Genomic DNA, 52518 nt, shown 5'->3' on the forward strand with positions numbered 1-52518 from the left:
AGCGCGTCCCGAATGCGCCCGGCAACGGGCGCTCTCGGCCAAGTAAGGTTCAAGTAAGAAATGCTTCCTGACGCTCCAGCCCACCGCTACCGCCCGCGCGCTTCGGCTACCGTTGGCCGTGCCGGCCGATGAGATTTTCGCGATCAGGCGCGAAATGGGTTCGACTCTTTGCCGTCTCCGTGACAATCTTTAGGTTCTCGCGTTGCAGACAAGGAGAGGCACTTCATGTCCATCCAGTCGCACCTTGACGAACTGAAGCGTCGTCACGCGGCCATCCAGCAGGAAATCAACCGGGAGCTTGCCCATCCGGGCTCCGATCCGCTCCGATTGGCGGAATTGAAGCGCAAGAAGCTGGTGCTGAAGGACCAGATCACGCGCACGGCGACCGCCGCAACGGTCCACTGACCTCCTCAAAACCGGGTATCGATCAGGCGCAGGCGCCGGTCGCTTGCGGGCTGGCGCAACGCCTGACCGTGCACGGCGGGAACACGATCCGGCGCCGACGCGCGCGCATCGATCCGTGCGTCTGGCCGCACGTCCGATCGGCGCGGGGCGCTATGCCGGCGCCGCATCGTCCAGGAAGAAGCCCACGGAGAGCGCCGCCACCGGCGGCTGCCAGGCGTGGGGGCCTTGGTATTCCAGGTAGGTCAGATCGTAGCCCGCCCCCTTCAGCAGGCGCGCATGGGCGCGGCCGCTGCGGTCGATGGGAATTTGCGTGTCCTCGATGCCGTGCGAGAGGAACACCCGCGGCGCCCCCTCCTGCAGATGCACCGACATGAAGCCGGCGGACGACACGATGACATGGGTCACGAACCGCCCGTTGGTGAGCCCGAGCGAGAGCGCATAGCTGCCGCCGTCCGAATGGCCGGCGAAGGCGATGTGGGCGGGATCGATCCGGAAGCGGGCGGCCACCTCGGCGAGCGCCTGGTCGAGCCGCTCGCGGTCCGGCCCGTTGCCGGCGATGACGATATCCCAGGTGGGAAACAGCGACTGCGGCACCAGCAGCAGGAAGCCGCGGGCGAGCGCGTGCTGCTCCATCATGGGCAGGATCTTCTGCGCGCTGCCGCCGCCGCCGTGAAACAGCACCATCAGCGGCGTGGGGACGTCCGGGTCGATCCCCTCCGGCACCACCAGCAGCGCATCGCGCTCGGCGAACAGGCCGAGGTCGTTCCGCCCGGCGGGCAACGCTAGCTTGGTGCGCGGCACGGCGGGCGTGAAGGAGAGGCGGCCGGCAAGGCCGGGGTCGATAGCGCCGTCGAGCATCGCGTCCCTCTGGTCGACCGGATACGGAACACCCGATCCATGGCCCGGCGCGGCGCGCGCCGTCAAGGGCGCGACGGGACGGGATTTGACGGCGGGCGATGCGCTTCGGGATCTGCGCGCTGCACCGCGGCGGTCCCGCCGGTGCGCCGCGCTCAACCGTCTGCGGCGCCAGGCTCCGTCTCCAAAGCGCGACGCAGGACGACCAACTGCCTGCGCAGGCTGACCAGTTCGTCCAGAGACAGTCCCGAGGCGGCAAAGAGGCACCCAGGCACCGCTGCGGCACGCTCACGCAGGGCCATGCCCTGGTCGGTGGGGCGCACCCGCACCACCCGCTCATCCTTCGAATCGCGCGCCCGGACCACATGCCCCATGGCCTCCAGGCGCTTCAGGAGCGGGGTGAGCGTGCTCGATTCGAGCCCCAGCGCCTCCCCCAGCTCCCCCACCGTGCGCTCCCCCTTCTCCCACAGCGCCACCATGGCCAGATACTGCGGATAGGTGAGGCCGAGCGGGTCGAGCAGCGGCTTGTAGAATCGCGTCATGGCATGGCCCGCGGCATAGAGCGCGAAGCACAGGAAGTCATCGAGCGGGGGGATGGCGGCTCCTTCGGGGCGGTCGGGCGGCGGCGTCTGCGGCATGGCGGATGTCCTGTGCGACCCCGCCGTGACGGCGGGACGGCCTTGTGGATGCGGGCGGGGACCGCGTGTCCCGAAAATAATTATCGCACGATATAATCGCAAGCGTTGACACGCGCGCCACGGCCGGATAGAAAAATCGCGTTCGATTAAATCGCTCACGATCATTATCCCGCGAGCGTCCAAAGCCTGGAGAAAACCAATGTCCGTCAACGTTCTGTATTCGACCTCCGCCCGCGCCACCGGTGGCCGCGAAGGCCGCACCGCCACCCTCGACGGCGCCCTCGACCTGAAGCTGGCGCGCCCCAAGGAACTGGGCGGCACCGGCGCGCAGGGCGTCAATCCCGAGCAGCTGTTCGCCGCCGGCTATTCGGCCTGCTTCCTGAGCGCCATGCAGTTCGTCGCCTCGCAGGGCGGCACCGCCAAGGTGCCGGCGGACGCCACCGTCACCGCCACCGTGGGCATCGGCCCGCGCTCGGAAGGCGGCTTCGGCCTTGAGATCGCGCTCGCGGTGAGCCTGCCCGGCGTCGAGCGTGCCGCCGCCGAAGCCCTGGTGGAGAAGGCGCACCAGGTGTGCCCCTATTCCAACGCCACCCGCGGCAATATCGACGTGAAGCTCTCGGTGGCCTGATCGCCCGGCGCCCCTCTCCCCGGCGGGAGGGGCGCCGGCTTCAAGGATTGAACAGCGCCCCCGGATGCATTCATAATTCGGGTGGGCGAATGGCCGCCCGGCGGAGCGTTTGACGTGGTCGAAGCGGGATTGATCTCACGGCGCAGCCTGCACGACGAACTCGTCGACCTGCTCCACGGCATGCTGCTGCGCGGCGAGCTGCGCGCCGGCGACAAGATCAACGAGCAGGCGCTGTGCGCGCGCTTCGGCGTCTCCCGCACACCCCTGCGCGAAGCCTTGAAGGTGCTGGCCTCGTCCGGCCTCGTGGTGCTCTCGCCCAATCGCGGGGCTTCCGTCGCGCGAATCACGCCGCAGGAGGTGGACCAGCTCTTCCCCATCATGGGCGCGCTGGAGGCGCTCGCGGGCGAGATCGCCTGCGCCCGCATCTCGGACGCCGGCATCGCCGAGATCCGCCGCATGCACGACGAGATGGTGCGCCATTTCCGCGAGGGCGATCCGGCCGCCTACATGAAGCTCAACCGCGCCATCCACGACGCCTTCTTCGCCGCCGCCGGCAATGCCGAGCTGACCCAGCTCTACCAGACCCTTCTCGTGCGCATCCATGCGGTGCGCTTCACCGCCAAGAAGTCGCCCGAGCGCTGGGCCGAGGCGGTGCGCGACCACGAGGAGATGATGGCGGCGCTGGAGCGGCGCGACGGCGCGCGCCTCGCCGCGGTGCTGAAGGAGCACCTCAAGCACAAGTCCGGCATGGTGCACGAATCGCTCGGCGAGGACGCGCCCGCGGCCGCCGAGTGAGCATGCCGTTCCCCGCGCGGGCCGGCGATCCGCTGGCGGCCATCGACACCCCGGCGCTGCTGGTGGACCTCGATGCGCTGGAGGCCAACATCGCCGCCATGGCGGCGTTCGCGCGCGAGGCCGGCATCGCCCTTCGCCCCCACGCCAAGACCCACAAATGCGTCGAGATCGCCCGCCGCCAGTTGGCGGCCGGCGCGGTGGGCCTGTGCTGCCAGAAGGTCTCGGAGGCCGAGGCGCTGCTGGCGAGCGGCGTCGGCGATCTTCTCGTCTCGAATCACATCGTCGGCGCGGCCAAGCTCGCCCGCCTCGCCGCGCTGGCGCGGCGCGTCCGGGTGACGACGCTCACCGCGGACGCGGCCCACGTCGCTTTGCTGTCCGAGGCCGCCACCGCCCATGGCGTGACCTTCGAGGTGCTGGTGGAGATCGATGCCGGCGACGACCGCATGGGCCTTGGCGCACAAAGCCTTCTGCCGGTGGCGCGGGCAGTGGCGCAGGCGCCCGGCCTGGTGCTGCGCGGGCTCCAGGCCTATAGCGGCCCGCTCCAGCATGTGCGCGACGCTGCCGCGCGCGCCGATGCCGCCGCCGAGACCGCGCGCCGCGCCGCGCGCGCCCGCGACCTCCTTGAGGCGGACGGCTTGGCGTGCCCGCTCCTCACCGGCGGCGGCACCGGCAGCTTTCGCGACGATGCGGGCGCCGGCGTGCTCAACGAGATCCAGCCCGGCTCCTACGTGTTCATGGACACGGACTATGCCCGCAACCGGGACCGCGACGGCGGACCCTACCGCCCGTTCGCCCAGAGCCTGTTCGTGCGCACCGCCGTGCTGCGCGCCCGGCCGGATGGCGTGAGCTATGTGGATGCCGGCGCCAAGGCGCTCAATCTCGATTGCGGCATGCCGGATGTCGCGGGCCGCAGTGACCTTTCGTTCACCAAGGCGAGCGACGAGCAGGGACGCATCGAGGCCGCCGAGCCGGCAAGGGCTCCGGCGCTCGGCGCGGCGCTCCATCTCGTGCCCTCGCACTGCGATCCCACCGTGGCGCTTTATGACTCGCTCGTCGCCGTCAGGGGCGAAACGGTGGACGTGGTGTGGCCCATCGAGGGTCGAGGCGCGCGCACCTGAGTATTTTCAACGCTTCCCGAGGGTCAAGTAAAGCGCCAGCTATACTGTACGCCCCCCTTGAAGTTGCAGGGCGCCCGATGTTCGTGCCCGGCAAAAAGTTCCCGCGGTAAGACGATATTTAAAGTTTTTTTCGTATTGTGGTCGCAATGGGGCAAGCATGGTTACTCCGCGTTAAATAATCGCCACAGACGCGCCGTGTTTGATTTTTCGGGTGTGGCGCTCCGGCTACAGACGCGGGGAGCTGATCTCGCTAGTTATTGCGCCATCGTCGGAGTCGCCTTTGCGGGGCGGGCCGACACCAACAAGAAGGTAACTGTCATGTTCAAGCGTACCCTTCTCGGAGTTTCCGCTCTCGCGCTGATGGCGGCCTCGGCTTCGGCCGCGGATCTCGCGAACCGCTATCCGGTGAAGGCGGCGGTGGTCCCGGTGCAGATGTTCTCGTGGACCGGCTTCTACATCGGCGGCAACGTGGGCTATGCGTGGGGCAACAGCTCGCTCGACTACACCCCGTTCCTCGGCCCGACCTTCTCCTACGGCCTCGGCAACGCCGACGGCTTCACCGGCGGTCTGCAGGCCGGCTTCAACTATCAGTTCGCGAACAACGTGGTGCTCGGCCTCGAAGCCGACCTCCAGTTCGCCGACATCGGCTCGAACAACCTGCTGATCGGCGGCCCGGTGGGCGGCGCCTTCGCCTCCCAGAGCCTCGACACCTACGGCACCATCCGCGCCCGCATGGGCTACGCCTTTGACCGCTTCCTGCCGTACATCACCGGCGGCGCGGCCTGGGCCAACACCTCCTACACCGGCCCGTTCGGTTGGACCGCGGACAGCACCCATTGGGGCTGGACCATCGGTGGCGGTCTCGAATACGCCGTCACCAACAACTGGACCGTCAAGGGCGAGTATCAGTACCTCTCGTTCGACGGCGACAGCCACACCTACCTGAACGGCGACACCGTGAAGACCAAGTACGACATGAGCGTCCTCAAGGCCGGCGTGAACTACAAGTTCTGATCGACCACAAGGTCCTCGACATCAGGGCTCCCGGCATCGCCGGGAGCCCTTTTTGTTTGCCGGTTTGTTTGCCGGAACGTCAGAACACGCGCTCGTGAGCGCAGCCACCACCCTGCCACGGCTTCGCCCTTCACCGGCCATCGCATGGCCGGCTCGGCCTGCGAGCTTGCCCGCCGATCGAGTGAAGAGGTGGGTCATGAAGCGTGTCGTACTCGCGGGGGCGATGCTTTCGGTGGTTTCGGCGGGTCCGGTCCTGGCGGCCGACCTCGGCCGCGCGCCGGCGCCGGTCGCGAAGGCGCCGGTCGTGGTGCCCGCGCCGGTATTCTCCTGGACCGGCTTCTATATCGGCGGCAATGCCGGCTATGGCTGGGGCAGCGGCAAGGACGCGCTGGACCTGGCCAACATCAATCCCTCGGGCTGGTCCGCCGGCGGACAGGTGGGCTTCAACTACCAGTTCGCCAACAACATCGTGGCCGGCATCGAGGCCGATCTCCAGGGCGGCGACATCTCGGCCTCCACGGGCGGCCTGTCGAGCAGCCTCGACATGCTGGGCACCGTGCGCGGCCGCCTCGGCTATGCCTTCGGCCGCGTCCTGCCCTATGTCACGGGCGGCCTCGCTTATGGCAACAACAGCGTCGACAATTTCGGCTGGAATCAGTCCCAGACCCATGTGGGCTGGACGGCAGGTGCCGGCGTCGAATACGCGCTGACCGACCACTGGACCGCCAAGGCCGAGTATCTCTACACCGACCTCGGCTCGAAATATTACGACAATATCGGCGCCGACGCGGGCGTGACCGCCCAGACCGGCAAGATCGGCATCAACTACAAGTTCTGATCCGCCGACCCGTTGCGGGGGAGAGGGCCGGCTCCGGAAGGGGCCGGCCTTTTCTGCGTTTCGGGCCTGTCCCGCATTCATCCCATCGACAGGACGGGCGCGGCGCGGCATAGCCACCGGCATGTCGCTCATCGCGCGCACCTCGCTCGTCTCCGCCGCCACGCTCGGCTCGCGCGTGCTCGGCTTCGTGCGCGATGCCGCCACCGCCGCTGTGCTCGGCGCCGGCCCGGTGGCGGATGCCCTGGTGGCGGCGCTGGCGCTGCCGCTGCTGGCGCGCCGCCTTCTGGCGGAAGGCGCCTTCAATCTCGCCTTCATTCCGGCTTTGGCGCTGGCGGAGGAGCGCGGCCCCGGCGCCGGCCCGGCGCGCAGCCTCGCAAAGGCCGCCTTCATCCTCCTGTCCGGCAGCCTTCTGGTGGCGGCGGTGCTGGCGGCGGTGTTCATGCGCCAGGTGATCGGCCTGCTCGCGCCCGGCTTCGAGGCCGGCGGACCGCGCGCCGAGGTGGCGGTTCTGTGCGGGCGCGTCGCCGTGCTCTATCTGCCGCTCTCGGGCATGGCGGCGATCTTCGGCGGCATCGCCAACCGCTCCTACCGCGTGCTGCTGCCGGCGCTCGCCCCCATGGCCGCCAACATGACCGTTCTCGCGGTGATCGCGGCGCTGCTGCTCCAGGGACTGATGGAGAGCGACACCGCGGCCCTCGCCATCGCCGCGGCGACGGTGGCCGCGGGCGTCGCGCAACTGGCGCTGATGATGGCGGCGGCGCGCGGTTGCCCGCCGGCCCGCTTCCTTAATGCCGCGGCCGACTGGCGCGGGGGCCTCGCGGTGCTGCGGGCGGCATCGCCCGCGCTGCTGTTTGCGGGCATGAGCCAGTTCCGGCTCATCATCATCATCGCGCTGGTGTCCGCGGTGCCGGGCGCGGTGGCGGCGCTCAATTACGCCCAGCGGCTGATGGACCTTCCGCTCGGCCTCGTGGGTGCGAGCGCCGGCGCGGTGCTGCTGCCGGCCCTGGTGCGCGAGAAGGGGGAAGGGACGGCCGCCGGCCGGGCTCTGGTGGCGGCGGTCGCCTTCGCCTTGCCGGCGGCGGCAGGCCTTGCCGTGCTGGCGCAGCCGATCGTCGTCACCCTGTTCCAGCGCGGCAGCTTCGATGCCGAGGACGCGCGGGCGACGGCGCTGTTCCTCGCCGTGCTGGCGCTCTCCCTGCCGCTCCAGGGGCTGGAGCGCATCCTCGCCGCCGCCGCCTCGGCCGCCGGGCTCGTGGGGGCGGCCGAGAAGGTGGCGCTGGCGTCGCTCGCGCTGTGCTTCGGCGCGGGAGCCGCGCTCGGCGCGGCTTTCGGACCGGCGGGCGCGGCGGGCGGGGCGGCGGCCTCCGCGGGCGGCTCCATCCTGGCCCTCGGCGCGCTGCTGGCGCGCCGGGGCGTGCTCAGGTTCGATTCCACGCTCTTTCCTGCGGCCGTCGGCATCGCCGGCGCGACGCTCGCCATGGCGCTCGCGGTGCATTTCGCCGCCGCCGCCTGGCCTGTGCCCGAAGGCGCGGGGCTTGCCGCCGCGCTGCGCCTCGCCGCGCTGATCGGCCTCGGCGGCGGCGTCTATGGCGCGTGCCTGCTGCCGCTGCGCGCGCTCCTGAAGCGGCGCGCGCGCGCCTGAGCCCCAGGGGCGCGCGTCCCGGCCTTGCGCCGGGCGGCACCGGCGTTCTATGACGCGCCACGCCCGGACGGGGCGCAAGGTTCTGAGGCGGTGTGCCGCCATCGAGGAGGTCGCCATGGCGGCGGTGGTTGAGCGGGTGTTCTCCGGCGTGCAGCCCACGGGCAACCTGCACCTCGGCAATTATCTCGGCGCCATCAAGCGCTTCGTGGAACTGCAGAAGACCCACGCCTGCATCTATTGCGTGGTGGACCTGCATGCCATCACGGTCTGGCAGGACCCCGAGGAACTGAGGCGCCACATCCGCGAGGTGACGGCCGCCTTTATCGCCTGCGGCATCGATCCCAAGGCGCACATCGTGTTCAACCAGAGCCAGGTCTCCGGCCATGCGGAACTGGCCTGGATCTTCAATTGCGTCGCCCGCATGGGCTGGCTGAACCGCATGACGCAGTTCAAGGAGAAGGCCGGCAAGGACCGCGAGAACGCCTCCGTCGGCCTGTTCGCCTATCCGAACCTCATGGCCGCCGACATCCTGCTCTACCGCGCCACCCACGTGCCGGTGGGCGAGGACCAGAAGCAGCACCTGGAGCTGACGCGCGACATCGCCATGAAGTTCAACAACGACTTCTCAGCCTCGATCTCCGCGGCCGGCCACGGGGAGGGCTATTTCCCGCTGACCGAGCCGCTGATCGCCGGCCCCGCGACGCGCGTCATGAGCCTGCGCGACGGGGCGAAGAAGATGTCGAAGTCGGACGCCTCCGACTTCTCGCGCATCAACCTCACCGACGATGCCGACGCCATCGCCACCAAGGTGCGCCGCGCCAAGACCGATCCCGAGCCGCTGCCCTCCGAGGAAGAAGGTCTGAAGGGCCGGCCTGAGGCGGACAATCTGGTCGGCATCTTCGCCGCGCTCGCCGACACCTCCAAGTCCCAGGTTCTGGCGGACTACGGCAACGCCCAGTTCTCCACCTTCAAGGGCGCGCTGGTGGACCTCGCGGTGGCGAAGCTCGGCCCCATCGGCGCCGAGATGCAGCGCCTGATGGGCGACCTGTCCGCCATCGATGCCATCCTCGCCGATGGCGCCGGCCGCGCGCGGGTGATTGCGGACGAGACGATCCGGCAGGTGAAGGATATCGTGGGTCTCGTGCGGTCCTAATCTTTCCGCTGGAGGCGGGCATGGACGACGACGCCTTCACCGACGCGGAGCGCGCCGCGGTCTATCGCTGCATCGAGAGCCGCCGCGACGTGCGCCGGGAGTTCCTGCCCGACGCGATCCCGGAGGCGGTGGTCGCCCGCCTGCTCGCCGCCGGCCATGCGGCGCCTTCGGTGGGCTTCCTCCAGCCCTGGAACTTCATCCTGGTGCGGCAGGCGGAGACCAAAGCCGCGCTCCATGCCGCCTTCGCCCACGCCAATGCCGAAGCGGCGGCCCTGTTCGAGAGCGCGCGCGCCGACCTCTACCGCACGCTGAAGCTCGAAGGGCTGCTGGAGGCGCCGCTGCTCCTGTGCGTCACCTGCGAGCGGGGCCGGGCCGGCCCGGTGGTGCTCGGCCGCACCCACCAGAGCGAGGTGGACGTCTATTCCACCGTCTGCGCGGTGCAGAACATCTGGCTCGCGGCGCGGGCGGAGAATCTGGGCGTCGGCTGGGTCTCGATCCTGTCGCTCGACGATCTGAGGGCGATCCTCGGCATTCCCGAGCACATCCTGCCGGTGGCGCTTCTGTGCATCGGCCGGGTCTCCCATTTCGCCGGCACGCCGGACCTGGAGCGGGCCGGCTGGCGCGCGCGCCTGCCGCTCGAAGAGCTGGTGTTCGCCGAGCGCTTCGGCGCGCCATGGCGGGACGAGCCGTGAGCAGCGCCGGCGAAAACGGGTGGGCGCCGCTGGCCGCCTCTGATGGAATGGGCCAAGCTCGCTTGAAGGGAGATGCCTTGTGCTGGCGTCCGATGCCCCGTTTGTGTCCCCGCCGGCCGCGCGCCGCCCCATGACCGCGACCCCCGCGACCCTGCTGGAGATCGCCGCCTGCGACTACGACGTGGTGCGCCGGGCGGTGGCCTACATTTCGCTTCATGTGCGCCGGCAGCCGGAGGTGGAGGAGATCGCCCGCGCCGCTGGCGTCACCCCCCGCGCGCTCACCGACCTGTTCCGCCGCTGGTGCGGGCTCACGCCCAAGGCGTTCCTGCAGGCGGTGACGCTGGACCGCGCCCGGCGCATCGTCGCCGAGAGCTCCAACGTGCTCGACGCGGCGCTGGAGCTGGGCCTCTCCGGCCCCGGGCGGCTGCACGATCTGTTCGTCGTGCATGAGGCCATGTCGCCCGGCGAGTGGAAGACCGGCGGCGCCGGCCTCCTCATCCGCTACGGCTTCCACCCCTCGCCGTTCGGCCTGGCGCTCGCCATGGCGACGCCGCGCGGCCTGTGCGGGCTCGCCTTCGCCGATGCGGGCGAGGAGGCGGCGGCGCTCGCCGACATGCGCGCCCGGTGGCCCAACGCCGCCTTCGCCGAGGACCCGGCCGCCACCGCGCCGCTGGTGGCGCGGATATTCTCCCCCGAGGCGTGCCGGGACGACCAGCCCCTGCGCATCGTCTTCATCGGCACGGATTTCGAGATACGGGTGTGGGAGACGCTGCTGCGCATCCCCATGGGCCGCGCCACCACCTATTCGTCCATAGCCGAGCATGTGGGAAGCCCCAAGGCCGCGCGGGCGGTGGGCGCGGCGGTGGGCAAGAACCCCATCTCCTTCGTGGTCCCCTGCCACCGCGTGCTGGGCAAGAGCGGCGACCTCACGGGCTATCACTGGGGCCTCACCCGCAAGCGCGCCATATTGGGCTGGGAAGCCGGCAAGCTGGAGCCGAAGCAGGGGTGAGGAAAGGGCCGCCGCTACCGGCGCAGCTCCGGGAATTGCCGACGTGGCCGCCGCCGTGCTCCGGCTTGTCCAAGGCAGGCCGGCGCTCTTCGGACCGGCCTGACGCTCTTTGCGTGCCCCGCTCTCCAGGCGAAACGGGTGTTCCCTATCGTGCCAGCCCGCCGAACCAGGCGCCGAAATAGCCGGCATAGAGTTCCGGCGCCTCCAGGTTCATGGAATGGCCGATGCCCGGCACGGCGATGAAGCGGCAGTCGGGCATCGCCGCCGCCATTTCCGTCATGTCGGCCTCGGGGATGACGCCGTCGCGCATGCCCCACGCAACGAGGTGGGGATGGCGGATGGTGCCCATGAGCGCCTTCAGCTCGCCCGCGTGGGCCTCCTTGGTGAGGGTGTCCGGCGTGCCGAACCAGATGCCGTCCGACACCTGGAACACCTGGTCGACGATGTGCCCGAACAGCCGTGCCCGCGCTCCGTCGCCGGCCGTCACCTGCGGCAGGAAGCGCGCCGGGCCGGGATTGGGCAGGAGCGTCTCGGGGGCGAACAGGCTCGGCGCGGTGGTGGCCATGACCTCGCGCGTGAGCGCCTTGTCGGCCTTCATGCGGCCGAAGAATGCCGCCTTCTCGGGCGGGAAGGCGATGCCCTGCGGCCCCACCGGCGAGAGCGAGAAGACGCGCCCGAACCGGTCCGGCTGCTTCAGGATCATCCGGGTGGAGATGATGCCGCCGGTGGAGTGGGTGGCGAGGTGGCAGAAATCCACCTTGAGCGCGTCGAGCGCCGCCAGCATGTCGTCCGCGTGCTGGCGAACCGAATAGTTGGAGAAGTCCGCGAGCGGGGTCGGCTTGTCGCTGTCGCCGCAGCCGCGCCAGTCCACGGCGATGGTGCGCACGCCGCGCGGGAAATGCGGCGCGGCAAGCGCGATCCAGTCCTTGCTGGCAAGGTTGCCGTGGACGAACAGGACCGTCACCGGTCCCTCGCCCCATTCGCGCCAGGCGAGGCGGATGCCGTTCACGTCGAGCATTTGCATGGGGTGGTCCCGTCCTGCGCGGCCGTGCCCGCGCGCCGGCCATTGCAGCACATTGCCGCCCGCCGCGCAGCCAGCGCCGTTCCCCGGCCCAGCGACGGCGCAGCCGGAGCCGTTCCCCGGACAAGCGACGGCGCAGCCGGAGCGCAGAGCCGGGGTCCAGGGGAGACTCCCGCGCAGCGGGCAATACCAAAGGCGCCGGGTGCAGAAGCGCCTGCGGCGAACTCTTGCGCTGGGTCCCGGCTCGCATTCCGCTGACGCTTCATGCGTCCGGGGCGCGAGGGTGGTTCCGCGGCCCCCGCGCCTATTTGTTCAGCCCCTGGGGCGTGGCCGCGGCGGCCGGAGCGGCCGCCTTGGGCGTGCCGGCGGTGCCGTTGATGAGGATGTCAACCATGCCGGGCGTGGTGGTCGCCACCCGGCCGGTTTTCACGAAGTCCACCGCGTCCTCGGCGAATTCGACCGGGTCGTCGGTGTGGATGAAGTGCGCCGTCTCCGGATAGACCTTCACCGACACGTCCCTCCCGGCCGCCGTCATGCGCCGCATGAAGGGCATGATGGCCTGGCGCGAAAGGTCGTTCAGACCGTTGAAGGCATAGCCCGGAATGAACGGCTCCCTGGCGCCGAAGGCGAGGAAGATCGGCGCCTTGATCTCGCTGAGCCGCTTGAAGAGGCTGTTGGGATCCTTCTCCTGCAGCTCGATCGCCATGGTGTAGATGTCGAAGATGAAGAGGTCGACCCACTGCTGCAGTTCGCGCGGGTCACCCTTGATCATGCCGATGCGCTGGGCCGTGTGGAGCCGGGCATATTCGCTGTCGCGCAGGAAGTAGCCGGATTTCGACGGCGTCACCGCGCCGGTGACGGGATCGCGCCGGCGGAAGTGGAAAAAATCGTCGATCTGCTGGGCGGTCTGGTTCTTCTCCCGCTCCCTCAGGCCGGTCTGGTCCCAGGTGGCCTTCCACTTGTCGAAGTCGCGGGCGAATTCGGGGTTGAAGAGGTCGAGCTTCTTGCCCGGCGCCACCGTGATCTCGCGGGGATATTCCTCAAGCCCCGCCGGCGCCTCCAGCACCAGCTTGGTCACCGCCTCGGGCCAGGTCAGGGCATAGCCGAGCACCAATTGCCCGCCCATGGAATGGCCCAGATACGCGGCCTTGCCGACCTTGAGCTGGTCCACCACCAGGCCGTGCACCACATCGCGCATGTCCTGCATGGTGCGGGCCGGGCTCTTGTCGAGGTTGCCGGGTCCGGACATGCCGTAGTGCGGCAGGTCCGGCACGATCACGCGCAGCCCGCGCTCCAGCGCGATGCGCATCACGTTGCCGTAATGGCCGCCGAACGCGCCCTTGCCGTGGACGATGACCAGCACCTCCGGGTTCGGATCGGTGCCGGCATATTCGTCCATGTAGCCGATGTCCCATTCGACGCCGTTTTTGTCCTTCACCTTGGTCTTCTTCACCGGGAAGGGATAGGTGACGAAACTGTTCCAGAACGACTTGTCCGGCGTGATGTCCGCGGCCACGGACGGCGTCCGATAGGCCTTCGCCACCAGCGCCTGGCTGCGGGTGAGCCGCGCCACGTCGCCGAGGAAGGAGGCCACCGTCGGATCGAACTGCTTGTTCTTGAGGATCGAGAACACGCCATAGTGGGCCACCGGCGAGGTCTCGTGCACGAAGTCGGCGCCGGGCACCTTCTCCACCGCGCGCTGGGCGCGGTCGAAGGTGAGCCACTGGTCGTTCTCGATATGCATGACAAGGGTGCGCGCCCTGATGCGCGAAAGGTCCTTGTTGATGTTGTACTGCTCGCCGGCGCGGTTGCGCCACAGGAGGTCCACCGCGTCGAACAGGAGCGCGCGGGCGTTCACCGAGGCGCCCGCCTGCGGCGTCGGCGGCTTCCAGTAGAAGATGTCGGGCTGCACCTTCGCCCAGTCCTGCTGCGAGCGGAAATCGAAGTCGAAGCCTGTGAGCAGCAGCACCGACCAGCCGAAGGCGACGCCCTGGTTCGGGTGCTTGTCCTTGGGCAGGTTGTAGTAGTTGCCGCCGGTGGCGCGCCATTGCGGATCGCTCTCGATCGCCGCCGACATGAGCTGGAAGGTCCAGTTGCCGACCGGGTCGCCGCCGTCCGACTGGGTTGTGCCGCCCACCGGCATCAGGCCGTTCATGAAGTCCGGGTGCATCACGCCCCAGACATAGGTCTGAGTGGCACCCATGGAGACGCCCGTCACCATCGCCGCGCGGGCCACCTTCAGATGGTCGCGCAGCATGCGGTAGTTCGACTGGACGAGGTCCTGGTAGCTGTATTGAGGGAACTTCTGGCCCAGCCCCTCGGACGGCTTGGAGGTGCCCCACAGGCCGAGCGCGTCGAGGATGACGACATAATATTCGTTGGTGTCGATGGCGAGGTTCGCCCCGATCACCGGCCCGCCGGACAGGCCCGTGCCCTCGACCCACTGGGCATACATGTCCGTGGCGTCGCCGGAATAGAAGGCGTTGACGATCACCGCATTGGTGATCTCGCCCGCGGCGTTGCGCTTCGGCGTGCCGAGCGCGATGTAGGCGGTGCGGAGCGATCCCCCGCCCAGCGATTCGAGCGTCGTGCCGCCTTCCCCGCCGTTCTGCCACGTATCCGGCGCCGAGAGGTCGTAGGTGCCGCCGATGCGGAAGTTCGGCACCTCGTAGAATTTCTTGAGGCTGCACAGCCGCGCCTGGGAGCAGGCGGCGGTGAGCGGCTGCGGCAGCAGGGCCGATTTCGGCGCCTGGGCGAGCGCCGGCGCGGCGACAAGCAGCGCCGCGGCCAAGGCGGCGCCGAGGCCGCCGGAAAGGGACGCCACGGCTTGGGTCAGGCGACGCATAGGAACCTCCCGGATGTCGGCGCTGGACACGCTCTCGGCATGATCGGTGGCACGGCGGCGCGGGCTTGGCAATGATCCGGCGCGGACCGGCCGGAGGCGCCGCGTCAGGCGCTGGCGGAGGCCTCGGCGCGCGACGCGCGGGCGGCGGCGAGCGCGTTGGCGAGCGCGACGAAGCCGGCGACGTCGATCTCCTCCGCCCGTGCGGTGGGCTCGACGCCGGCCGCCTCCAGCAAGGGGAGCGGATCGCAGCCGAGGCTCTTCAGGCTCTGGCGCAGCATCTTGCGGCGCTGGCCGAAGGCGGCCTCCGTCACCTTCTCCAGCACCGAGAGCGCGCACGGCAGCGGCGCGGCCCGCGGCACGAGATGCACCACCGAGGAGGTCACCTTGGGCGGCGGCACGAAGGCGGACGGGGCGACGTCGAACGCGATGCGCGCAGCGCAGCGCCAGCCCGCCAGAACGGCGAGCCGTCCATAGGCCTTCGAGCCGGGCGCGGCGACGATGCGCTCCGCCACCTCTTTCTGGAACATGAGGGTGAGCGAGGCGAACCAGGGCGGCCACGGATCGGCCGAGAGCCAGCCCACCAGCAGCACGGTGGCGATGTTGTAGGGCAGGTTCGCCACCACCCGCGCCGGGCCGTCGCCGAGAAGGGGGCGCACGTCCACCTTCAGCGCGTCGCCCTCGATCACCTCCAGGCGGCCGGGATAGTGCGCCGCGATCTCGCCGAGCGCGTCGATGCAGCGCCGGTCGCGCTCGATGGCGATGATGCGGGCGGCGCCGAGCGCCAGCAGCGCCCGCGTGAGGCCGCCGGGGCCGGGACCGACCTCGACCACCGTGGCGCCTTCCAGCGGCCCGGAGGCGCGGGCGACGCGGGCGGTGAGGTTGAGGTCCAAAAGGAAATTCTGCCCCAGCGATTTCTGCGCCGAGAGGCCGTGGGCGCGGATCACCTCGCGCAAAGGCGGCAGGTCGTCGAGCGCGCTCACGCCGCCTTCTCCCCCACCGCCTCGGTGTCGGCGAGCCGCCGCGCAAGCTTGAGCGCCGCGATCAGGCTCGACGGATCGGCGCGGCCGGTGCCGGCGATGTCGAACGCCGTGCCGTGGTCCGGCGAGGTGCGGATGAATGGCAGGCCCAGCGTCGCGTTCACCCCGTCGTGGAACGCCAGCGTCTTGGCCGGGATCAGCACCTGATCGTGATACATGCCGATGGCGACGTCGTAGTGCGCGCGCGCCTGAGGATGGAACAGGGTGTCGGCGGGCAGCGGACCGGCCGCGGCGATGCCCTCAGCCAGGAGCGCCGCGACCGCCGGGCGCACCACGGCCTCGTCCTCGAGGCCCATGAGGCCGCCCTCCCCCGCGTGCGGGTTGAGGCCGCAGAAGGCGAGGCGGGGCCGCGCGAGGCCGAAGCGCCGCGCCATGTCACGGGCGACGATGCGCCCCGTCTCCACCAGGAGGCTGGTGGTGAGGAGGCCAGGCACGTCCTTCAGCGGGACATGGATGGTGGCGGGCACCACGGCGAGCAGCGGCGACCAGATCAGCATGGCCGGGCGCGGCACCGTGCCGTCCGGGCGGCGGGCACGATCGGCGAGATATTCCGTGTGGCCCGGAAAGGGAAAGCCCGCCGCCTGCACCACGGATTTCGCCAGCGGGCAGGTGACGAGCGCGTCGGCGCGGCCCGATGTGACGAGATCGAGGGCCGCGGCGAGCGCCTCCAGCACGCAGGCCGCGCTTCCGGCGTCGGGCCGGCCGGGGGCCGCGGTGGCGGAGGGGCCGGCGGCGAGAACGGGCAGCGCCTCGGCGAACAGGGCGGCTGCCTCCTCGGGCGCGGCGCGGACGAGCGGCACCTCGAACCCAAGGCGGCGGGCGCGATTCCCGAGCAGACCCGGATCGCCGACGGCGATGAAGGGGGGCACTTCGCGGGCGCGGCGCGCGCGCCACGCCATGAGGGCAATGTCCGGCCCGATCCCGGCCGGCTCGCCGAGCGCGAGAGCGAGCGGTCGCGCCGGCGCGGACGGGGCCATCAGCGATATTCGATGAGCGAGGTCTTTCTCAGCTCGGCGATCATCTTCTTGGATTCGGCCGTGAACTGCGCGGTGCTGAGCTGGTCCTTGATCTCGCGCTTCTGGGAGCTTTCGCCCCGCACCTCGGTCTTGTTGCAGATCGCGAAGGTCTCGACGCCGAACTGGCTCACCTCGGGCGGCGTGAGGCGGCCGACCTCGGTCTTGTCGAGCAGTTGGCGCAGGCTCGTCGGCATGTCGGAGGACAGGCGCAGGATCGGCTGGCGCACCACCACTTCCTTGAGGCCCTTGGCCATGGCCAGTCCCGCCTCGCAGTTGGTGAAGCGCTGGCGCAGGCCGTTGGCCTCCTGCAGGCGGGCACTGTGGTTGCCGCCGTTGCGCGGCACCACGAAGACGATGGGGTAGAGGGTGTATTCGGTGGCGACGAGCTGGGTCGTCCCGCGCATCTGCAGCGCGGCGACCACGTCGGAATCGCGGATCATGGTGGTGCCGGCGCGCCCGCGCACATACTGGCTCCACACATAGTCGGCCGCCAGCTTGTCCTTGAAGATGCGGGCGTCGAGGCCGCCTTGGGCGAAGCTCGCGGTCAGCTCGGCGGCGGTGCGTCCGGAGCGCTCGGCGACGCCGGCATACATGCGGTCGATGTCCGCCTGGTCCACGGTGGTCTGGAGCCGGCGCGCCTGCTGGAACTTGATGCGGTCGTCGATCAGCTCGTCCAGCGCCTCCTTGGGGCTGATGGACTTGCGCTCGATCATCTGGTGCAGGCGCTGGCGCTGGCTGACGTCATAGGAGGTGATGGGGTCGCCATTCACCACCACCACCACCTTCTGCGCCGCGGCGGGCAGCGCCATGGCGAAGGTGGCGAGAACGGCAGCGATGAACACGCGTATCAGAAAAGGCATGGTGCATCCGCGAGTTGGCGCGCGCAGAGCGACGATCCGGGTTGACCGCACAGCTTCCGGACGACGATGGACTGCGTTCCTGGCAGCAATGGGGCCGCGACGGCCCGGGGCCGCGGTGGCCGCCGGCGCCAGGGCCGTTCTGCCATCAATCGCGCCCGGACGCCACCCTTGGGGCGGGCCGGAGCGGCGCGCTCTCGCCCCATTGTGATCGCGGCGGGCGCCGGAGCGCCCGATCAGTCGCCGCCGAAGGAGGTGGAGAAGCCGCCCTCGCCGAGGGTGCGCAGGCCGATCCGGACCGTGACCTTGGTGTCCGGCGGGGCGTTGGGGCCGTTCAGCGTATAGTCGGTGATGTAGTTGAAGGCGAGCGTGAAGCAGTCGTCGATGTAGCTGAGGCCGAGCAGCGTGTAGTCGAACGCGTCCTGGCCGATATTGTAGCGCACCGCGCCCTTAACGGACCAGTTGTCGGTCAGCTTGTAGCTGCCATTGGTCAGGATGCCCTCGCGCCGCTCGTAAAAGCCCAGCAGCGGCTGCGCCTCGTAGCGGCCATAGATCGCCGACACCTGCAGGCGGTCCACCTCGGCGCGTCCCTGCAGCTCGAAGCGCTGCATGGAGAAGTTCGCGTCGTCGAAGCGGAAACGCGTGGTGAGTTCGAGGTTCTTGGTCGGCGAGTAGCTGAAGCGGGCGATATAGTCCGAGGCGCCGGTCTCGAGGCCGGATTCGAGGCCGGTATTGGCCATGTCGCCATAGGCGTAGGAATTCTTGCCGAACAGGCTGTAGGACTGGCCGATCACCGCGGTGAACAGGCCAGCGCCGTGGATGGCGGCGGTGTAGGTGAGGCCCACATTGGCGCGGCCGCCGCCCTCGACCCGGTCCCAGCCGGAATACTTGCTGATCTCGAACAGGTTGGTGTCGTCGAACACCAGGCTCTGCGCGTCCTCGTTCGGGAACTCGCCGATGGCGGTCTCGTTCGGGCGGATGATGATCTGGGCGCGCGGCTCGATGGTCTGCGTGCCCCAGCTCTCGGCGGAGATAAAGGGATAGCGGTAGTCGAGGCCGACCGCCGGCATGGCGCGGATCAGGTCCTCGCTGCCGGACTGCAGCGGGTTCTGGCCCGGGAAGATCGGGCCGTAGGAATAGCTGAGCGGCAGCGGGCTGACATTGACCGAGGCCACGTCCACTCGCGCCGACACGAAGGGCGTCCACATCTGGCCGATGGAATCGGTCACGGTCTTGCGCCAGTAGAGTTCGGCCGACAGGCGCGTGTAGTCGCCCGGCGCGCCGCGCAGCAGGCACTCCCTGGCATTGGGATTGGCGAGGGTGCAGGCCCCCGTGGGCACGCCGATGGCACCCACCGCGGAGGTGGCGGCGGACGTGCCGATGAAGTCGGCCTGATCGCGGCTGAGGGTGGTGAGGTTCACCTTCACGCCCGATTCGCCGCCCCACAGCGCCTTGTCGAACACCTTGTTGTAGTTGAGCGTGCCCACGATCGGCAGGCGGTCCTGGTCGTCGGTCACCGACAGGCCGAGGAAATAGAGGCCGCGCAGGTCGAAATAGGAGCGGTCGCCCTGCCCGGTCAGGTAGGCGGTGGACACCTGCTCGGTCTTGGAGAGCGGCACGAGGTTGTAGTCGCGCAGGAAGGTCCGGTCGGAGACCAGGGTCGCGTCCCAGCCGATGGTCCAGAACTGGTTGATAGCGAAGGCGCCGCTGCTCTGCACCGCGCCGCGCTCGTCGCGATAGCCCGGCAGCGGCTCCACCACGCCGTTGGAATAGACGTTGAGGAACGCGTCCTTGTCCTGCTGGATGATGCCCGCCGCGCGGATGGTGTAGCTGCCGTTGATGAGCCGCTGGCGCCACTCGCCCTGCATCAGCAGCCCCTGCTGCGTCAGGTAGGTGGGCGTGATGGTCATGTCGCGGTCGGGCGCGATGTTCCAGAAGAACGGCGTGCCGACCCCGTAGCCGAGCTGGCTCGAGCTGAGGAACTCCGGCATCAGGAAGCCGGTCTTGCGCTTCACCGTGGGGTCCGGCGAGGACATGTACGGGAACCAGGCCACCGGGAAGCCGAAGAACTCGACCGTGGCGTCCTGGTAGTAGACCATCTGCTGGTCTTCGTTGTGGATGATCTTCTTGGCGCGGACCTGCCACAGAGGCGGCTTGCTGGGGTCGTCCTTGCAGGGCTCGCAGGCGGTGTAGGTGCCGTTCTGGAAGACCGTGACGTTGCCCTGCTGGCGATCGGCGCGCGCGGCCGTGAAGTGGGTCTTCTCGGGCGTGTCGAGGCGCAGCGAGGCGACGAAGCCTTCCTTGAAGTCCTGGGTCAGCTGAAGGTTGTCGGCAGTGACGATCTTGCCGTCCTTCTGCTTCATGCGGACGTTGCCCTCGGCCACCAGCATGTTCGCCTTGCGGTCGAACACGACCCGGTTCGCCTCCAGGGTGGAGCCGTCATAATAGATCTGGACGTTGCCGACCGCCGCGACCGTATCCTTCTGGTAGTCGTATTCCATCTCGTCGGCAGTGACGAGCATCTTCTGATTCGGGTCCATCTTCGGCGCGGCCATGAGACCGGACGTGCCGCTGCCTCCCCGCGCCTGCGCGGCAGCGGGGGCGGCGCCCAGGGACGCCAAGACAGCAAATGCGGCAACCCCCGCGAGCGCGAAAAACACCGCCCGGCGCAGCCCCTTACGGCGCGCCGGCTGGCTTTCCACGGCGGCGGGGAAGATCCCGACCGTCATCCGTCCTCCCTGTGCAGAAGAATGAGGACCCCCATAAAAATCCCCGCGACCGCCGGAAACCACGCTGCGGCAACGGGATGAACGATGCCGGCCTCTCCGAGATCCTCGGCGAGCTTGGACCCAACATAAAGCAGAAAGCCCGCCGCGACGCCACCGAGAATCGTCTGCCCCACCCCCCCGAACCGGAACACCCGCAGGCCGACCGATGCGGCAATCAGCACCATGGCGATGAGGAGAAATGGCCGGGCCAAAAGGCTCTGGAGCTGGAGGCGATAGCGCGTCGCGCCGAAGCCCGATTGTTCCGCACTGCGAATGGCTCCCGGAAGTTGCCAAAAGGACACGGTCTCGGGCGCCACCAGCGAGTCCTGGATCTGGGTCGGATCGAGGTTGGTGGCCACGAGGTAGGTCGGGAAGGTCTCAAGATCGAATCCGGGGACCAGGACCCGCGCGTCGGTGAGCGCCCATGCTCCGTCGCCGAGCTTGGCGGTGCGGGCCTCGACGCGCTCGATCAGCTTGTCGTTGGCGTCGAATTCGTAGATCACCACTCCGGTCAGAACCCGCCCGCCCTGCTGGGAGGCGGCGGCCTGGATGATGGACTGGCCGTCGACGCTCTGCTGGCGCACCCAGAATTCCTTCTTGTCCTGGGTCAGCGAGAATGAGGTGGAGCCGAAGAACTCCCCCTCCATCTGGTTCGCGCGCTCCTTGAAGTCGGCGGAGATGGGGTTGAACACCGCGGTGGCGAAGATGCCGATGGCGAACGCCACCAGCACCGGCGGCAGGATGAACTGCCACACCGAAAGCCCCACCGCCCGCGCCACCACCAGTTCGAGCCGGCGCGACAGGAGCACGAAGGTGGCAATGGCGCCGAACAGCACCGCGAACGGCAGCAGCTGCTCGGTGAAGGCGGGCGCGCGGTAGATGGTGACGAGCGCCACGAGGCTGGTGGTCACCTGCTCGCGGTCCGCCGTGCGGCGGGCCATCTCCAGGAAGTCCACCAGCATGATGAGCGCGACGCACGACAGGAAGATCATCGCCACCGAGGACGCGAAGCGGCGCGCGAAATAGAGCCCGAGGGTGCGGCCGATCATGGGTTGGCGGTGGCCGGGCGGCGCGCGAAGCGCGCCTTGAGGCCGTCGAGCCCGTCCAGCAGCCATTGCGGCGCCGAGAGCGAGATCCAGCCCTGGAGCACCATGGCGCACAGCAGCACCGTGACCACCGGCAGGGCATATATCAGCGGCACGGCGACGAAGTGCGCCTTGAGCTGGCCGGCAATGGCGAAGTTGCCCGCCTGCACCGCCGCCATGGCGGGGATGATGGCGGTGAGCGCGAGGCCGCGGCTCTGCCGCGTGGTGCGCGGCCGCGCCAGCGCCGCCGCGGCGATGGCGAAGAAGGCGAACGGATAGAGCCCGGCCGAGAGGCGCTTGTGCACCTCCTCGCGGAAGCGGCCCGGGGTATGGATCAGGAACGGGTCGTCCTTCGGCGGTTCAAGCACATAGGCGAACGAGCGTTCCATGGGGCGGATGAGATCGCCCTTCGCGCTCGGTGCCAGCGACGACAGATCGAAGGCGTAGCGCTGGAACTCCACCACGGAGGTGCTGGCCGCCTTGTCGCTGCCGCGGCGATGGATGGACCCGCTCTCCAGCACCAGGAAGATACCCGCCTCGTTCTCGACGATCTGCCCACGATCGGCGAGATATGTGGAGATCTCGTTTACGTCCCGCCCGTCATTGATGAACACGCCGTGCATGACGCCGCTCGGCGTGCGCTCGCGCACATGGAAGACGAGGCCCTGGGTCAGGTTCACGAACCGCCCCGGCTGGGCGATGAACGACACCACGTCGGCGCGCACCCGCGAGACCTGCTCGCGGAAGCCGGAGAGGCTGGCCGGCACCACGTCGATGGCGAGAATTTCGCAGAACAGCGAGACGATGAGCGCAAGAAGCGCCAGCGGACGCAGCAGGCGCCAGTGGCTCATGCCGGCCGAGGCCATCACCACGATCTCGCTGTCGCCGTTCAGCTTCAGGAGCGTGTAGGCGGTGGCGATGAACAGCGCCGCCGGCGCGATCACCAGCACCAGGGTCGGCATGGTGAGGCTGGTGATGGCGAGGAAGGCGATGATGGTCTGGCCCTGGCTCGTCACCAGATCAAGCTGGCGCAGGGCCTGCGTCACCCAGATCATGCCCGCGAGCACCACGACGACGCCGATGAATGCCACGGTCGCGGTGGACAGGATGTAGCGGTCGAGACGGCCCATCAACCTTCGCCTTGCAGCGCGGAGCCGCCCCCCGCTCGCAATTGATCGGGCCACTGGATAGCCGGAAGCGCTTTGAGGCGCAAATTCAACATTTGAATACCTCTAAAGCCAAGAGCCATTCAGCCGTCGCATCCGGCTCCCGCCGCCCCCGCCGTCGCCCTCCGACTTGATCGGAGGGCCCATGGCCGGCCCGTAACCGGCACCACGGCGAAGATGGATGCTCCGATCAAGTCGGAGCATGACGGCAGTTCCGATCAAGCCGGCTGGCGCCGTGCCCGATCAGGCCGGCACCGGCTTCGGCGCGGCGGCGCCGACGGTGGCGAGGGCGAAGGCATAGACCAGGGCGACCTCGTCCAGCCGGTCGAACCGCCCGGCGGCGCCGCCGTGGCCCGCCTCCATGTTGGTGCGCAGCAGGATGGGGGCGCGGCCGGTGGTCTCGTGCCGCAGGTGCGCCACCCACTTGGCCGGCTCCCAATAGGTCACGCGCGGGTCGGTCAGGCCGGCGAGGGCGAAGATGGCGGGATAGGCCGCTCGGCGCACATTGTTCACCGGAGAGTAAGCGAGGATGCGTCGGAACGCGGCTTCGTCCGCGATCGGATTGCCCCATTCGGGCCATTCCGGCGGGGTGAGCGGCAGGCTCGCGTCCAGCATGGTGGTGAGCACGTCGACGAACGGCACCTCGGCGACGATCCCCGCGAACAGGTCCGGCCGCATGTTGGCCACCGCCCCCATCAGCATGCCGCCCGCCGACCCGCCATGGGCGACGATGCCGTCCCGGCGGGCGAAGCCTGCAGCGACAAGATGCTCGGCGCAGGCGATGAAGTCGGTGAAGGTGTTGGTCTTCCGGTCGAGCTTGCCATCGGTGTACCAGCGCCAGCCCTTCTCCGTGCCGCCGCGGATATGGGCGATGGCGTAGACGAAGCCGCGGTCCACCAGCGACAGGCGCGTGGTGGAGAAGCCCGCCGGCATGCTCATGCCGTAGGCGCCGTAGCCGTAGAGCAGCAGCGGCGCCGTGCCGTCGAGCGGCGTTCCCGCGCGGTAAAGCATTGAGACCGGCACGCTCTCCCCGTCCGGCGCCAGCGCGAATACGCGCCGCGTGACGTAGGCCTCCGGATCGTGGCCGCTCGGCACCTCCTGGCGCTTGAGCAGCGTGCGGTCCCTTCTGTCCATGTCATAGCGCCACACCTCGGCCGGCGTGGTCATGGAGGCGTAGGTGAAGTGGATCTCGGCGGTGTCGAACTCGAAGCCGCCGTCGAGGCCCAGCGCATAGGCCTCCTCGGCGAAGCCGACCGCGTGCTCGGCGCCGTCCGCGAGCGCGCGCACGACGATGCGCGGCAGCCCGGCCTCGCGCTCCAGCCGCGCCATGTGGCGGGCGAACAGGGTGACGCTCAGGATCATCCGCCCCGGCACGTGGGGCACGAGATCGCGCCAGTGGGCGCGCGCGGGCGCGGCGGCCGGCGCGGTGACGATCTTGAAGTCCTCGGCGCCATCGGCATTGGTGAGAATGACGAGACTGTCCGCGCCGGCGAGGTCCGGATGGTGCTCCACCTCATAGCGCACGCCGGTTTCGCGCGCGGCGACGAGGCGTGGCGCGGCGGTGCCGTCGGCGAGGTCGATCAGCCGCACCTCGGAGGTCTCGTGGTCGCCGCAGGCAATGAGCCCGAACGCGCCCGACTGGGTTTCCCCGAGCGAGACGAAGAAGCCTTTGTCCGGCTCGTCATAGATCAGCGCGTCGTCGGCCGGATCGGTGCCGATCCGATGGCGGAACACCTTGGAGGGGCGGTGCTCCGCGTCGCGGCGGATGTAATAGAGCGCAGCGCCGTCCGCACTCCAGACCATGTCTCCGGTGGTGCCCTCGATGCGGTCTGGAAGGTCCGCGCCACCGGCCGCGTCGCGGATGCGGATCGAGAACAGCTCGGCGCCGGTCTCGTCGGCGGCGAAGGCGATGCGCCCGTGGCCCGGCGCGTGGCGCCAGTGGGCGAGCCGGAAATAGGCCTTGCCCGCCGCCTCGGCGTCACCGTCCACCAGAATGGTCTCGGCGCCCGCGCCGCGGGCCGGCCGGCGGCACAGCAAGGGATGCTGGCCGCCTTCGCGGTGGCGGCTGAAATAGGCAAACGGGCCGTCCGGCCGCGGCACCGAGCTGTCGTCCTCCTTGATGCGCGCGCGCATCTCGCGCACCAGCGCGTCCTTCAGCCCCTCCAGCGGCGCGAAATAGGCCGCCTGCCACGCATTCTCCGCCTCCAGATAGGCGCGGATATCGCCGTCGAGCGCCGACGGGTCGCGCATCACCTCGCGCCAGTTGTCCGCGCGCAGCCAGGCATAGGGATCGTCGAGGGTGATGCCGTGGTGGGTGACGGGGGCGCTTCTGCGCGGCGCGCGGGGCGGCTCAGGCGCCGTCACCCGCGCCCCCCTGATCGAGCGCGAGGTCGAGCGCCGTTCCGTTCATGCAGAAGCGTAGGCCGGTGGGCGCGGGACCGTCCGGGAAGACGTGGCCGAGATGGCCCTCGCAGCGCGCGCAGCGCGCCTCGATGCGGCGCATGCCGTGGGACACGTCCTCGTGAGTGACGACGGCATCGGGCGAGACCGGGGCGAAGAAGCTCGGCCAGCCGGTGCCGGAATCATATTTTGCATCGGAGCGGAACAGGGGGGCACCGCAGGCGGCGCAGGAATAGAGCCCCTTGCGCTTCTCGTCCCAGTAGGGGCCGGTGAAGGCGCGCTCGGTGCCCTGCTGGCGCAGCACGTGGAACTGGGCCGGGGTGAGGCAGGAGCGCCATTCGCTCTCGCTGCGCACCACCTTCTCGGACGGCTCGGCCTCGGGCGCCGAGGGCGCACGCTGGACGTCGACCATGGGGAGACCTCGCTTGCGTTTTCCTTCAAGTAGATATCGCCCCGGCCTCCCGCAAGATGCCCGCGGAGCCGCGACCGCGCGCGGGCGGCAGACCACGAGGACTTCAGCGAAGAGAGTGCTGAGGGCGCCAGATCGCGTGTCGGCGATGACCTGGAAAGATCAGCGTGCAATTGCAGCGAAATCTACTTGCAATCCCAAAATCTCGACCATAAAACGCCCGCGTACCTGGTTAATCGAATGTCGCGCGGCGTCGGGCCGCGGACTTTGTGCAGCGACCTTTTCGCGGCGGACCTAGTGCGACGGACCTTAATACGACGGACCTTGTGCGGCGCGGCGCGGGGCGGAACTGCGTTCGAGCGCCATCTTTCCAGATCGGTCAACTTGCTCGAAGAAAGTGCCATGAACGACATCACGGAAACGACCAGCAACATCGATCTCGTGGCGGACATCGTGTCGGCCTATGTGAGCAACAATACGGTGGCGGCGGCGGATCTGCCGGCCCTCATCAACGAGGTGTACGGTGCGCTCCAGCGCGTCGCCAAAGGCGAGGACGAGCCGGCCGCCGAACCCCTGAAGCCGGCCGTTCCGGTCAAGAAGTCCGTGATGCCCGACTTCATCGTGTGCCTGGAGGACGGCAAGAAGTTCAAGTCGCTGAAGCGCCATCTGCGCACCCAGTACGACATGACCCCGGAGCAGTACCGCGAGAAGTGGGGTCTGCCGGTCGACTATCCCATGGTCGCGCCCAGCTATGCCGCCTCGCGCTCCGAACTCGCCAAGCAGATGGGTCTCGGCCAGCAGCGTCGGCGCCGCTGATCGCGCCTGCCGCCCCGCAGGGCGGCAGCGGCCAGAGCACGCATTGTCCGATCAAATCGATTCCATTCGATCGGATCGCGCTCTAACGGATTCGTCCATCGCCCCCGTCTCGCGCGCCACGCGCGAGACGCAGCAGCGCCGCGTGGCGCGCCGGATCGTAGTCGCCCGGCGCACCATGGCGGCTGCGGACCGCCTTGCGGGCCAGCCGCAAGGCGCGCGCAATCTCGGCCCGCGCAGTCTCGGTCCGCGCGACGTCGGCCCGAACGATCCCGCCCCGAGCGATCTCGCCCCTCCCGATCTCCGCGGCGTGCGGCGACCCGAGCCGGAGCGCCTCCATGCGCCGCTTCACCATGTCGTCGGACTCTTCCGCGCGGAAGGCCCGCACGCGCCAGCCGCGCGTAACAGCCGGGCACCGGCGCGGCGCGGCTGCGGTTTCGGTCGGCATGGCACAACTCCCTCGGCAGCGTCTGTTTGGCATCAAGGGTTAAGCCTGTGCTGACCGGAGGGGATAAGTTCCTATTTCTTCCCGCTTGAAAGGTGAAAGCCTAGCGTTCAAGTAATTGAAAATAAATATTTCTACCTAAAAAGTCGCGCATTCTTGGGTCGCCGCTTATCCCCTGGTCCGTGGCCCACGGCATGATGGTGTAGGAATTCAAACCGCATTATATACTTGACAAAGCACCCCCGGATTGCGATGTTGGCTCAACGATTTGAGCGGGCTCGGTTCTTCCAGCCCACCGCCCCTAGGACAAAAGTCATGAGCGCCGATCTCTCCAACCCGATCTTCCAGGACGTGGACAAGGCCCGCGCCTACCTGGAAGCGCAGCGTTGGCCGAACGGCCCGACTTGCCCGCACTGCGGCAATGCCGATCCCGACGCGATCCGCGCGCTCAAGGGGAAGGCGCATCGTCCTGGCGTCTATCAGTGCAACGCTTGCCGCGAACAGTTCACCGTGACCGTTGGCACCGTGTTCGAGCGCTCCAAGATCCCGCTCAACAAGTGGCTGCTCGCGACGCACCTTATGTGCGCCAGCAAGAAGGGCATCTCGGCCCACCAGCTGCACCGCATGCTCGGCATCACGTACAAGACGGCCTGGTTCATGGCTCATCGCATCCGCGAGGCCATGCGCGAAGATGTTGCGTCCGCCGGCCCGCTCGGTGGAGAGGGCAAGGTCGTGGAAGCCGACGAGACCTACTTCGGAAAGACCGATATCCAGCCCAAGACGCGCACCAGCGGCAAGCCGTTCTCAAAGGGCGGGCGCCGTGGCCCCACTGGCAAGCGCGCCGTGGTGGGGCTCGTGGAGCGCGGCGGCAAGGTGCGCACTTTCCACGTTGAGAAGGCCACCAAGGAGAGCGTCCGCGAAATCCTCGTTCAGAACGCCTCGCGCAAGAGCACGCTCCACACCGACGAGAGCAAGCTGTACGTCGAGACCGGCAAGGAGTTCGACGCCCATCACTCTGTGCGCCACTCGGCCGGGGAGTATGCTCGCGGCGATGTCCACAGCAACACGATTGAAAGCGTGTTCTCGGTTTTCAAGCGCGGCATGCGCGGCGTATACCAGCACTGCGGCGAGGCCCATCTGCACCGCTACCTGACCGAATTCGACTTCCGCTACAACCGCCGTACCGCGCTCGGCATGAGCGATCGCGCGCGCACCGACGACGCCCTCAAGGGCATCGAAGGCAAGCGCCTGACTTATCGGCGGATTGGTGAAGCCCCGCTCGGCTAAGCAAATTGCGCGAGCAATTCAGCGATTGCGCAAGCGCGGTCTAGACAACCCAGAATGAATCGGCCCACCATCAACGTGCGGGCCTATCAAAGCCTAGCGCCGTTCGCCCGGCGCTGGATGATGAAGGACACCCCGCAAGCCCACGCTTCCCGGAAATCATCCGCGCTGGATGAGGCCCCGGAAGGGCGACGTGGGACCACTTGAAGCGGGTGCGCACCGCTAATGGTGGGCCGATGCACCCATGAACGGCGGCTTATCCGTTCGATGGGGGCCGACACCGCTAACCCAATGGTTCGCGGCGCGCCGCGACCGGAGGAAGACCCATGCGGTCATCATTCCGCGTCGTGGTCACTTTGAAGATCGACGTTGCCGCCAGCCTTAGGGCTGCCGCGGTCCTCATCGCGCTTCTTACATGACGGGCGGGGGCTCGGTTTGTCCGGCCCCCGCTTCTCGCTATGAGGTTTGGGGGTTGTGCCGAGCAAGCGCCGCACCGTAACCGCAAACTTATCGACCTCATCACTCACTTCAGTACAGCCCTTTGCAGCCCTCGCTCTAGCGAAGCCAAGGGCACCAAATCCGCGACTTGCTCGATCAAAGCTCTGTCTGACGCGTCGATAGGCTTATCGAAAACGGCAAACCGGTCGATCACACCAGACCCGTCATACTTGCTGTCTGAGAAGGCAACGTACTTGGCTGCGATCGACACGTGATGGGGTGCGATGGCGTCCAGCAAAATGGTTCTGCCCATGTCGCGCACCGCAAAGTCGAACGTATGGGTTTTTCCGCTGCGGCCTGCGACTGAGAATTCGCGGGCCACGCTCTTCTCCGGAAAAAGCCGGAGCAAGACGCCTTGAATTTTCAAGGCTAGCGCCTTTTCAGTGGCGGCTGAAATTTTCTCTACAGCCAAAGCGGCCCCGCTCGCAGATGCGTTCGCCACTGAGATAATCGCGGCCTGCAACCATTCGATAGAGTCCGCTGTGGTGGAAACCATATCGTCGCGGACTTCCGAAAAGAACCGCTCAGAGGCGCGGGTAAGGCTGCGGCGAATAAGCCCATCATCACGGCCGTGGATCCACGCCGAGCGAAAAGCCCCCCCGCCATCGTGGACGATGAAGCCATCACCATGCTTCACGACATAAACAAACACGGTCTCAAACGAGGGGTAGACGCAATGAGTGGGCACGCGCGCGCCATTCGCGGTCTCCTCGCATGAGGAGAACCTCGCTAGAGCCGTGGCGATGTCACTGCACGCTGCCATTATCTATCTCGAACAAATGAGCGGCCTGAGGCACGTCAAAATCGCGCTGAAAATGATCCAACGTGATACCGACCGCGTCGCAGAACCAAGGCAGTGCCTGAGAAAGGCGCCTCATTTGGGGCGACGTCGGCCGACGATATGGCATTGAGCCCCACCCTACACGCTGAATATAGGCGCGGTTGTCGTCCCAAGAATGACAATGTGAACCACAAACCTCAAAAGGTAGCCCACACTTCCTTCCGGCGTCTTGTGGGTTGGTTTTGCACTCGTTGGGAGGGCAAATGTCGAACCTCCAAATACTATTCCCTTTAAAAATCAGGGATATACTTGGGTATTGGCGCATCTGCCCGACCCGGAAGCGCAAGTGCGAACGCTGAATGCCTAACGAGTCATAGATAGCCCATTGGGCATCATATTCACCTGAAAAGGTTGATGGCCTCCAAACGGGCGGCGGCCCATCAAGCCGCTTCAATTCGGCCAGATAGGCATCAACCTCTTCAATTTCAGCGGACTGCACCCCAGTCATACAACCAGATTACCGCGCCGCGCGGCTCCTTGCATAGCCTCCCGGAGGCGCCGCTGTTAGCGCCGGCCTGTCGGGAATCAATGTCGCTCATCGCGCCTGCTTTGTCACGTATATAATTGGGAATTCAAACCTACACCAAGAGGTCGCGATGCTCCTGACCGACTCGGCCCGCCCCGAGGGGCGTTCGGAATATGCCCTGGCCGGACACTCGCCCCCCGCCGCGCCGGCTCCCGCCTCCCGTCACGCGCTCGTTCCCTGCCGGCTCGCCGCGGCGATGGTGTGCGCCGCGACAGGCGTCTCCGTGGACGAGATCCTGGCGCGCCGGCGCGCCTCGGCGCCGGCCGCGAGCGCACGCCAGCTCGCCATGTATCTGGCCCATGTGGGCTTCGGCGTCGCCCTGGCGGACGTCGCCCGCGCCTTCCGCCGCGACCGCACCACCGTGGCCTATGCCTGCCGGCGCATCGAAGACCTCAGGGACGGCCCGTTCGACGTGGAGGTCGCGCGGCTCGAGGCCTGCGCGCGCTGGGCGGCGGGAGGCTGAGCGGTGGCCGGCCCTTCCGCGCCCGCTCCCGCCGCGCCCACCCGCCGCGGCCGTCCGCGCGCTGCACCCGCGCCCGCCGCCGAGGCGCGGGCCGAGAGCCCGCTCGACTGGCTCGCGCGCCGCACCGACAAGGCCGGACGGGCCATGGTGGACTCCGCCCAGTTGCTCGCCGGCGAGCGCCTGCGCGCCGACTTCACCCGCGCCGGGCTCACGCCCGCGATCACCACGCGCTGGGACGCCTCCGGCGTGCGCGGCAGCGCGCCGGAGGCCTTCCCGGACATGGTGCTTGCCGCCAAGGCGCGCCTCAACCTCGCGCTCGCCGCCGTGGGGCCGGAACTGTCCGGCGTGCTGCTGGATGTGTGCTGCTTCCTCAAGGGCCTGGAGCAGGTGGAGCGCGAGCGCGCCTGGCCCGCGCGCACCGCCAAGGTGGTGCTCGGGCTCGGCCTCGACCGCCTCGCGCGCCACTACGGCCTTGAGACGCGCGCCACCGGCCGCGCGCGCGCCGCCGTGCGCGCCTGGCGCGCGCCCCGAGCGCAGGGACCGGAGCCGGATGCAGAGCCCACCCCTGACGACGGCGGCACCGGCTCCCTTTGAAATGATTTAACTTCGCCGCCATTCCCCGGTAGAACGGCGGCTTCAAGAACATCGCGCCGGCTGAAGCCGCGCCCTATCGAGGCGACGAGGATATGCCCCAGTATCGTTCCCGCACGTCCACCCACGGCCGCAACATGGCCGGCGCCCGCGGCCTGTGGCGCGCGACCGGAATGAAGGACGGCGATTTCGGCAAGCCGATCATCGCCGTGGTGAATTCCTTCACCCAGTTCGTGCCGGGCCATGTCCACTTGAAGGACCTCGGCCAGCTGGTGGCGCGCGAGATCGAGAAGGCGGGCGGCGTCGCGAAGGAGTTCAACACCATCGCGGTGGATGACGGCATCGCCATGGGCCATGACGGCATGCTCTATTCGCTGCCGTCGCGCGAGATCATCGCCGACAGCGTGGAATACATGGTCAACGCGCACTGCGCCGACGCCATGGTCTGCATCTCCAATTGCGACAAGATCACCCCCGGCATGCTGATGGCCGCCATGCGGCTCAACATCCCGGCCGTGTTCGTCTCGGGCGGGCCCATGGAGGCCGGCAAGGTCATCCTCTCCACCGGCGAGAAGAAGGTGGACCTGATCGACGCCATGATCGCGGCGGCTGACGAGAAGGTCTCCGACGCCGACGTGCAGGTGATGGAGCGCTCGGCCTGCCCCACCTGCGGCTCGTGCTCCGGCATGTTCACCGCCAATTCCATGAACTGCCTCACCGAGGCGCTCGGCCTCGCGCTGCCCGGCAACGGCTCGGTGCTCGCCACCCATGCCGACCGCGAGCGGCTGTTCGTGGAGGCCGGCCACCTCATCGTCGACCTCGCCCGCCGCTATTACGAGCAGGACGACGCCAGCGTGCTGCCGCGCGCCATCGCCTCGTTCAAGGCGTTCGAGAACGCCATGACGCTCGACATCTCCATGGGCGGCTCCACCAACACGGTGCTGCATCTGCTCGCCGCCGCCAATGAGGGCGAGGTGCCCTTCACCATGGCCGACATCGACCGCCTCTCGCGCCGCGTGCCGGTGCTGTGCAAGGTCGCGCCCGCCGTGGCCAACATCCACATGGAGGACGTGCACCGCGCCGGCGGCATCATGGCCATCCTCGGCGAGCTGGATCGCGGCGGCCTGATCCATACCGATCTGCCCACCGTGCACGCGCCGACCATGGCCGAAGCGCTGGACCGCTGGGACGTGACGCGCACCAAGAGCGAGAGCGTCGGCACCTTCTTCCGTGCCGCCCCCGGCGGCGTGCCGACCCAGGTGGCGTTCAGCCAGTCGCGCCGCTGGGACGACCTAGACCTCGACCGCGCCGCCGGCGTCATCCGCAATGTCGAGCACGCTTATTCCAAGGATGGCGGCCTCGCCGTGCTCTACGGCAACATCGCGCTGGACGGCTGCATCGTGAAGACCGCGGGCGTGGACGAGAGCATCCTCGTCTTCAAGGGGCCGGCGCGCATCTTCGAGAGCCAGGACGCGGCGGTGGAGGCGATCCTCTCCACCCAGCGCATCCTGCCGGGCGACATCGTGCTGATCCGCTACGAGGGACCGCGCGGCGGGCCGGGCATGCAGGAGATGCTCTATCCCACGTCCTACCTGAAGTCGAAGGGCCTCGGGAAGAAGTGCGCCTTGGTCACGGACGGGCGCTTCTCCGGCGGCTCCTCGGGCCTGTCCATCGGCCACGTCTCGCCCGAGGCGGCCGAGGGCGGTGCCATCGGTCTCGTGGAAGAGGGCGACATCATCGAGATCGACATCCCGAACCGCTCCATCCGGGTCGCCATCTCGGACGAGGAACTGGCGGAGCGCCGCGCGGCCATGGAGGCCAAGGGCGACGCCGCCTGGAAGCCGGAGAGCCGCAAGCGCATCGTCTCCCAGGCGCTCCAGGCCTATGCGGCGCTCACCACATCCGCCGCCCGCGGCGCGGTGCGCGACGTGAAGGCCCTGCGCCGCTGACGACGGAAGGCGGGGCCGGCCTTCCGGCACCGCCCTTTCTCGCCGCCATCGCCTCTGCCGGCCGCTCCCCTCCACCTCCGTCGCCCTCCGACTTGATCGGAGGGCCCATCCTGTGGCTGGGCGGGAGGCGGGGAGGCGGCATGGATGCTCTGGTCAAGCCGGAGCCTGACGGGGTTTTGGTGGCAGGCTTCACCGGCAGGTCAGGCGGCCGTCGTCGTTGGCGATGTCGCGGCCGGCGCTGCACCAGCCGACCGCGGTGGTAGCATCCATCCAGCGCCCGTTGCGGTCGCGGCAGCTCGCCTTGAGCCAGCCGGCGGTGACGCGGATGTCCTTGCAGCTCATCATGTAGGAGCCGCGTGGCGGGGCCGTTTCGCCGCCGCTGAACGGCCGGCGGCAGGTGAGCGACCCGTTGTCGTTGACGATGTCGGCGCCGCGCTCGCAGGACGAGACCGCCATGGTGGCGGGCCGCCACGAGCCCCATCGGTCCTGGCACTCCGCGCTGAGCCAGCCGCCGCCCACGCGCGCATTGCGGCAGGTGGCGAGATAGGAGCCGTAAGGCGGGCGCCCCTCGGGAAAAGCGGAGGAGGCGGCGCGGCAGTCGATGGTGCCGTTGTCGTTGATGATGTCGGCACCGGCCCGGCAGCCCATCAGCGTGGTGCTGGTCTGGCGCCAGTTGCCCCAGCGGTCCTGGCAGGTGGCCATGAGCCAGCCGCCGTCCACGCGGATGTCGCGGCAGGTGGCCACATAGGAGCCCGGCGGCGGGCGCTCACCATAGCTGCCATAGCTGCCGGCCTGGCAGGCGAGGATGCCGTCAAGATTGGCGATGTCGGTGCCGGGACCGCAGGAGGCGGCGCGCAGCGAGGAGACGCGCCGATCGCCATAAGGCGTGCGGCACGCGGCGGTCAGCACGCCGTTCTCGAACGCGATGCGCTCGCAGCTCTGGCGGTAGGAGCCGGGCGGCGCCGGGGTGCCGACGATCTCGCGCATCACCTGCTCGGTGGAGGGGCCGGCGGGCGACTGTGCCGGCGGCGGCTCCGGGTTCGGCCGGTCGCACCACAGCTGGCCGGAGCGGTTGACGATCTCGCCGCGGCAGCTCGGGAAGTCGTTGAGGCGCGTCACCACCCAGGCACCGGCGGCATCGGGGCAGAAGGCGGCGAGGTCGCGGCCGAACCGCACCTGCGCGTCGCGGCAGCTATAGAGATAGCTGCCCGGCGGCACCTGCGCCGCAGCCGGCAGGGTCGCGCCGCCGAGGAAGAGGAAAATCGCAGCCAAAAGGCCCGCGATCCTTGTCGACGCGTTCGGTACGCTCGCGATCCGCGCCGTCATGATCCGCGCGTCCATGGCGATCTCCCTGCGTGAACCGGGAGGCAGATACCATCCGCCAGGGCGCGCCGCAATGCACGCTTCGCGCGCAGGACGACGTCGCGCAAGTGCTGGCGGCGGGCAGGGCTAAGAGCCGGCGTGCCGCGGGCGAAGAGGGGGCGCAGGAGCGCCCCCTCCCCGAGCGTCACCAGTTGCAGACGAGGCGGCCGTTGATGTTGGCGATGTCGCGGGCACCGCGGCAGTTGTTCAGGTTCACGTTGGCGCGCACCCAGACGCCGTTCATCATGCGGCATTCCGCCCAGAGCGTCCCGGCCGGGCCGACCACGGCGCCGCGGCACGAGCGCAGATAGGAGCCGGGCGGCGGCGGCGGGGGACGCACGTTCGGGCCGGGCGGCGGCGGGGCGGGGCGGCGCTCGCAACGCAGGTTGCCGTTGATGTTGGCGATATCGCCCCAGCAGGAGCGGAAGTCCGGCAGGCGGGTGTATTCGAAGCGGCCCGGCTGGCGCGTCTCGCACAGCGCCGTGATGTCGCGGCCGGCGACGACGCGCACGTCGCGGCAGGAGCGCAGGTAGCTGCCGGGCGGCACGTTTTGGGCACTGGCCTCGGGCACCGCGCCGACGGTAAAGAGGAGCAGGCCGAAGAGGCCGGCCAGGATGGCGCGCAGTCGCATTGATCCCCCCAGGAAGAACGGCCGGCACGGCGGGTGCCGGCGCGAGTGAATTGGTATCCCACGGCGCGGCGGCCCGCCAGAAGTGTTTGGCACCGCAGGGGGATCGGAGGCGCCGGCCGGCCGCTGCCGCGCCACGTTTCGCGCCGGGTGTAGCGCCATCGACACAGGGGGCGCCCTCGGCTAAAAGCCCGAACCGCTGCGCATGCGCTCCAGGAGCCGCCCCTTATGTCCATCCGCCTGCACCGGGGTGACCTGCCCGCGGACTTCGTCGCCGCTCCGGTGGTCGCCATCGACACCGAGACCATGGGCCTCAATCCGTTCCGCGACCGGCTGTGCGTGGTGCAGCTCTCCAACGGCGACGGCACCGCCGACGTGGTGCAGATCGCCAAGGGCGCAGGGCCGGACAGCGCCCCGAACCTCGCGCGCCTGTTGGCCGACCCGGCGGTGACGAAGCTGTTCCACTTCGCGCGCTTCGACATCGCCGCCTTGCAGCAGGCGTTCCGGGTGATGCCGCAGCCGGTGTGGTGCACCAAGATCGCCTCGCGGCTGGTGCGCACCTATACCGACCGGCACGGCCTCAAAGACCTCCTGCGCGAGCTGCTGAACGTCGAGATCTCCAAGCAGCAGCAGAGTTCGGACTGGGGCGCGGACGACCTCTCCGACGCCCAGCTCGCTTATGCGGCCTCCGACGTGCTCTATCTTCACCAGGTGAAGGCCCGGCTGGAGGAGATGCTGGCACGCGAGGGCCGCGCCGGGCTCGCCGCTGCCTGCTTCGCCTTCCTGCCGGCCCGGGCGGCGCTCGATCTGTCGGGCTGGGGCGAGGAAGACATCTTCGCCCATTCCTGACGGAGCGGCATTTTTCCACCTTTGCGTGCGCCGGCGCCCGACCGAGACTTGCGCGGCGGAGCCATTTCGGACAAGTTGCGGGCAGGTGCGTGGGGCGACGCGCCGCTCAGCTGCGTGGGGCGCGGCGGATTGGGAACGGGCGACGGTCCGGCTCCCGGAACAGGGTCATGAACCGACACGTGCCGCCACACGAACTTCAACGGCGAGATGCCGCCAGCTTCGCACCGCGCGCCGCCCCCGATTTCCAGCGGGCCGCGCGGCACAGCACGCGCGTGCGCTGGTTCCGCCGCATCCTGCCCATCTCGCTCGGCGTGACGCTGGCGGTTCTGACCGCCATCCCCTTCCTCTCCAGCCTCGACCTGAAGCTGGAACTGCCGTTCGACATCGGCCGCCTCACCTTGTCCGGCACCCGCCTGACCATGGAAGAGCCCAAGCTCTCCGGCTTCACCGACGACAAGCGCGGCTACAGCGTGAATGCCCGCACCGCCGAACAGGACCTCTCCAAGCCCGACTTGGTGGACCTGACCGACATCGAGGCGCGCATGGAGCTGGCGGACAAGGGCTGGACCACGGTGGTCGCCAAGACCGGCACCATGAACGTCAAGAGCCAGTTCATCACCCTGAGCGGCGGCGTCGACCTCGCCATGAAGGGCGGCTATGCCGGCACGCTGAAGGACGCGGACGTGGACGTGAAGGCCGGCACCATCGTCACCCAGAAGCCGGTGGTGTTCACCTATCAGGATGCCAAGCTGGTGGCCGATACGCTCACGGTCACGGACCGCGGCGCCAAGGCGCTGTTCGTCGGCAACGTGCAGCTCGATTTCGTGCCCTCCACCCTGTCGGCGGCGCAGAACGCTGCCGCGCCCGCGACCGCGGAGGCGAAGCCGCAGCCGAAGGCGGCGCCGGCCAAGGGGACCGCGCCCGTCGCGCCGGTGGCGCAGGGCGCATCGAGGCCGGCGGCGGTGGCGACGGCGACGCCGGCCCCTGGTGCCGCCACGCCGGGCCTGCCGGCCGGGGCGCTGGTGACGGGCGCCGTGTCGTCCGCCTTCGCCTCCACCGAGAGCACGCTGCCGGTGCCGTACTGGTCGCTGCCGGCCTCCGTCACCGCCCCGTCCGCTCCGCCGGCGGCCGGCGCAGCCTCCGTCCTGCCTCCGCCCGCCCCCCTGCCGCCGCGCCGCCCCGAGCCGCGATGATGGCAGGATTCCTCATGAGTCGCGCCGCAGGGCGCGCGCGCGCCGTCGTTCTCGCCGCGCTCCTCTCCGCCGGTTTCGCCACGGATTACGTCGCCCCCGCCGCCGCGCAGCAGGGCAACAACGTGCCGAACGCGCTCCAGGGCTTCGCCAAGAACCGCGACCAGCCGGTGCGCATCAACGCCAACACCCTGGAGGTCCGCGACAAGGACAAGATCGCGGTGTTCTCCGGCAACGTGGTGGTGGTGCAGGGCGACACCACCATGAACACCAAGGACCTGTTCGTCTATTACGACGGCTCGGTGGGCGCCCCGCAGGAGGGCGCGCCCATGAAGCAGGGGCAGATCCGCAAGCTGGAGGCCAAAGGCGGCGTGGTCGTGAAGACCAAGGAGCAGACCGCAACCGGCGACAGCGGCGTCTTCATGATGGCGGACAACACCGTGACCCTGGTGGGCAAGCCCGTGGTGCTGACCCAGGGCCCGAACGTGATCCGCGGCCAGAAGCTGGTGGTGGACCTCGTGACCGGGGTGTCCAAGTTCGAGGGCGGCCGGGTGGAGAGCCTGATCGTGCCCGGCTCGGTCAAGGAGAACGCGCCGCCGGGCGGCGCCAAGCCCGGCGCCGCGCCCGCTCCCCAAGGCGGCGCTCAGCAGGGGGGCGCCCCCCAGGGCGGTCAGGCGCCGCGCCGCTGAGGTCCCCGCGCCCCTGCACGCTGCGCGCGAACCGGGCGAAGTTTCGTCGCACTGGCGCAGACGCAGGATTTGTACCAGACTGCGACGGCTTTGCGACACGGCGCCCGGCGGCAGCGGCGCCCCGCGGCCCATTTCTCCCTGCGAACACTGCACTCAGAACGGTCGGCCCAATTTTTGCATGAGGGTGCATTGCATCCCCGTCGTCGAGCGGCTAAACCTTTTCTCCGGGGGCGGGGGCCCGGAGGCAGAGTTGAACGTCCTATCGATCTTCGGAAGGGGCGGCGGCAAGCGCCGGACGAGCACGATCAAGTCGCGCCAGCCGGCGGACGACCATGCCGACCTCGCGGCGCTGGAGCAGGCGCTCTACGACGATGCCGCCCGCGATGCGGCGCAGCCCGATCCGCATGCCCGCTATCGCCGCGCCTCGGCGGGCGATGGCCGGGACGATCGTGGCGGCTACGATGACCGTGGCTACGACGACCGCGCCTACGAAGAGCGCGGCTACGACGATCAGGACTATGACGATCGCTCCGATGGCGGCGCCTATGACGGGCGCTGGGAGGAGCCGCTCGTGCCGACCCATTCCGGCCGGCGCGGCCCCGTCACCGAGGCCGACATGCAGGACGCGCTGGCCGCCTACGGCCTCGCCAAGTCCTATGGCGGGCGCCAGGTGGTGCGCGACGTGTCCATGAACGTGCGGCGCGGCGAAGCGGTGGGCCTCCTCGGCCCCAACGGCGCCGGCAAGACCACCTGCTTCTACATGGTGACCGGCCTCGTGAAGGCGGATGCCGGCCGCATCGAGCTGGACGGCCACGACGTCACCCCCATGCCCATGTACCGCCGCGCCCGGCTCGGCATCGGCTACCTGCCGCAGGAGGCCTCGATCTTCCGGGGCCTCACGGTGGAGGGCAACATCATGGGCGTGCTCGAAGTCACCGAGCCCGACCGCCGCAAGCGCGCCGACGAAATGGAAGCGCTGCTGGAGGAGTTCAAGATCACCCACGTACGCAAGTCGCCCTCCATCGCCCTGTCGGGCGGCGAGCGGCGGCGCGTCGAGATCGCCCGCGCTCTGGCGAGCCGTCCGTCCTTCATGCTGCTGGACGAGCCGTTCGCCGGCATCGACCCGATCGCGGTGGGCGACATCCAGGCGCTGGTGCGCCACCTCACCTCGCGCGGCATCGGCGTGCTCATCACCGACCACAATGTGCGCGAGACGCTGGGCCTGATCGACCGCGCCTACATCATCCATTCCGGCACCGTGCTGATGGAGGGCGACCCGGAGGCCATCGTCTCCAGCCCGGACGTGCGCCGGCTCTATCTCGGCGAGGAGTTCCGGCTGTGACGACGCCGTGCTCCAGCATGCCGCTGCGGGAGGGCGCGCCATGGCGCTGAGCCCCAAGCTGGAGTTCCGCCAGACCCAGTCGCTGGTGATGACGCCGCAGCTGATGCAGGCCATCAAGCTGCTGCAGCTCTCCAACATGGAGCTGGTGGCCTATGTGGAGGCCGAGCTGGAGCGCAACCCGCTGCTGGAGCGCCTGGCCGAGAACGAGAGCCCGACCCCCGCCGAGGGCCAGGAGACCTCCGAGGCGCGCGAGGCGCGCGAGGAGCTGGCCACCGCCGAGCGCGAGGCGCCCGCCTCAGGCGACTGGATGGAGCAGGGCCAGGAGCCCTCCCGTGCCGAGATGGAGACCCGCCTCGACACCGACCTCGGCAACGTGTTCCCGGACGACGCGCCCTCCGAACGCGCCCAGGGCGCTGCCTCGCCCGGCGCCACCTCCAGCATCGACTGGGGCAGCGGCGGGGGCGGCGGCGACCGGGGCGAGGACTACAATCCCGAGGCCTTCCTCACCTCCGAGGCGACGCTCGCCGACCACCTGGAGGCGCAGCTCTCGGTGGCGGAGCCGGACCCCGCCCGCAAGCTGATCGGCATCCACCTCATCGGCCTCATCGACGAGGCGGGCTACTTCACCGGCGACCTCGACCAGGTGGCCGAGCAGATGGGCGCCCGCCCCGCGGATGTGGCGGCGGTGCTGCGGCTCATCCAGACCTTCGAGCCCACCGGCGTCGGCGCCCGCAACCTCGCCGAATGCCTCGCCATCCAGCTCCGCGAGCGCGACCGCTTCGACCCCGCCATGCAGGCGCTGGTGGCGAACCTGGAACTGCTCGCCCGCCACGACCGCAACGCGCTGAAGCGCATCTGCGCCGTGGACGCGGAAGATCTCGCCGACATGATCGGCGAGATCCGCAGGCTCGATCCCAAGCCCGGCCTCGCCTTCGGCGGCGGCGTGGTGCACCCGCTGATCCCCGACGTCTATGTGCGCCCCGGCGCGGACGGCACCTGGATTGTCGAACTGAACTCGGAGACCCTGCCGCGGGTGCTGGTGAACCAGTCTTACCACGCGGTGGTGGCCAAGGCGGCGAAGGCGCCGCACGAGAAGAGCTTCCTCGCCGAGTGCCTGCAGAGCGCCAGCTGGCTCACGCGCTCCCTCGACCAGCGGGCGCAGACCATCCTCAAGGTGGCGAGCGAGATCGTGCGCCAGCAGGACGCCTTCCTGCTGCACGGCGTGCGCCATTTGCGCCCGCTGAACCTGCGGACGGTCGCCGACGCCATCGGCATGCACGAATCCACCGTCTCGCGCGTCACCTCGAACAAATACATCTCGACCCCGCGCGGCGTGGTGGAGATGAAGTTCTTCTTCTCCTCCGCCATCTCGGCGGCCGGTGGCGGGGAAGCGCACTCGGCCGAGGCGGTGCGCCACCGCATCAAGGCGCTGATCGACGCGGAGAACGCCGACGACGTCTTGTCCGACGACACGCTGGTGCAGAAGCTGCGCAACGACGGCATCGACATCGCCCGCCGTACTGTGGCGAAGTATCGCGAGGGCATGAACATCCCCTCCTCGGTCCAGCGCCGCCGCGAGAAGCTGTCCTTGCGCGAAGTGGGCTGAGTCCGCCGCGTCGGTACCCGCCGCCGCGCTTCCGCTTGTTCGGAGGCCCAGGACGGCGGCGTCATCTGCGGCGGCGTCATCTGCCGCGACCACATCGTCGACGCGCTATCAAGCCGCGTCGGGCGGGACCATGACGATGGGACGTGTGAGTCACCGCGCCAGGGTCGCAGCCCGCGTCATTTGCCCTTGTAGCCGATCACCTGCATGCCGCTGATCTCACCGCTCTGGGCATCGACCACCAGACGGACCCGCTCGCCGCGCGGGCCGGTCGCCTCGCAGATGTAGGCGCCGCCGCGCTGGCGCACCACGCTCACGTCCTTGAAGCCGCGGCGCATCAGGCTGTCGGCCACCTGGTCCGGCGCCACCGGATGGATTCCCTCGGGGTGGCGCATGTAGGGCCGGAACGGCTCGGGCGGGGTCAAATCCACCACCTGATGGATGGGAGCGACGTCCCGCATGCTGGCCAGAGCGGGGCCGGGGGGCTGGGCAGAGGTGTCCGATCCTCCCGCGAAGGAGGCGACGACCATGACAGCACCGATGAGATGGCCGGCTCGCACCATCTTCCTTCTCCCCGGGATCCGCTGAGAATCCCGATGCCCGATCCAGACCCCCCGCCCGGATGCCGCGATGTGCACATGTGCGTGACCGCAGCATCGTCATTCTAGGCCCCGCGCTTGAACGAAGGCCGACCCGCCCGTTCAGGTGCCGTTCATGTGTCCGCCGGCAGCCCGCTCCACCGACCGGTTCGGCGGGGCCTTGACGGCCGAAGGTACGCTTCCCAGATCAGGAACGGCGCCGGTCCATGGGACGGCGCCGTTACCGGGCCCGGCTTGATGCGGGTCCCGCATGTCGCTTCAAAGGAGGATATGCCATGCGCACCTATGATCTGTCTCCCCTCTATCGCAATACCGTGGGTTTTGATCGCCTGTTCTCGCTTCTGGACGGCGGGAGCGGTGTGGAGGCCGCACCCACTTACCCGCCCTACAACATCGAGCGCACCGGCGAGAATGCTTATCGCATCACCGTCGCCGTGGCCGGCTTCACCGAAGCCGACCTCGACATCGAGGTGAAGGAGAACACCCTCACTCTGCGCGGCGAGAAGAAGGCCGAGCAGAACGGCGAGAGCGCCCAGGTGCTCTATCGCGGCATCGCCGCGCGCAGCTTCGAGCGGCGTTTCCAGCTCGCCGACCATGTGGAGGTGAAGGGCGCGGTGCTCGCGAACGGGCTGCTGCACGTGGACCTCGTGCGCAACATTCCCGAGGCCAAGAAGCCGCGCCACATCGCCATCAACACCGCCGAAGGCCCCAAGGCCATCGAGGCCGAGTCCGCTCCGTCGGAGGCCGCCAAGGCGGCCTGAGGCCAGACACGGGGATTTCCGCTCAAGGTTTGGCCCCGCCGCCGGTGGCGGCGGGGTCATTTCCGTTTTGACCGTTTCAGCTTTGGGCGCTGCCGCCTTGGACTTTGCCGACCTGGCAGGCTCCGGTCGCGAGTCCGCTTGTTAGAGGGCATTGGGCGAGGATGGCGCTCGTCCGGGCATCAAGGTCCTTCAGCCGGTCCCGGCTTCGCGCCACATCAGCTTCCCCCGATCCCGAGCTCCGACCATCGCGGCAGAGCCCCCGAAAGCTTGCCACGCGTCGTGCAGCGTCTCTATAAATGACCTGATAACCTAAGGAGAGGTTCGAGAACCGGATCTTTCGGTGGGGCATCGCCGCCAACCCCAGAGCTAAAAGAGCGACCTACATTGTCAAGCAAACAAGCAACAAATGTCGTTTATTCAGCTGAGCTCGACCATCCTGTCACGGATATCCGCTATGTATCAGGGGTAAGCTGGCCCCGCAGCGGCCATCACGCGGTCGCCAATGTCCTGTCGGCTTATTTCGGGCCGAAATTTATGTACTGTGAACACTATCTTCCGACAGATTGCTGCAAATCTCAACCATGCACACGGAACGGAATTCATCTAAGCAAGAACCATGATTTCGAATTCGATTCCATTGCATCAGACAACGTTCCATATTTGATACAGTATAGAAGCTTCATAACCAGCGTCGTCTCAAATTTTGAGGTGGCAGTATATAATAATGCCACCGCAGATAACGCCGACTCATTCAGAGAATTCTCTATATACTATGCCAATAGGTATGTACGGTTCGTCCAGAAATGGATTTTTGACATCAGGCAGCCGAAAGAGCGTCTCGTGGTGAAATACGACACGCTGATGGAAGATCCTCTTCCTACGATGACTCACATTGTCAAATTTTTTGCCCCTGGAAATGATGTTGATCGGGGACGACTGGCCGAGTGCATTGAGACGGCGCCGATTGAAATCATAGGGCTTGGAACGCTGTCCAATGTGGAAGGGCATGGGCTAAGACCAAACAGGGATATCAGAAGCTTCAGATATTACGATGACGACTTCTTCAACGCATTGAACATGTTCACCTGGTTTCCAGAGCCGTGACGGGAAAGCGAGGCGGCAGCGCGGTTCCGGGCCGCCTCCCGCGCTCCGCTTTGCAGGTCCGGCGGCCTTGATCTTGCCCGCGCGCGGGGCGATGAGAACGCGACGCGGTAAAGGCCGCATCCACCCGCTCGTTCGCCCGAAAGCCTCTCCCCGTGCCCGATCCGCGCCCCAAGGTCCTCGTCACAACCCGCCTGTTCGACAATGACGCCGCCCGCTTCCTGGAAGACAGCGGCTTTGCCGTCGTCACCGCCGGCCTGCCGCCGGATGCACTCGACAGCGGCATTCCGGACGACGTTCTGGCCGGCCTGCTCGAGGGCGTCGGCGGCTGGATCGTCGGCATGCGGGCGGTGACGCGCGAGATCCTTGCGGCCCATCGCGAGCTGAAGGTGATCGCCCGGCGCGGCGTCGGCTACGACCGGGTGGACGCGGTGGCCGCGCGCGACCTGGGGCGAATCGTCACCATCACCGCCGGCGCCAACGACGACTCGGTCGCCGATCACACGCTGGCGCTGATGCTCGCCGTGCTGCGGCGGCTGAAGGAAAACAACGGGGCGCTCGCCGCCGGCGACTGGCGCGTCGCCGCCGGTGGCGACCTCACCGGCAAGACCGTGGGCCTCATCGGCTTCGGCCGCACCGCCCGGGCAGTCGCCAAGCGGCTCTCCGGCTTCGACTGCCGCGTGCTGGTGGCGGCGCCGCGGTTTCCCGGCGCGGCGCCCGGCGTCACCCATGTGCCGCTGGCGCAGCTTCTCGCGCAGAGCGACGTGGTCTCGGTCCACGCCCCCCTCACCGCCGAAACCCGCCACATGATCGATGCGGCCGCCCTTGCCGCCATGAAGCGCGGCGCGATCCTCGTGAACACCGCGCGCGGCGGCCTGGTGGACGATGCGGCCCTTCAGGCGGCGCTCGCCGCCGGCCAACTCGCCGGCGCCGGCCTCGACGTGTTCGAGGCGGAGGAGGACGCCACGCTGCGCCCGCTCGCCGAGGCGCTGGCGGCGCTGCCGCAGGTGGTGGCCACCGGCCATGCCGCCGGATCGAGCCGCGAGGCGCTGGCCCGCGGCAACATGATCGCCGCGCAGTGCGTGGTGGCCGTGCTCACCGGCACGGCGCCACCGGAGGGCTGCGTCGTTGCGGACGGCCGCGCCTGAGCGCGGCCAGCCTTGCCTATTCGGCCGCGGCCGGCAGGCTGTCGCGCACGCTCTCCAGCGCCACCGCCGCCGAGGCGACCACGGCGGCGACGCGTACCGCCGCCTGGATCTGGTCCTCACGGATGCCTGCCTCGCGCAGCACCTTCTCGTGCGCGTCGATACAGCGCCCGCAGCCGTTCATGGCCGAGACCGCGAGCGACCACAGCTCGAAGTCCGCTCTGTCCACCCCCGGCGCGCCGATCACGCTCATGCGCAGCTTCGCCGGCAGCGTCTCGTAGGCCTTGTTCGAGGCGAGGTGCGTGAAGCGGTAATAGACGTTGTTCATGGCCATGATGGCCGCAGCCGCCTTGGCCGCATCCATGGCGGCGGGCGACAGGCGCGGCGCCGCCTCGGCTTCGAGCGCGCCGGCGACTTCGGCGTTGCGCGTGGTGATGCCGCACGCCACCAGGAGGCCATGGAGCTGCTGCGGGGTGAGCCCCTCCTCGCGGCCGAGCGCCGAGAGGTTCAGCTTCACGTCCTTGGCGAAGGGCGGAATGCGGTCCTTGAGAGCGTCGATGGACATGCCGGCCTCCGCTCAGGCGACCTTGAGCACGTCGCCGCCGACCTCGCGGTTGCACGGGCACAATTCGTCGGTCTGGAGCGCGTCGAGCACCCTGAGCGTGTCCTTCGGGTTGCGGCCCACATTGAGGTTGGTGGCGTAGACGTGCTGGATCACGTTGTCCGGGTCCACCACGAAGGTGTAGCGGAATGCCACCCCGTCCGGCGAACGCACGCCCAGCCCATCGGTGAGCGAGCCGTTGGTGTCGGCGAACGACCAGATCGGCAGCCGGTTCAGGTCCTTGTGGTCGCGCCGCCAGGCGAGCTTGACGAACTCGTTGTCGGTCGAGCCGCCCAGCACCACCGCGTCGCGGTCGGCGAAGTCGCCGGAAAGGCGCGCGAACTCGGCGATCTCGGTCGGGCAGACGAAGGTGAAGTCCTTCGGGTAGAAGAAGATCACCTTCCACTTTCCGGGAAAGCTCTCTTTCGTCAGGGTCTCGAAGGCCGAGACGCCGTTCTCCTCGTGCAGGTTGAAGCCGGGCTTCACGCCGGTGATGGAGAAGTCCGGAAGGGGGCTGCCGATGCCGAGCATGAGAGGTCACTCCGAGGGTTGGAGACCAAGGGCGGTCGCGGAACCGCGCCGGGGCCGCGCTATCGGAATCGAGGTCGCAAGCGGCGTGCCAGCCCGGAGCGGCGCGAAAATGCGTGTCATTCCGGGCAGGGGCGTGCGATTTGGCAGCCGTCCTGTCGCTTTTGCGACGCCCCGTGAACGAAGCCGGACGCGCCGTGTCGCAAACGGCGCGCGGCGCGGCGCCCGTGTCGCGGCTCCGATTCGGCGGCTGCGGTAGATTCCCGGATTGCCGCCGCCGGTCTATATCAGCAGGGATATAGCTCTCGGCACGGCCGGGCAGACGGGAGACGGCGGTATGGCTGCGAAATGGTGGACCGACGCGCTGGTGGACCAGTTGCTCCACGAGGACGCGCCCCACGGCGACCTGACCACCGAGGCGCTCGGCATTGCCGACGCTCCCGCCCGCCTCACCATGGCCATGCGCGCGCCCTCCACCCTGTGCGGCGTGGAGCTGGCGGCCGATATCTTTGCCAAAGCGGGGGCGCGAGCCGAAGTGCTGGCCGCAGCCGGCGCCCGCGTCGCCGCCGGCGCGCCGATCCTGGAGGCCCAGGGCTCGGCCGGACCGATCCTCCTCGCCTGGAAGGTTGCGCAGACCCTGGTGGAGTATCTCTCCGGCATCGCCACGGCCACCGCAGCCATCGTCGACGCGGCCCGCGCGGTGGATCCCGACGTGGCGGTAGTGACCACGCGCAAGACCTTCCCCGGCACCAAGCGCATGATGATCGCCGCCATCAAGGCGGGCGGCGCCCTGCCCCACCGGCTGGGGCTGTCGGAGACGCTGCTGGTGTTCCCCGAGCACCGCGCCTTCCTGGCCGATCCCGCCGCCGCCGTGGCCGCGCTGGGCCTCGCTGTGCCGGAAAAGAAGGTGGTGGTGGAAGTTGTTTCGCTGGAGGAGGCGCGGGAGGCCCTGGCGGCCCTGCCCGACGTGCTCCAGTGCGAGAAGATGACGCCGGACGGCATCCGCGCCGTCTGCGCCCTGGTTGCGGCCGCCGGTCAGCCCATCGTGGTGGCGGCGGCGGGCGGGGTGAATGCCGCCAATGCCGCCGACTACGTGGCCGCGGGCGCGCGCGTGCTCGTCACCTCCGCGCCCTACTGGGCCAAGCCCGCCGATGTGAAGGTGACCATCACCCCCGCATGAGGACGGGCGTGCGTCCGTCCGGGCCGGCACGGCGCCGAACATATATTATCACCGATACAGGAAAGAGAAGGCCGACAACGCTTTGCGGCCTACGGGGTTTTACGGAGGCTGCCAGTCCGCGCCTGTCGCGAACCCGCCACGCGGCGGGTGGACCGGACGGCACCGGCGCCCCCTGTCGCAAACGCGACACCTCTATAATCTCATTCAAATACTTGAGATATATTGATTTTCAACAGTGGCACACCGCTTGCGATGTACTCGTCCAGAAACCTATCGCCGTTCTGGGGACGAGACCCATGATCACCCTCACCCACAATGCCGCGACGGCCGTGAAGGCCGCCATCTCCCAGTCGCCCGACATGGTCGAGGGGCTGCGCGTCCGCGTCGAGGAAGGCGGGTGCGCCGGCTTCAAGTACACCATGCAGCTGGAGGCCGCCGCGCTCGACGACGACCTGGTGCTGGAGCAGGAGGGCGTGAAGCTCTTCATCGACGGCCGCTCGCAATTGATGATGCAGGGCATGCGGATCGACTTCGTCACGTCGCTGCACGCATCGGGCTTCGTGTTCGAGAATCCCAACGCCAGCAACCAGTGCGGCTGCGGCAAATCCTTCAGCTGAACCACGTCTTCGTCGCCGCCGCCGCAAGAGGCGGCAGGGAGGGCAAGATGCTCGCGAAGTCTCCGTCGAATTCATCCGGCCGGTCCCAGAGGCCCGCCCCGTCCGCCACCGCGCTCGAACTGGGCATGACGCGCACGGTGCTGCTCAACGACACCACCCTGCGCGACGGCGAGCAGGCGCCGGGCGTCGCCTTCTCCCGCCGGGAGAAGATCGAGATCGCCGAGGCGCTGGCTGCCGCCGGCGTGCCGGAGATCGAGGCCGGCACGCCGGCCATGGGCGACGAGGAGGTGGAGACGCTGCGCTCCATCGCCTCGCTGAACCTGCCGCTGCGCGTGGTCGCCTGGTGCCGCATGAGCGAGGATGACCTGATGGCCGCGGTCGCGGCCGGCGTCACCGCGGTCAACCTCTCCATCCCCTCCTCCGACCGGCAGCTGAAGGGCAAGCTCGGCCGCGACCGCGACTGGGCGCTCGGCACGCTGCGCCGGGTGGTGGGCCTTGCGCGCCAGCTCGGCTTCTCGGTGGCGGTCGGCTGCGAGGATGCCTCGCGCGCCGACCAGGAATTCCTGTGCCGCATCGCCGAGGCCGCGCGCGAGGCCGGCGCCTTCCGCCTGCGGCTCGCCGACACTCTGGGCGTGCTCGATCCCTTCTCGGCCTATGCCCTCGTCCGGCGGGTGGCCAACGCCACCGACCTGGAGATCGAATTCCACGCCCATGACGACCTCGGCCTCGCCACGGCCAACACGCTGGCCGCGGTATCGGGCGGCGCGCGCCATTGCTCGGTCACCGTCACCGGGCTCGGCGAGCGTGCCGGCAATGCCGCGCTGGAGGAGGTGGCGATCGCCCTGCGCCAGACCGCGCGGGCCGAGACCGGGATCGATCCCGTCGCCCTCAGGCCGCTGGCCGAGCTGGTGGCCCGGGCTTCCGGCCGGCCGCTCGCCCGCTCCAAGGCGATCGTCGGCGACGACGTGTTCACCCACGAATCCGGCATCCACGTCTCCGGCCTGCTGAAGGATCGCGCCACCTACGAGGCGCTGAGCCCGCAAATGCTCGGGCGCGACCACCGGGTGGTGCTGGGCAAGCATTCGGGCCTCGCCGCGATCGCCAAGGCGCTGGCCGACGAGGGCCTCGCGGTGGACGAGGCGCGCGGCCGCGCCATCCTCGCCCGGGTGCGCGAGTTCGCCACCCGCACCAAGCAGAGCGTCTCGCCCGAGGTGCTGCGCCGGTTCTACGAGGACAGCTTCACCGAGGAGGCGCTGCGCCGCCGCCACGCCGCCGTGATGGGAGCCTGAGCGATGATCATGGGTCCCCGCAGATGGCGCGGCACGAAGGTGCCTCCGCCCGCCCTCGCGGCGCCGCCCGGCGCGGCCGCCCTGACTGGCGCCTCCCCCTCCGCGCCCCCATCGACACTCCCCTCGACGCCCCCCTCGACTTGGCAGCTCATCCGCGAGGACGTGGCCTGCGTGAAGGCGCGCGATCCGGCGGCACGCAACACGGCCGAGATCGTGCTCACCTATCCCGGCGTGCACGCCATCATCTGGCACCGGCTCGCGAGCCGGCTGTGGCGGCGCGGCATCAAGTTCCCGGCCCGCTTCCTGTCCTGGCTCGGACGGTTCCTGACCAATGTGGACATCCATCCCGGCGCCACCATCGGCCGGCGCTTCTTCATCGATCACGGCGCGGGCGTGGTGATCGGCGAGACCGCCGAGGTGGGCAACGACGTCACGCTCTATCACGGCGTCACGCTGGGCGGGACGTCGTGGACCGCCGGCAAGCGCCACCCGACGCTGAAGGACGGGGTTCTGGTGGGCGCGGGCGCGAAGATCCTCGGTCCGATCACCGTCGGCGCCGGCTGCCGGGTGGGCGCCAATTCCGTGGTGATCGAGGACGTTCCGCCGAACATGACCGTGGTCGGCATCCCCGGCAAGGTGGTGAAGGCGCTCGCCGAGCGGCGCAAGCTCGGCGACGGGCGCATTGACCTGGAGCACCACCTCATGCCGGACCCGGTGGGCGAGGCCATCGTCTCGCTGCTGGACCGGATCGAGTTCCTGGAAGCGCGGCTCACCCATCTCCAGGGCGACTTGCACCGCACCCGCAGCCCGGCTGCGGACGCTGCGGCCTGAGGGCGGCAGCGCGAGGTTGGACGTTCAGTTCGGAGGTTTGAGATGTCGGTGCTCGATCGGTTGCAGACGCTCTCCAGCGCGGAGGAGTTCTTCGACACTCTCGGCGTCGCCTACGAGCCGCAGATCCTGCACGTGGCGCGGCTGCACATCCTGCGGCGCATGGGCCAGTACCTCGTCTCGACCGACTTCGCGGGCCTCGGCGAGGACGAGGTCTTCACCGCCGCCCGAACCAATCTCGAACGCGCCTACGAGGATTTCTGCGCCTCCAGCCCGATCGCCGAGCGCGTGTTCAAGGTGCTGCGCGAGAACGATCCCAACCGGCCGCCGGCCCCCAAGCCGACGCCCGCCTTCGTGCCCCTGTCTTCGCTGACGGGAAGCTAGAAGACGCCCCCCGCCCGGCCCAGGCTGGGTGGGAGGACCACGAGACCCACCCGCCTTGCTCCGGCTTCTGTCCGGTCGGGGCGGACTGGCTGCCCTCCCCGCGCTGTTGTTTGATCCGGCATTGCGAGGGTCCCCCTTGATTGATCGCCCCGCCGTTAGGCGGTTGCGCTGGGAGGGCAGGAGATACCGGAGCGGCGGCAGGTGTCGCTCCACTGGGATGCCGCCTGCCGCGCCCCGCGGCGGAGGGCAGCCGTGCTGCCTTCGCATGCATTTTTAGAGGCATGCGCAGCCCCCCGTTCATCAACGCCGCCCTTAACCCGCGACCGCGAAGGGTCCGGCACCAATTTACCAGCCACTCTTGTCCGGCTTCCCCGGCTGTTCCCGCCGAGCGCGACCGCACCGGCGCCGACCCCGCCGCATCCCCCTGACCGAATCGTCCCACGGCGCCGCGATACCGTCTGGAAACGGCGCGCATGCCACTATTTGTGCAGCGCGGCCGGCTTGAACCCCCTGGCGGATGGGAGTAGTCAAGCGCCGGCCCCTGCGACCTCTTGTGCGGGGGCCTCCCCGAGGACAGTTGGATGGCCCGAAGCAAGATCGCCCTCATCGGGGCCGGCCAGATCGGCGGCACGCTCGCCCTTCTTGCCGGGCTGAAGGAGCTGGGCGACGTCGTGCTGTTCGACGCGGCGGAGGGCGTGCCGCAGGGCAAGGCGCTGGATATCGCTGAGCTTGCCCCCCTCGAGGGCTTCGACGCCCGCATCCTCGGCGCCAACAGCTATGACGCCATCGAGGGCGCCGACGTGGTGATGGTCACCGCCGGCGTGCCGCGCAAGCAGGGCATGAGCCGCGACGATCTGCTGGCCATAAACCTGCGGGTGATGGAGCAGGTGGGCGCCGGCATCGGCAAGTATGCGCCCGACGCCTTCGTGATCTGCATCACCAACCCGCTCGACGCCATGGTGTGGGCCCTGCAGCGCTGGAGCGGCCTGCCGCCGCACAGGGTGGTGGGCATGGCCGGCGTGCTCGACGGGGCGCGGCTGCGCTATTTCCTCGCCGAGGAGTTCGACGTCTCGGTGGAGGACGTCACCGCCTTCGTGCTCGGCGGCCATGGGGCCGCCATGGTGCCGCTGATGCGCTACTGCACCGTCGGCGGCATCCCGGTGCCCGACCTCGTGCGCATGGGCTGGACCAGCGAGGAACGCCTCGCCGCCATGGTGGAGCGCACGCGCGACGGCGGCGCCGAGATCGTCACCCTTCTGCGCACCGGGGCGGCCTTCTATGCGCCCGCGGCGGCCGCCATCGCCATGGCCGAAAGCCACCTGAAGGACAAGAAGCGCCTCATGCCGGCGGCGGTCTACCTGTCGGGCGAGTATGGGCTGAAGGACATCTATGTGGGCGTGCCGGCGGTGATCGGCGCGCGCGGCGTCGAGCGCGTGGTGGAGGTCGATCTCGACCGCGCCGAGCGCGCTATGTTCGAGAAATCGGTCGCCGCCGTGGAAACGCTGGTGGATGCCTGTTTGAAGATCGCGCCCGGCCTCGGGCGCTGATCGTCGATGCAATTGGCGGCACGCCGAAAGGGGTGCCGCCGTCATGCCGGGGCTATCCGCTCCGGATAAGGTGAGGAGACGAATGTTCCGCTCCCTGGCGTGCGGCCCGTGCGCTCATTGTTGGGATGGTGGCGGGCCATGGCCGCCCGGACCGCATGGGTCCGGACGGCGATCCGCTTCGGGGGGAAGGGGCACTTCGCAACCCTTTAGGGGACGAAGCTGATGAATATTCACGAGTACCAGGCCAAGGCGCTCCTGAAGAAATACGGCGCCCCGGTCTCGCGCGGCGTGCCGGTGCTGAAGGTCGAGGAGGCGGAAGCCGCCGCCAAGGAGCTGGGCGGCCCGCTCTGGGTCGTGAAGTCCCAGATCCACGCCGGCGGGCGCGGCAAGGGCAAGTTCAAGGAGCCCGAGGCCGGCGAGAAGGGCGGCGTGCGCCTCGCCAAGTCCATCGACGAGGTGAAGCAGTTCGTCTCCCAGATGCTGGGCAAGACGCTGGTCACCATCCAGACCGGCCCGGCCGGCAAGCAGGTCAACCGCCTCTATATCGAGGACGGCTCCGACATCGAGAAGGAATTCTACCTCTCGCTGCTGGTGGACCGCGCCACCTCGCGCGTCGCCTTCGTGGTGTCCACCGAAGGCGGCATGGACATCGAGGAGGTGGCCCATGCGACCCCCGAGAAGATCCATACCTTCTCGGTCGACCCGGTCACCGGCGTCGAGGGCTTCCACGGCCGCAAGGTCGCCGACGCCCTGGGCCTGTCCGGTGATCTCGCCAAGCAGGCGGGCAAGCTGGTGGCGGTGCTCTACAAGGCCTTCACCGACACCGACATGGCGATGCTCGAGATCAACCCGCTGATCGTCACCAAGGACGCCCAGCTGCGCGTGCTCGACGCCAAGGTGACGTTCGATTCCAACGCCATGTTCCGTCATCCCGAGCTCGCCGAGCTGCGCGACCTCACGGAGGAGGACGAGAAGGAGATCGAGGCGTCGAAGTACGACCTCGCTTACATCGCGCTCGATGGCACGATCGGCTGCATGGTCAACGGCGCGGGCCTCGCCATGGCGACGCTCGACATCATCAAGCTCTACGGCGAGGAGCCGGCGAACTTCCTCGACGTGGGCGGCGGCGCCAACGAGGAGAAGGTCACGGCGGCCTTCAAGATCATCACCGCCGACCCGAACGTGAAGGGCATCCTGGTCAACATCTTCGGCGGCATCATGAAGTGCGACGTCATCGCCAACGGCGTGCTCGCCGCGGTGAAGGCGGTCGGCCTCAAGGTGCCGCTGGTGGTGCGCCTCGAAGGCACCAACGTCGAAGAAGGCAAGAAGATCATCCGCGAGAGCGGTCTCAACGTGATCCCCGCCGATGACCTGGACGATGCGGCGCAGAAGATCGTCGCGGCCGTGAAGAAGGAAGCTGCGTGATGTCCGTGCTCATCAACAAGGACACCAAGGTCATCACCCAGGGCTTCAC

Annotated in this window: 50 protein-coding genes; 30 read left to right on the forward strand and 20 right to left on the reverse strand. The window is 68.8% G+C overall.

Annotated elements, in window-relative coordinates; genetic code table 11:
- The first annotated feature begins 225 nt into the window (after positions 1–225).
- Complete coding sequence (locus D9R14_RS02615; protein ID WP_121621711.1) at positions 226–405, forward strand: YdcH family protein; 180 nt, start codon at positions 226–228, stop codon at positions 403–405.
- A gap of 150 nt (positions 406–555) precedes the next feature.
- Here D9R14_RS02615 and D9R14_RS02620 read toward each other — a convergent pair whose 3' ends face one another.
- On the reverse strand, positions 556–1263 hold the full coding sequence (locus D9R14_RS02620; RefSeq protein ID WP_121621712.1) for an alpha/beta hydrolase: 708 nt from the start codon (positions 1261–1263) through the stop codon (positions 556–558).
- 152 nt (positions 1264–1415) lie between these two features.
- Positions 1416–1898, reverse strand: coding sequence for a MarR family winged helix-turn-helix transcriptional regulator (locus D9R14_RS02625; protein ID WP_121621713.1), 483 nt, complete (start codon positions 1896–1898; stop codon positions 1416–1418).
- Between the two features lie 199 nt (positions 1899–2097).
- Here D9R14_RS02625 and D9R14_RS02630 point away from each other — a divergent pair, with 199 nt between their 5' ends.
- From D9R14_RS02630 to D9R14_RS02670, 9 genes are all read left to right on the forward strand, one after another.
- Entirely contained in the window at positions 2098–2526 is a 429-nt protein-coding gene (locus D9R14_RS02630) for an organic hydroperoxide resistance protein (protein ID WP_121621714.1), read from the forward strand.
- A gap of 114 nt (positions 2527–2640) precedes the next feature.
- A complete protein-coding gene (locus tag D9R14_RS02635) occupies positions 2641–3321 on the forward strand; it encodes a GntR family transcriptional regulator (RefSeq protein WP_245420492.1) in 681 nt (226 codons plus the stop codon).
- A gap of 2 nt (positions 3322–3323) precedes the next feature.
- The gene (locus D9R14_RS02640; RefSeq protein ID WP_121621715.1) at positions 3324–4439 is read left to right on the forward strand and encodes an alanine racemase; all 1116 of its coding nucleotides are present in this window, start codon (positions 3324–3326) and stop codon (positions 4437–4439) included.
- Between the two features lie 318 nt (positions 4440–4757).
- Entirely contained in the window at positions 4758–5453 is a 696-nt protein-coding gene (locus D9R14_RS02645) for an outer membrane protein (protein WP_121621716.1), read from the forward strand.
- A 196-nt stretch (positions 5454–5649) separates the two neighbouring features.
- Positions 5650–6291, forward strand: a complete 642-nt coding sequence (locus D9R14_RS02650) for an outer membrane protein (RefSeq protein WP_121621717.1) — start codon at positions 5650–5652, stop codon at positions 6289–6291.
- 121 nt (positions 6292–6412) lie between these two features.
- On the forward strand, positions 6413–7933 hold the full coding sequence (locus tag D9R14_RS02655; RefSeq protein ID WP_121621718.1) for a lipid II flippase MurJ: 1521 nt from the start codon (positions 6413–6415) through the stop codon (positions 7931–7933).
- Between the two features lie 115 nt (positions 7934–8048).
- Positions 8049–9086, forward strand: a complete 1038-nt coding sequence (gene trpS / locus D9R14_RS02660; protein WP_121621719.1) for a tryptophan--tRNA ligase — start codon at positions 8049–8051, stop codon at positions 9084–9086.
- A 20-nt stretch (positions 9087–9106) separates the two neighbouring features.
- Positions 9107–9778: a 5,6-dimethylbenzimidazole synthase gene (bluB, locus tag D9R14_RS02665; protein WP_121621720.1), complete on the forward strand. Its 672-nt coding sequence runs from the start codon at positions 9107–9109 to the stop codon at positions 9776–9778.
- Between the two features lie 130 nt (positions 9779–9908).
- Positions 9909–10787 carry a methylated-DNA--[protein]-cysteine S-methyltransferase gene (locus tag D9R14_RS02670; RefSeq protein WP_121621811.1) on the forward strand — a complete coding sequence of 293 codons (879 nt, stop codon included), beginning with the start codon at positions 9909–9911 and terminating at the stop codon, positions 10785–10787.
- A 145-nt stretch (positions 10788–10932) separates the two neighbouring features.
- Here D9R14_RS02670 and D9R14_RS02675 read toward each other — a convergent pair whose 3' ends face one another.
- The 10 genes from D9R14_RS02675 to msrB all read right to left on the reverse strand — a co-directional run bounded on the left by D9R14_RS02675 (position 10933) and on the right by msrB (position 25394).
- Complete coding sequence (locus D9R14_RS02675) at positions 10933–11811, reverse strand: alpha/beta fold hydrolase (RefSeq protein ID WP_121621721.1); 879 nt, start codon at positions 11809–11811, stop codon at positions 10933–10935.
- A gap of 301 nt (positions 11812–12112) precedes the next feature.
- The gene (locus D9R14_RS02680; protein ID WP_121621722.1) at positions 12113–14653 is read right to left on the reverse strand and encodes an alpha/beta hydrolase; all 2541 of its coding nucleotides are present in this window, start codon (positions 14651–14653) and stop codon (positions 12113–12115) included.
- A gap of 104 nt (positions 14654–14757) precedes the next feature.
- Positions 14758–15633: a 16S rRNA (adenine(1518)-N(6)/adenine(1519)-N(6))-dimethyltransferase RsmA gene (gene rsmA / locus D9R14_RS02685; protein WP_121621723.1), complete on the reverse strand. Its 876-nt coding sequence runs from the start codon at positions 15631–15633 to the stop codon at positions 14758–14760.
- Positions 15630–16667 carry a 4-hydroxythreonine-4-phosphate dehydrogenase PdxA gene (gene pdxA, locus D9R14_RS02690; RefSeq protein ID WP_121621724.1) on the reverse strand — a complete coding sequence of 346 codons (1038 nt, stop codon included), beginning with the start codon at positions 16665–16667 and terminating at the stop codon, positions 15630–15632. Before pdxA ends, rsmA begins: the two co-directional genes overlap by 4 nt.
- The gene (locus tag D9R14_RS02695; protein ID WP_121621725.1) at positions 16667–17566 is read right to left on the reverse strand and encodes a SurA N-terminal domain-containing protein; all 900 of its coding nucleotides are present in this window, start codon (positions 17564–17566) and stop codon (positions 16667–16669) included. Before D9R14_RS02695 ends, pdxA begins: the two co-directional genes overlap by 1 nt.
- A gap of 233 nt (positions 17567–17799) precedes the next feature.
- A complete protein-coding gene (locus D9R14_RS02700) occupies positions 17800–20085 on the reverse strand; it encodes an LPS-assembly protein LptD (RefSeq protein WP_245420494.1) in 2286 nt (761 codons plus the stop codon).
- Positions 20086–20288: 203 nt separating this feature from the next.
- Positions 20289–21380, reverse strand: a complete 1092-nt coding sequence (gene lptG, locus D9R14_RS02705; RefSeq protein WP_121621727.1) for an LPS export ABC transporter permease LptG — start codon at positions 21378–21380, stop codon at positions 20289–20291.
- A complete protein-coding gene (locus tag D9R14_RS02710) occupies positions 21377–22546 on the reverse strand; it encodes an LptF/LptG family permease (RefSeq protein ID WP_121621728.1) in 1170 nt (389 codons plus the stop codon). Before D9R14_RS02710 ends, lptG begins: the two co-directional genes overlap by 4 nt.
- A 279-nt stretch (positions 22547–22825) precedes the next feature.
- Positions 22826–24946, reverse strand: coding sequence for a S9 family peptidase (locus D9R14_RS02715; protein WP_121621729.1), 2121 nt, complete (start codon positions 24944–24946; stop codon positions 22826–22828).
- Positions 24933–25394: a peptide-methionine (R)-S-oxide reductase MsrB gene (gene msrB, locus D9R14_RS02720; protein WP_121621730.1), complete on the reverse strand. Its 462-nt coding sequence runs from the start codon at positions 25392–25394 to the stop codon at positions 24933–24935. Before msrB ends, D9R14_RS02715 begins: the two co-directional genes overlap by 14 nt.
- Positions 25395–25793: 399 nt before the next feature.
- Here msrB and D9R14_RS02725 point away from each other — a divergent pair, with 399 nt between their 5' ends.
- Positions 25794–26207, forward strand: a complete 414-nt coding sequence (locus D9R14_RS02725; protein WP_121621731.1) for a Ros/MucR family transcriptional regulator — start codon at positions 25794–25796, stop codon at positions 26205–26207.
- A gap of 82 nt (positions 26208–26289) precedes the next feature.
- Here D9R14_RS02725 and D9R14_RS02730 read toward each other — a convergent pair whose 3' ends face one another.
- A complete protein-coding gene (locus tag D9R14_RS02730) occupies positions 26290–26652 on the reverse strand; it encodes a hypothetical protein (protein WP_147452928.1) in 363 nt (120 codons plus the stop codon).
- A 312-nt stretch (positions 26653–26964) separates the two neighbouring features.
- On the opposite strand from D9R14_RS02730, the gene D9R14_RS02735 reads away from it, so the two are divergent.
- The gene (locus D9R14_RS02735) at positions 26965–27936 is read left to right on the forward strand and encodes an IS1595 family transposase (protein ID WP_121621733.1); all 972 of its coding nucleotides are present in this window, start codon (positions 26965–26967) and stop codon (positions 27934–27936) included.
- 520 nt (positions 27937–28456) lie between these two features.
- On the opposite strand, the gene D9R14_RS02740 is transcribed toward D9R14_RS02735, so the two are convergent.
- The gene (locus tag D9R14_RS02740) at positions 28457–29083 is read right to left on the reverse strand and encodes a hypothetical protein (RefSeq protein ID WP_147452929.1); all 627 of its coding nucleotides are present in this window, start codon (positions 29081–29083) and stop codon (positions 28457–28459) included.
- Positions 29084–29177: 94 nt separating this feature from the next.
- Entirely contained in the window at positions 29178–29720 is a 543-nt protein-coding gene (locus D9R14_RS22790; RefSeq protein ID WP_147452930.1) for a hypothetical protein, read from the reverse strand.
- Positions 29721–29868: 148 nt separating this feature from the next.
- Here D9R14_RS22790 and D9R14_RS02745 point away from each other — a divergent pair, with 148 nt between their 5' ends.
- The 3 genes from D9R14_RS02745 (at position 29869) to ilvD (ending at position 32801) form a co-directional block, all read left to right on the forward strand.
- Positions 29869–30261 (forward strand): helix-turn-helix domain-containing protein, encoded by a 393-nt coding sequence (locus D9R14_RS02745; RefSeq protein ID WP_121621735.1) that lies wholly within the window; start codon positions 29869–29871, stop codon positions 30259–30261.
- Between the two features lie 3 nt (positions 30262–30264).
- Entirely contained in the window at positions 30265–30855 is a 591-nt protein-coding gene (locus tag D9R14_RS02750) for a DUF6456 domain-containing protein (protein WP_121621736.1), read from the forward strand.
- 92 nt (positions 30856–30947) lie between these two features.
- Positions 30948–32801, forward strand: a complete 1854-nt coding sequence (gene ilvD / locus D9R14_RS02755; protein WP_121621737.1) for a dihydroxy-acid dehydratase — start codon at positions 30948–30950, stop codon at positions 32799–32801.
- 189 nt (positions 32802–32990) lie between these two features.
- Here ilvD and D9R14_RS02760 read toward each other — a convergent pair whose 3' ends face one another.
- The gene (locus tag D9R14_RS02760; RefSeq protein ID WP_170168455.1) at positions 32991–34073 is read right to left on the reverse strand and encodes a CVNH domain-containing protein; all 1083 of its coding nucleotides are present in this window, start codon (positions 34071–34073) and stop codon (positions 32991–32993) included.
- A 235-nt stretch (positions 34074–34308) separates the two neighbouring features.
- Entirely contained in the window at positions 34309–34794 is a 486-nt protein-coding gene (locus tag D9R14_RS02765) for a CVNH domain-containing protein (RefSeq protein ID WP_170168456.1), read from the reverse strand.
- 225 nt (positions 34795–35019) lie between these two features.
- Between D9R14_RS02765 and D9R14_RS02770 the strand changes: the two genes are divergently transcribed.
- The 5 genes from D9R14_RS02770 (at position 35020) to rpoN (ending at position 40467) form a co-directional block, all read left to right on the forward strand.
- Positions 35020–35640 carry a ribonuclease D gene (locus D9R14_RS02770; protein WP_121621740.1) on the forward strand — a complete coding sequence of 207 codons (621 nt, stop codon included), beginning with the start codon at positions 35020–35022 and terminating at the stop codon, positions 35638–35640.
- 167 nt (positions 35641–35807) lie between these two features.
- The gene (lptC, locus tag D9R14_RS02775; RefSeq protein ID WP_147452932.1) at positions 35808–36833 is read left to right on the forward strand and encodes an LPS export ABC transporter periplasmic protein LptC; all 1026 of its coding nucleotides are present in this window, start codon (positions 35808–35810) and stop codon (positions 36831–36833) included.
- Positions 36834–36847: 14 nt separating this feature from the next.
- Positions 36848–37519, forward strand: a complete 672-nt coding sequence (locus tag D9R14_RS02780; RefSeq protein WP_121621812.1) for an LptA/OstA family protein — start codon at positions 36848–36850, stop codon at positions 37517–37519.
- Between the two features lie 250 nt (positions 37520–37769).
- Positions 37770–38861, forward strand: coding sequence for an LPS export ABC transporter ATP-binding protein (gene lptB, locus D9R14_RS02785; protein ID WP_245420496.1), 1092 nt, complete (start codon positions 37770–37772; stop codon positions 38859–38861).
- 40 nt (positions 38862–38901) lie between these two features.
- Positions 38902–40467, forward strand: coding sequence for an RNA polymerase factor sigma-54 (rpoN, locus tag D9R14_RS02790; RefSeq protein WP_121621742.1), 1566 nt, complete (start codon positions 38902–38904; stop codon positions 40465–40467).
- Positions 40468–40643: 176 nt separating this feature from the next.
- On the opposite strand, the gene D9R14_RS02795 is transcribed toward rpoN, so the two are convergent.
- On the reverse strand, positions 40644–41027 hold the full coding sequence (locus D9R14_RS02795) for a hypothetical protein (protein ID WP_121621743.1): 384 nt from the start codon (positions 41025–41027) through the stop codon (positions 40644–40646).
- A gap of 311 nt (positions 41028–41338) precedes the next feature.
- Between D9R14_RS02795 and D9R14_RS02800 the strand changes: the two genes are divergently transcribed.
- From D9R14_RS02800 to D9R14_RS02805, 3 genes are all read left to right on the forward strand, one after another.
- Positions 41339–41824 carry an Hsp20 family protein gene (locus D9R14_RS02800; protein ID WP_121621744.1) on the forward strand — a complete coding sequence of 162 codons (486 nt, stop codon included), beginning with the start codon at positions 41339–41341 and terminating at the stop codon, positions 41822–41824.
- Between the two features lie 843 nt (positions 41825–42667).
- A complete protein-coding gene (locus tag D9R14_RS22795) occupies positions 42668–42928 on the forward strand; it encodes a hypothetical protein (RefSeq protein WP_147452933.1) in 261 nt (86 codons plus the stop codon).
- A gap of 152 nt (positions 42929–43080) precedes the next feature.
- On the forward strand, positions 43081–44073 hold the full coding sequence (locus tag D9R14_RS02805) for an NAD(P)-dependent oxidoreductase (protein ID WP_121621745.1): 993 nt from the start codon (positions 43081–43083) through the stop codon (positions 44071–44073).
- A gap of 16 nt (positions 44074–44089) precedes the next feature.
- Here D9R14_RS02805 and ahpD read toward each other — a convergent pair whose 3' ends face one another.
- Positions 44090–44635, reverse strand: coding sequence for an alkylhydroperoxidase, AhpD family (ahpD, locus tag D9R14_RS02810; RefSeq protein ID WP_121621746.1), 546 nt, complete (start codon positions 44633–44635; stop codon positions 44090–44092).
- Between the two features lie 12 nt (positions 44636–44647).
- The gene (locus tag D9R14_RS02815) at positions 44648–45202 is read right to left on the reverse strand and encodes a peroxiredoxin (protein WP_121621747.1); all 555 of its coding nucleotides are present in this window, start codon (positions 45200–45202) and stop codon (positions 44648–44650) included.
- A 334-nt stretch (positions 45203–45536) separates the two neighbouring features.
- Between D9R14_RS02815 and modD the strand changes: the two genes are divergently transcribed.
- The 7 genes from modD (at position 45537) to sucC (ending at position 52469) form a co-directional block, all read left to right on the forward strand.
- Complete coding sequence (gene modD, locus D9R14_RS02820) at positions 45537–46379, forward strand: ModD protein (protein ID WP_121621748.1); 843 nt, start codon at positions 45537–45539, stop codon at positions 46377–46379.
- Between the two features lie 296 nt (positions 46380–46675).
- Positions 46676–46996 carry a HesB/IscA family protein gene (locus tag D9R14_RS02825; protein ID WP_121621749.1) on the forward strand — a complete coding sequence of 107 codons (321 nt, stop codon included), beginning with the start codon at positions 46676–46678 and terminating at the stop codon, positions 46994–46996.
- Between the two features lie 47 nt (positions 46997–47043).
- Positions 47044–48285 (forward strand): homocitrate synthase, encoded by a 1242-nt coding sequence (gene nifV, locus D9R14_RS02830; protein ID WP_121621750.1) that lies wholly within the window; start codon positions 47044–47046, stop codon positions 48283–48285.
- Positions 48286–48288: 3 nt separating this feature from the next.
- Positions 48289–49116 carry a serine O-acetyltransferase gene (gene cysE / locus D9R14_RS02835; protein WP_121621751.1) on the forward strand — a complete coding sequence of 276 codons (828 nt, stop codon included), beginning with the start codon at positions 48289–48291 and terminating at the stop codon, positions 49114–49116.
- Positions 49117–49158: 42 nt separating this feature from the next.
- Positions 49159–49497: a nitrogenase stabilizing/protective protein NifW gene (gene nifW / locus D9R14_RS02840; protein WP_121621752.1), complete on the forward strand. Its 339-nt coding sequence runs from the start codon at positions 49159–49161 to the stop codon at positions 49495–49497.
- Between the two features lie 581 nt (positions 49498–50078).
- Entirely contained in the window at positions 50079–51044 is a 966-nt protein-coding gene (mdh, locus tag D9R14_RS02845) for a malate dehydrogenase (protein ID WP_121621753.1), read from the forward strand.
- A 222-nt stretch (positions 51045–51266) separates the two neighbouring features.
- The gene (gene sucC, locus D9R14_RS02850; protein ID WP_121621754.1) at positions 51267–52469 is read left to right on the forward strand and encodes an ADP-forming succinate--CoA ligase subunit beta; all 1203 of its coding nucleotides are present in this window, start codon (positions 51267–51269) and stop codon (positions 52467–52469) included.
- Positions 52470–52518: the final 49 nt, after the last annotated feature.

This window comes from Xanthobacter tagetidis (assembly GCF_003667445.1).
Classification (GTDB): Bacteria; Pseudomonadota; Alphaproteobacteria; order Rhizobiales; family Xanthobacteraceae; genus Xanthobacter; species Xanthobacter tagetidis.

Bases quoted from the DNA above. Each gene is read 5' to 3' on its own strand.
- D9R14_RS02615 (WP_121621711.1), top strand. From the start codon at position 226: ATGTCCATCCAGTCGCACCTTGACGAACTGAAGCGTCGTCACGCGGCC.
- D9R14_RS02620 (WP_121621712.1), bottom strand. From the start codon at position 1,263: ATGCTCGACGGCGCTATCGACCCCGGCCTTGCCGGCCGCCTCTCCTTC.
- D9R14_RS02625 (WP_121621713.1), bottom strand. From the start codon at position 1,898: ATGCCGCAGACGCCGCCGCCCGACCGCCCCGAAGGAGCCGCCATCCCC.
- D9R14_RS02630 (WP_121621714.1), top strand. From the start codon at position 2,098: ATGTCCGTCAACGTTCTGTATTCGACCTCCGCCCGCGCCACCGGTGGC.
- D9R14_RS02640 (WP_121621715.1), top strand. From the start codon at position 3,324: ATGCCGTTCCCCGCGCGGGCCGGCGATCCGCTGGCGGCCATCGACACC.
- D9R14_RS02645 (WP_121621716.1), top strand. From the start codon at position 4,758: ATGTTCAAGCGTACCCTTCTCGGAGTTTCCGCTCTCGCGCTGATGGCG.
- D9R14_RS02650 (WP_121621717.1), top strand. From the start codon at position 5,650: ATGAAGCGTGTCGTACTCGCGGGGGCGATGCTTTCGGTGGTTTCGGCG.
- D9R14_RS02655 (WP_121621718.1), top strand. From the start codon at position 6,413: ATGTCGCTCATCGCGCGCACCTCGCTCGTCTCCGCCGCCACGCTCGGC.
- trpS (WP_121621719.1), top strand. From the start codon at position 8,049: ATGGCGGCGGTGGTTGAGCGGGTGTTCTCCGGCGTGCAGCCCACGGGC.
- bluB (WP_121621720.1), top strand. From the start codon at position 9,107: ATGGACGACGACGCCTTCACCGACGCGGAGCGCGCCGCGGTCTATCGC.
- D9R14_RS02670 (WP_121621811.1), top strand. From the start codon at position 9,909: ATGACCGCGACCCCCGCGACCCTGCTGGAGATCGCCGCCTGCGACTAC.
- D9R14_RS02675 (WP_121621721.1), bottom strand. From the start codon at position 11,811: ATGCAAATGCTCGACGTGAACGGCATCCGCCTCGCCTGGCGCGAATGG.
- D9R14_RS02680 (WP_121621722.1), bottom strand. From the start codon at position 14,653: ATGCGTCGCCTGACCCAAGCCGTGGCGTCCCTTTCCGGCGGCCTCGGC.
- pdxA (WP_121621724.1), bottom strand. From the start codon at position 16,667: ATGGCCCCGTCCGCGCCGGCGCGACCGCTCGCTCTCGCGCTCGGCGAG.
- D9R14_RS02695 (WP_121621725.1), bottom strand. From the start codon at position 17,566: ATGCCTTTTCTGATACGCGTGTTCATCGCTGCCGTTCTCGCCACCTTC.
- D9R14_RS02700 (WP_245420494.1), bottom strand. From the start codon at position 20,085: ATGCTCGTCACTGCCGACGAGATGGAATACGACTACCAGAAGGATACG.
- lptG (WP_121621727.1), bottom strand. From the start codon at position 21,380: ATGATCGGCCGCACCCTCGGGCTCTATTTCGCGCGCCGCTTCGCGTCC.
- D9R14_RS02710 (WP_121621728.1), bottom strand. From the start codon at position 22,546: ATGGGCCGTCTCGACCGCTACATCCTGTCCACCGCGACCGTGGCATTC.
- msrB (WP_121621730.1), bottom strand. From the start codon at position 25,394: ATGGTCGACGTCCAGCGTGCGCCCTCGGCGCCCGAGGCCGAGCCGTCC.
- D9R14_RS02725 (WP_121621731.1), top strand. From the start codon at position 25,794: ATGAACGACATCACGGAAACGACCAGCAACATCGATCTCGTGGCGGAC.
- D9R14_RS02730 (WP_147452928.1), bottom strand. From the start codon at position 26,652: ATGCCGACCGAAACCGCAGCCGCGCCGCGCCGGTGCCCGGCTGTTACG.
- D9R14_RS02735 (WP_121621733.1), top strand. From the start codon at position 26,965: ATGAGCGCCGATCTCTCCAACCCGATCTTCCAGGACGTGGACAAGGCC.
- D9R14_RS22790 (WP_147452930.1), bottom strand. From the start codon at position 29,720: ATGACTGGGGTGCAGTCCGCTGAAATTGAAGAGGTTGATGCCTATCTG.
- D9R14_RS02745 (WP_121621735.1), top strand. From the start codon at position 29,869: ATGCTCCTGACCGACTCGGCCCGCCCCGAGGGGCGTTCGGAATATGCC.
- ilvD (WP_121621737.1), top strand. From the start codon at position 30,948: ATGCCCCAGTATCGTTCCCGCACGTCCACCCACGGCCGCAACATGGCC.
- D9R14_RS02765 (WP_170168456.1), bottom strand. From the start codon at position 34,794: ATGCGACTGCGCGCCATCCTGGCCGGCCTCTTCGGCCTGCTCCTCTTT.
- D9R14_RS02770 (WP_121621740.1), top strand. From the start codon at position 35,020: ATGTCCATCCGCCTGCACCGGGGTGACCTGCCCGCGGACTTCGTCGCC.
- lptC (WP_147452932.1), top strand. From the start codon at position 35,808: ATGAACCGACACGTGCCGCCACACGAACTTCAACGGCGAGATGCCGCC.
- D9R14_RS02780 (WP_121621812.1), top strand. From the start codon at position 36,848: ATGAGTCGCGCCGCAGGGCGCGCGCGCGCCGTCGTTCTCGCCGCGCTC.
- rpoN (WP_121621742.1), top strand. From the start codon at position 38,902: ATGGCGCTGAGCCCCAAGCTGGAGTTCCGCCAGACCCAGTCGCTGGTG.
- D9R14_RS02795 (WP_121621743.1), bottom strand. From the start codon at position 41,027: ATGGTGCGAGCCGGCCATCTCATCGGTGCTGTCATGGTCGTCGCCTCC.
- D9R14_RS02800 (WP_121621744.1), top strand. From the start codon at position 41,339: ATGCGCACCTATGATCTGTCTCCCCTCTATCGCAATACCGTGGGTTTT.
- ahpD (WP_121621746.1), bottom strand. From the start codon at position 44,635: ATGTCCATCGACGCTCTCAAGGACCGCATTCCGCCCTTCGCCAAGGAC.
- D9R14_RS02815 (WP_121621747.1), bottom strand. From the start codon at position 45,202: ATGCTCGGCATCGGCAGCCCCCTTCCGGACTTCTCCATCACCGGCGTG.
- modD (WP_121621748.1), top strand. From the start codon at position 45,537: ATGGCTGCGAAATGGTGGACCGACGCGCTGGTGGACCAGTTGCTCCAC.
- D9R14_RS02825 (WP_121621749.1), top strand. From the start codon at position 46,676: ATGATCACCCTCACCCACAATGCCGCGACGGCCGTGAAGGCCGCCATC.
- nifV (WP_121621750.1), top strand. From the start codon at position 47,044: ATGCTCGCGAAGTCTCCGTCGAATTCATCCGGCCGGTCCCAGAGGCCC.
- cysE (WP_121621751.1), top strand. From the start codon at position 48,289: ATGATCATGGGTCCCCGCAGATGGCGCGGCACGAAGGTGCCTCCGCCC.
- nifW (WP_121621752.1), top strand. From the start codon at position 49,159: ATGTCGGTGCTCGATCGGTTGCAGACGCTCTCCAGCGCGGAGGAGTTC.
- mdh (WP_121621753.1), top strand. From the start codon at position 50,079: ATGGCCCGAAGCAAGATCGCCCTCATCGGGGCCGGCCAGATCGGCGGC.
- sucC (WP_121621754.1), top strand. From the start codon at position 51,267: ATGAATATTCACGAGTACCAGGCCAAGGCGCTCCTGAAGAAATACGGC.